Source organism: Propioniciclava flava (assembly GCF_004126535.1).
GTDB classification, from domain to species: Bacteria; Actinomycetota; Actinomycetes; order Propionibacteriales; family Propionibacteriaceae; genus Propioniciclava; species Propioniciclava flava.
The window spans coordinates 114,606-171,739 of sequence record NZ_PPCV01000007.1 but is presented as its reverse complement, the minus strand read 5'-3'; the positions used below and the strand labels follow the sequence as shown (position 1 = coordinate 171,739).

Annotated in this window: 51 protein-coding genes, 1 tRNA gene and 1 pseudogene (2 of these 53 cut by a window edge); 28 read left to right on the top strand and 25 right to left on the bottom strand. The window is 67.9% G+C overall.

Annotated features, from left to right (window positions below; genetic code table 11):
- On the bottom strand, positions 1-682 hold the 5' portion of the coding sequence (locus tag C1706_RS11145; RefSeq protein WP_129459315.1) for a hypothetical protein. The gene continues 218 nt to the left of window position 1, outside the view; only the first 682 of its 900 coding nucleotides appear in the window; its start codon is at positions 680-682; its stop codon lies off the left edge, out of view.
- A gap of 102 nt (positions 683-784) precedes the next feature.
- Here C1706_RS11145 and C1706_RS11140 point away from each other — a divergent pair, with 102 nt between their 5' ends.
- Positions 785-1,528, top strand: coding sequence for an AAA family ATPase (locus C1706_RS11140; protein WP_129459314.1), 744 nt, complete (start codon positions 785-787; stop codon positions 1,526-1,528).
- 12 nt (positions 1,529-1,540) lie between these two features.
- Here C1706_RS11140 and C1706_RS14795 read toward each other — a convergent pair whose 3' ends face one another.
- From C1706_RS14795 to dnaK, 4 genes are all read right to left on the bottom strand, one after another.
- On the bottom strand, positions 1,541-1,981 hold the full coding sequence (locus C1706_RS14795) for a heat shock protein transcriptional repressor HspR (RefSeq protein WP_129459313.1): 441 nt from the start codon (positions 1,979-1,981) through the stop codon (positions 1,541-1,543).
- Between the two features lie 7 nt (positions 1,982-1,988).
- A complete protein-coding gene (gene dnaJ / locus C1706_RS11130) occupies positions 1,989-3,158 on the bottom strand; it encodes a molecular chaperone DnaJ (RefSeq protein ID WP_129459312.1) in 1,170 nt (389 codons plus the stop codon).
- Between the two features lie 30 nt (positions 3,159-3,188).
- Positions 3,189-3,731 carry a nucleotide exchange factor GrpE gene (locus tag C1706_RS11125; RefSeq protein WP_129459311.1) on the bottom strand — a complete coding sequence of 181 codons (543 nt, stop codon included), beginning with the start codon at positions 3,729-3,731 and terminating at the stop codon, positions 3,189-3,191.
- Positions 3,732-3,816: 85 nt separating this feature from the next.
- A complete protein-coding gene (gene dnaK, locus C1706_RS11120) occupies positions 3,817-5,673 on the bottom strand; it encodes a molecular chaperone DnaK (RefSeq protein ID WP_129459310.1) in 1,857 nt (618 codons plus the stop codon).
- 234 nt (positions 5,674-5,907) lie between these two features.
- On the opposite strand from dnaK, the gene C1706_RS11115 reads away from it, so the two are divergent.
- Positions 5,908-6,465, top strand: coding sequence for an HdeD family acid-resistance protein (locus C1706_RS11115; RefSeq protein ID WP_129459309.1), 558 nt, complete (start codon positions 5,908-5,910; stop codon positions 6,463-6,465).
- Between the two features lie 15 nt (positions 6,466-6,480).
- On the opposite strand, the gene C1706_RS11110 is transcribed toward C1706_RS11115, so the two are convergent.
- Positions 6,481-7,065, bottom strand: a complete 585-nt coding sequence (locus tag C1706_RS11110; RefSeq protein ID WP_164987532.1) for a GNAT family N-acetyltransferase — start codon at positions 7,063-7,065, stop codon at positions 6,481-6,483.
- A 96-nt stretch (positions 7,066-7,161) separates the two neighbouring features.
- On the opposite strand from C1706_RS11110, the gene C1706_RS11105 reads away from it, so the two are divergent.
- The gene (locus C1706_RS11105) at positions 7,162-7,734 is read left to right on the top strand and encodes a YbaK/EbsC family protein (protein ID WP_129459307.1); all 573 of its coding nucleotides are present in this window, start codon (positions 7,162-7,164) and stop codon (positions 7,732-7,734) included.
- A gap of 30 nt (positions 7,735-7,764) precedes the next feature.
- On the opposite strand, the gene C1706_RS11100 is transcribed toward C1706_RS11105, so the two are convergent.
- Positions 7,765-8,400, bottom strand: coding sequence for a hypothetical protein (locus C1706_RS11100; RefSeq protein ID WP_129459306.1), 636 nt, complete (start codon positions 8,398-8,400; stop codon positions 7,765-7,767).
- A 255-nt stretch (positions 8,401-8,655) separates the two neighbouring features.
- Here C1706_RS11100 and C1706_RS11095 point away from each other — a divergent pair, with 255 nt between their 5' ends.
- The 4 genes from C1706_RS11095 to C1706_RS11080 all read left to right on the top strand — a co-directional run bounded on the left by C1706_RS11095 (position 8,656) and on the right by C1706_RS11080 (position 12,462).
- Positions 8,656-9,351 carry a HEAT repeat domain-containing protein gene (locus tag C1706_RS11095; RefSeq protein WP_129459305.1) on the top strand — a complete coding sequence of 232 codons (696 nt, stop codon included), beginning with the start codon at positions 8,656-8,658 and terminating at the stop codon, positions 9,349-9,351.
- Between the two features lie 9 nt (positions 9,352-9,360).
- Positions 9,361-10,050: a peptide-methionine (S)-S-oxide reductase MsrA gene (msrA, locus tag C1706_RS11090; protein WP_129459304.1), complete on the top strand. Its 690-nt coding sequence runs from the start codon at positions 9,361-9,363 to the stop codon at positions 10,048-10,050.
- Positions 10,051-10,170: 120 nt separating this feature from the next.
- Positions 10,171-11,472 carry a DUF1015 domain-containing protein gene (locus tag C1706_RS11085; RefSeq protein ID WP_129459303.1) on the top strand — a complete coding sequence of 434 codons (1,302 nt, stop codon included), beginning with the start codon at positions 10,171-10,173 and terminating at the stop codon, positions 11,470-11,472.
- 126 nt (positions 11,473-11,598) lie between these two features.
- Entirely contained in the window at positions 11,599-12,462 is an 864-nt protein-coding gene (locus tag C1706_RS11080; protein ID WP_164987531.1) for a D-hexose-6-phosphate mutarotase, read from the top strand.
- 90 nt (positions 12,463-12,552) lie between these two features.
- Here C1706_RS11080 and lepB read toward each other — a convergent pair whose 3' ends face one another.
- Positions 12,553-13,326, bottom strand: coding sequence for a signal peptidase I (lepB, locus tag C1706_RS11075; RefSeq protein ID WP_129459301.1), 774 nt, complete (start codon positions 13,324-13,326; stop codon positions 12,553-12,555).
- A gap of 155 nt (positions 13,327-13,481) precedes the next feature.
- Here lepB and scpC point away from each other — a divergent pair, with 155 nt between their 5' ends.
- The 4 genes from scpC (at position 13,482) to C1706_RS11055 (ending at position 16,938) form a co-directional block, all read left to right on the top strand.
- Positions 13,482-14,990: a succinyl-CoA:acetate CoA-transferase ScpC gene (gene scpC / locus C1706_RS11070; RefSeq protein WP_129459300.1), complete on the top strand. Its 1,509-nt coding sequence runs from the start codon at positions 13,482-13,484 to the stop codon at positions 14,988-14,990.
- 130 nt (positions 14,991-15,120) lie between these two features.
- Complete coding sequence (locus C1706_RS11065) at positions 15,121-15,705, top strand: TetR/AcrR family transcriptional regulator (RefSeq protein WP_129459299.1); 585 nt, start codon at positions 15,121-15,123, stop codon at positions 15,703-15,705.
- A 55-nt stretch (positions 15,706-15,760) separates the two neighbouring features.
- Complete coding sequence (locus C1706_RS11060; RefSeq protein ID WP_129459298.1) at positions 15,761-16,363, top strand: hypothetical protein; 603 nt, start codon at positions 15,761-15,763, stop codon at positions 16,361-16,363.
- A complete protein-coding gene (locus C1706_RS11055; protein ID WP_129459297.1) occupies positions 16,360-16,938 on the top strand; it encodes a type II toxin-antitoxin system PemK/MazF family toxin in 579 nt (192 codons plus the stop codon). Before C1706_RS11060 ends, C1706_RS11055 begins: the two co-directional genes overlap by 4 nt.
- 9 nt (positions 16,939-16,947) lie before the next feature.
- Here C1706_RS11055 and C1706_RS11050 read toward each other — a convergent pair.
- A pseudogene (locus C1706_RS11050) lies at positions 16,948-17,672 on the bottom strand (siderophore-interacting protein).
- A gap of 365 nt (positions 17,673-18,037) precedes the next feature.
- Here C1706_RS11050 and leuS point away from each other — a divergent pair.
- The gene (gene leuS, locus C1706_RS11045; protein WP_129459296.1) at positions 18,038-20,956 is read left to right on the top strand and encodes a leucine--tRNA ligase; all 2,919 of its coding nucleotides are present in this window, start codon (positions 18,038-18,040) and stop codon (positions 20,954-20,956) included.
- Between the two features lie 197 nt (positions 20,957-21,153).
- Here leuS and C1706_RS11040 read toward each other — a convergent pair.
- Positions 21,154-21,224: transfer RNA gene (locus tag C1706_RS11040), tRNA-Gly, on the bottom strand.
- 104 nt (positions 21,225-21,328) lie between these two features.
- Here C1706_RS11040 and C1706_RS11035 point away from each other — a divergent pair.
- The 3 genes from C1706_RS11035 to C1706_RS11025 are packed head-to-tail and all read left to right on the top strand — an operon-like array spanning position 21,329 to position 23,635.
- Complete coding sequence (locus C1706_RS11035; RefSeq protein WP_206661097.1) at positions 21,329-22,048, top strand: class E sortase; 720 nt, start codon at positions 21,329-21,331, stop codon at positions 22,046-22,048.
- Complete coding sequence (locus C1706_RS11030) at positions 22,045-22,245, top strand: hypothetical protein (protein WP_129459295.1); 201 nt, start codon at positions 22,045-22,047, stop codon at positions 22,243-22,245. The genes C1706_RS11035 and C1706_RS11030 overlap by 4 nt, the downstream gene beginning before the upstream one ends.
- Before the next feature lie 58 nt (positions 22,246-22,303).
- Positions 22,304-23,635, top strand: coding sequence for an ISL3 family transposase (locus tag C1706_RS11025; RefSeq protein WP_129459294.1), 1,332 nt, complete (start codon positions 22,304-22,306; stop codon positions 23,633-23,635).
- Positions 23,636-23,723: 88 nt separating this feature from the next.
- On the opposite strand, the gene C1706_RS11020 is transcribed toward C1706_RS11025, so the two are convergent.
- From C1706_RS11020 to C1706_RS11010, 3 genes are all read right to left on the bottom strand, one after another.
- Positions 23,724-24,647: a class C sortase gene (locus C1706_RS11020; RefSeq protein WP_206661096.1), complete on the bottom strand. Its 924-nt coding sequence runs from the start codon at positions 24,645-24,647 to the stop codon at positions 23,724-23,726.
- Positions 24,648-24,723: 76 nt separating this feature from the next.
- Complete coding sequence (locus C1706_RS11015) at positions 24,724-26,217, bottom strand: SpaH/EbpB family LPXTG-anchored major pilin (RefSeq protein ID WP_129459293.1); 1,494 nt, start codon at positions 26,215-26,217, stop codon at positions 24,724-24,726.
- Between the two features lie 64 nt (positions 26,218-26,281).
- Positions 26,282-28,312, bottom strand: a complete 2,031-nt coding sequence (locus C1706_RS11010) for an MSCRAMM family protein (RefSeq protein ID WP_129459292.1) — start codon at positions 28,310-28,312, stop codon at positions 26,282-26,284.
- Between the two features lie 497 nt (positions 28,313-28,809).
- Between C1706_RS11010 and C1706_RS11005 the strand changes: the two genes are divergently transcribed.
- The 4 genes from C1706_RS11005 to ppgK are packed head-to-tail and all read left to right on the top strand — an operon-like array spanning position 28,810 to position 32,495.
- Complete coding sequence (locus C1706_RS11005) at positions 28,810-29,445, top strand: DUF1707 SHOCT-like domain-containing protein (RefSeq protein WP_129459291.1); 636 nt, start codon at positions 28,810-28,812, stop codon at positions 29,443-29,445.
- 18 nt (positions 29,446-29,463) lie between these two features.
- Complete coding sequence (locus C1706_RS11000) at positions 29,464-30,021, top strand: PH domain-containing protein (protein WP_129459290.1); 558 nt, start codon at positions 29,464-29,466, stop codon at positions 30,019-30,021.
- Positions 30,018-31,655 carry a PH domain-containing protein gene (locus C1706_RS10995; RefSeq protein WP_129459289.1) on the top strand — a complete coding sequence of 546 codons (1,638 nt, stop codon included), beginning with the start codon at positions 30,018-30,020 and terminating at the stop codon, positions 31,653-31,655. Before C1706_RS11000 ends, C1706_RS10995 begins: the two co-directional genes overlap by 4 nt.
- 9 nt (positions 31,656-31,664) lie before the next feature.
- Entirely contained in the window at positions 31,665-32,495 is an 831-nt protein-coding gene (ppgK, locus tag C1706_RS10990) for a polyphosphate--glucose phosphotransferase (RefSeq protein WP_129459288.1), read from the top strand.
- Between the two features lie 61 nt (positions 32,496-32,556).
- Here the strand turns inward: ppgK and argS are convergent, their stop codons facing one another.
- The 8 genes from argS to C1706_RS10950 all read right to left on the bottom strand — a co-directional run bounded on the left by argS (position 32,557) and on the right by C1706_RS10950 (position 43,959).
- Entirely contained in the window at positions 32,557-34,191 is a 1,635-nt protein-coding gene (gene argS / locus C1706_RS10985) for an arginine--tRNA ligase (RefSeq protein ID WP_129459287.1), read from the bottom strand.
- A 33-nt stretch (positions 34,192-34,224) separates the two neighbouring features.
- Positions 34,225-37,587, bottom strand: coding sequence for an ATP-binding protein (locus tag C1706_RS10980; protein ID WP_129459286.1), 3,363 nt, complete (start codon positions 37,585-37,587; stop codon positions 34,225-34,227).
- On the bottom strand, positions 37,584-38,252 hold the full coding sequence (locus C1706_RS10975; RefSeq protein WP_206661095.1) for a DUF4194 domain-containing protein: 669 nt from the start codon (positions 38,250-38,252) through the stop codon (positions 37,584-37,586). Before C1706_RS10975 ends, C1706_RS10980 begins: the two co-directional genes overlap by 4 nt.
- The gene (locus C1706_RS10970; protein ID WP_129459285.1) at positions 38,249-39,721 is read right to left on the bottom strand and encodes a DUF3375 domain-containing protein; all 1,473 of its coding nucleotides are present in this window, start codon (positions 39,719-39,721) and stop codon (positions 38,249-38,251) included. Before C1706_RS10970 ends, C1706_RS10975 begins: the two co-directional genes overlap by 4 nt.
- A gap of 33 nt (positions 39,722-39,754) precedes the next feature.
- Entirely contained in the window at positions 39,755-40,435 is a 681-nt protein-coding gene (locus C1706_RS10965; protein WP_241653541.1) for a SanA/YdcF family protein, read from the bottom strand.
- 4 nt (positions 40,436-40,439) lie between these two features.
- Entirely contained in the window at positions 40,440-42,107 is a 1,668-nt protein-coding gene (gene pgi, locus C1706_RS10960; protein ID WP_129459284.1) for a glucose-6-phosphate isomerase, read from the bottom strand.
- A gap of 126 nt (positions 42,108-42,233) precedes the next feature.
- A complete protein-coding gene (locus tag C1706_RS10955; protein WP_129459283.1) occupies positions 42,234-43,259 on the bottom strand; it encodes an SH3 domain-containing protein in 1,026 nt (341 codons plus the stop codon).
- A 58-nt stretch (positions 43,260-43,317) separates the two neighbouring features.
- Complete coding sequence (locus C1706_RS10950; RefSeq protein ID WP_129459282.1) at positions 43,318-43,959, bottom strand: beta/alpha barrel domain-containing protein; 642 nt, start codon at positions 43,957-43,959, stop codon at positions 43,318-43,320.
- A gap of 330 nt (positions 43,960-44,289) precedes the next feature.
- Between C1706_RS10950 and C1706_RS10945 the strand changes: the two genes are divergently transcribed.
- Positions 44,290-44,955, top strand: coding sequence for a phosphotransferase (locus C1706_RS10945; protein WP_164987530.1), 666 nt, complete (start codon positions 44,290-44,292; stop codon positions 44,953-44,955).
- Positions 44,956-45,159: 204 nt separating this feature from the next.
- Entirely contained in the window at positions 45,160-45,756 is a 597-nt protein-coding gene (locus C1706_RS10940; protein ID WP_164987529.1) for a TetR/AcrR family transcriptional regulator, read from the top strand.
- 52 nt (positions 45,757-45,808) lie between these two features.
- Here C1706_RS10940 and dcd read toward each other — a convergent pair whose 3' ends face one another.
- Positions 45,809-46,384, bottom strand: a complete 576-nt coding sequence (dcd, locus tag C1706_RS10935; protein ID WP_129459279.1) for a dCTP deaminase — start codon at positions 46,382-46,384, stop codon at positions 45,809-45,811.
- A gap of 80 nt (positions 46,385-46,464) precedes the next feature.
- Here dcd and rarD point away from each other — a divergent pair, with 80 nt between their 5' ends.
- The gene (gene rarD / locus C1706_RS10930) at positions 46,465-47,427 is read left to right on the top strand and encodes an EamA family transporter RarD (RefSeq protein ID WP_164987528.1); all 963 of its coding nucleotides are present in this window, start codon (positions 46,465-46,467) and stop codon (positions 47,425-47,427) included.
- A gap of 3 nt (positions 47,428-47,430) precedes the next feature.
- Here rarD and C1706_RS10925 read toward each other — a convergent pair whose 3' ends face one another.
- The 3 genes from C1706_RS10925 to C1706_RS10915 form a co-directional block, all read right to left on the bottom strand.
- The gene (locus tag C1706_RS10925) at positions 47,431-47,796 is read right to left on the bottom strand and encodes a DUF6547 family protein (RefSeq protein ID WP_129459277.1); all 366 of its coding nucleotides are present in this window, start codon (positions 47,794-47,796) and stop codon (positions 47,431-47,433) included.
- Between the two features lie 43 nt (positions 47,797-47,839).
- A complete protein-coding gene (locus tag C1706_RS10920; protein ID WP_129459276.1) occupies positions 47,840-48,724 on the bottom strand; it encodes a GTP-binding protein LepA in 885 nt (294 codons plus the stop codon).
- Positions 48,725-48,912: 188 nt separating this feature from the next.
- Positions 48,913-51,138, bottom strand: a complete 2,226-nt coding sequence (locus C1706_RS10915; RefSeq protein ID WP_129459275.1) for an HAD-IB family hydrolase — start codon at positions 51,136-51,138, stop codon at positions 48,913-48,915.
- A gap of 68 nt (positions 51,139-51,206) precedes the next feature.
- Between C1706_RS10915 and C1706_RS10910 the strand changes: the two genes are divergently transcribed.
- The 6 genes in view from C1706_RS10910 to C1706_RS10885 are tightly spaced (at most 44 nt apart) and all read left to right on the top strand, a layout consistent with a single transcriptional unit that may run on beyond the window.
- Positions 51,207-51,998 carry an SDR family NAD(P)-dependent oxidoreductase gene (locus C1706_RS10910; protein ID WP_129459274.1) on the top strand — a complete coding sequence of 264 codons (792 nt, stop codon included), beginning with the start codon at positions 51,207-51,209 and terminating at the stop codon, positions 51,996-51,998.
- The gene (locus tag C1706_RS10905) at positions 51,995-53,701 is read left to right on the top strand and encodes an FAD-binding oxidoreductase (RefSeq protein WP_129459273.1); all 1,707 of its coding nucleotides are present in this window, start codon (positions 51,995-51,997) and stop codon (positions 53,699-53,701) included. The genes C1706_RS10910 and C1706_RS10905 overlap by 4 nt, the downstream gene beginning before the upstream one ends.
- A gap of 5 nt (positions 53,702-53,706) precedes the next feature.
- Entirely contained in the window at positions 53,707-54,123 is a 417-nt protein-coding gene (locus C1706_RS10900) for a fluoride efflux transporter FluC (RefSeq protein WP_129459272.1), read from the top strand.
- The gene (locus C1706_RS10895) at positions 54,120-54,524 is read left to right on the top strand and encodes a fluoride efflux transporter FluC (RefSeq protein ID WP_129459271.1); all 405 of its coding nucleotides are present in this window, start codon (positions 54,120-54,122) and stop codon (positions 54,522-54,524) included. The genes C1706_RS10900 and C1706_RS10895 overlap by 4 nt, the downstream gene beginning before the upstream one ends.
- A 7-nt stretch (positions 54,525-54,531) precedes the next feature.
- A complete protein-coding gene (locus C1706_RS10890) occupies positions 54,532-55,788 on the top strand; it encodes an MFS transporter (RefSeq protein WP_129459270.1) in 1,257 nt (418 codons plus the stop codon).
- Positions 55,789-55,832: 44 nt separating this feature from the next.
- Positions 55,833-57,134, top strand: the 5' portion of a protein-coding gene (locus tag C1706_RS10885) for a hypothetical protein (RefSeq protein WP_129459269.1). 276 nt of this gene lie beyond the right edge of the window; only the first 1,302 of its 1,578 coding nucleotides appear in the window; its start codon is at positions 55,833-55,835; the stop codon falls past the right edge of the window.

Here is a 57,134-nt window from a genome sequence, read left to right as displayed (position 1 = left end):
CGTCCTCCAGGAGACCTCGGCCCTCCACCAAGGCGGCCAAGGACACATCCCACAGCACCAGATGGAGCCGTGCCGTCGGCACGAGGGCGCGCAAGGCCGCCTGCCAGTAGCGCAGGTGCAGTTCGAGCAACTCCACCTCGGTGCTGAGGCCTCCCCCATCCGGCGCCGACGAGCACAAGGAAAAGATGAGTTCGTGGGCCGCCCCCTCGCCGGGATCCGAGGCGTGTGTCGCGCGGGCGTGCGTGGCCAGGTGGACCCGCGCGTGTCCGCTGCGCCGCTGCTTGGAGGCCTCCAATGCGAGCGCGTGCGCCGGGTCGGCGACCAGTTCGCTGCCCCGCACCGTGGTGATCACCCGGTTCTGTCCTCGGCCGCCGAGATGGCTCCCGGTCCCCAGGCTCGTCAGAGGGGACAGTGTCACACCGGCGAATTCCGGTGGCGCGGCCTCCCAGAGTCGCTGGGTGAGGGCCAAGACAGCACGCGGGTCGGCCACGCTGGGCGTCACCAGGCGGTCCTCGCGCCAGCAGGTGATGATGTCGGCCGAGGTCATCGACCCCGCACGCGCCCGTGCGATATCGGCGAGGATCGCGCGCAACTCGGCCTCACCGAGCCCTCGCAGAAGCGCATCACGTGCATGGGATCCAAGTCGTCGCCACACCTTTGTGGACGCCGCCGTTCCGCTCATCCCCCATCCCTCCGGTCCGTCGGGCTGTTCGTCTTCGATTCAACCACAGGTTGAGCACGTCCTCCCCCTCCTTCTGTCGGACGCCTCCTTTAGCCTGCGGGCATGGGGAGAAAGCTGGTCGAGGTGAATCGTCCGGTTCGCCGCGTCGAAGCACGCCGCGACGCCGCGTGGGAGCGCGACGTGTGGCCCTACCGCATCCCCGCCGTGGCGCACGTACTGAGGCACGGGCTGGATCTGTCGCAGGCCACGATCCTGGTCGGTGAGAACGGCTCGGGGAAGTCGACGCTCCTGGAGGGGATCGCCGAGGCCTATGGGCTCAACCCGGAGGGCGGCTCGACCGGGGCGCGCTTCACCACGCGACGGACCGAATCGCCCTTGTCGGAAACACTTCAGCTCGTCCGGGGCGCGGGCGCCTCCCGTGGCGGGTACTTCCTGCGCGCGGAAACGATGCACGGCTTGTTCAGCTATCTGGAGTCGAACGGCGGGGATCCGTTCCATCGCCTGTCGCATGGGGAATCGTTCCGCGCCATTTTGGAGAATCGGACGCGGACCAGCCGCGGGGTTCTGCGTCCGGGGCTCTACGTCCTCGATGAGCCGGAATCGGCGTTGTCCTTCACCTCAGCGCTGCACGCCCTGGCGACGCTCGTGGACATGATGCGTCACCCCAACGTCCAACTCCTGATCGCGACGCATTCGCCCGTGTTCGCCGCCCTGCCTGGCGCAGCGTTGTGGCAGTTGGAGGGCGCCGGCCTGCAGCCGATCACCTGGGAGGATCTCGACCTCGTGATCAACGAACGGTATTTCTTGGCGGATCCGCAGCGCTTCCTGCGTCACCTGCGAAGCTGAAGCTCGCGGGTGTCACTCGCCCGTGGCGAGCGCCCGCGTCCCCGGCGGCAGGGCCCGTGGTGGTCGGACGCGCAGGGTCCGCCCCAGGTGGACACTGCCGCGCCCCACGGTGAAGGTGCGCCCGCTGCCGTGGTCGTCACGGCCCGCCAGGACGCCGAGCAGCCGATCGATCTGCCGGTTGGCCTCGTCGAGTTCGGTTTCGAGGCTCAGGATCCGGCGGACGCCCTCCAGGTTGATGCCCTCGTCTTGGGACAGGTGCTGGATGTGGCGCAGCTTGGCGATGTCACGCAGCGAATAGCGGCGCCCCCGCCCTTTGGCGCGCGAGGGGACGATCAGCCCGAGCCGGTCGTACCCTCGCAGCGTCTGCGGGTGCATGTCCGCCAGCCTCGCCGCTACCGAGACCGTGAACAGCGGCAACTCGATGTCGAGGTTGGCGGGCAGTGCATCACTCATCTCAGGCTCACTTCGTGAACAGTCCAGCACGGGGGTCGGTGGCTCCCAGCGCCTCGGCGTGGGCCTTGAGCGCGTCGCTCGCCGCCTGGTTCATGGACGCCGGAACCTGAACTTCGACGGTGACCAGCAAGTCCCCCTTCTCGCCATTCTTCCTCGACACTCCGCGACCGCGCACCCGGAAGGTCCGCCCGTTCGGCGTCCCCGCGGGGATACGCAGCTTGACGCGCTGCCCGCCGAGCGTGGGCACCTCGATGTCGGCGCCCAGCGCCGCCTCGGCGTAGGTGACCGGAACCGTGACGGTCAGGTTGTCGCCCTTGCGCCCAAACAGCGGGTGCGGCGTGACGTTGACCAGCACGAAGAGGTCGCCTGCGGCGCCACCATTCTCACCCGCACCACCCTTGCCCTTGAGGCGAAGGCGTTGCCCGTCCTCGACCCCGGCGGGGATCCGGACCTGCATGGTCTTGGTGGAACGCCCACGGCCGGAGCCGTGACACACCGGGCAGGGATCCTCGACGTACAGGCCGCGCCCGTGGCAGGTGGGGCATGGCTCGGAGACGGTGAACCCACCCGAGGTCTGCGTCATGACCGACCCGGACCCCTCACAGGTCGGGCAAATCTCGGGAGACGTGCCGGGCGCCGCGCCGGTACCCCGGCAGGCGGTACACGGGGTGTCCGAGATGGTCTGCATCGAGACAGTCGTCCCGTTGACGGCCTGGTCGAAGTCGATGGTGACCTCGCCCTCGATGTCGCTCCCGCGACGTGCCGTGCTCCGCGTGGTGCGACGCGATCCGCCGGAGTTGCGGAACAGCCCCCCGAACAAGTCGGAGATGTTCTGGTCTCCGGCGTTGCGGAACAGATCCTCCACGGAGGGACCCGCAGCACCGCTGCCGAACCCGGAGAACCCACCCGGCGCACCGCCGGACCCGCCACCGGGGAACCGGAAGCCGCCCAGCATGGAGCGTTGGTCGTCGTACTCCTTGCGCTTCTTGGGGTCGGAGAGGATCGAATAAGCCTCCGAGACCTCCTTGAAGCGCTTCTCCGCCGCTGCGTCGCCGGGGTGCTGGTCGGGGTGGTTGTCGCGGGCCAGCTTGCGGAACGCCTTCTTGATTTCGTCAGCCTTAGCGTCCTTGGAGACGCCCAGGGCCTTGTAGTAGTCCTTCTCCGCGTTGGTGCTCACGATGCCTCCTCCCGGCTCGCTTCGAATGGATCAGTTGGGATCTGCGACGCCCACGCGCGCAGGCCGGATGACGCGGTCACCGAGCTTGATCCCCTTCTGCATGACTGAGGACACGATCTGGTGGGTGTGATCGCCCTCCATCGGAACCTGCATGAGCGCCTCGTGCAGGTTGGGGTCGAACTCCTCGCCGACCTCGCCGAACGCGACGAGACCGTACTTGGCCGCCACCTTCTCCAGCGCGTCGACGACGAGCTTGAACCCGCCGTCCAGTTCCTCGTGGTGCCGTGCCGCATCGATGGCGTCCAGCACGGGCAGCAGGTCGCTGACGACCTGATCGATCCCGGACTGCCGCGCCACGTGTCGATCGCGGTCGACCCTGCGCTTGTAGTTGACGTACTCGGCCTGCAGGCGCTGCAGGTCTGCGGTGCGCTCCCCGAGTTCGTTGGTGAGCTTGGCCACCTCCGCGGCCTGGGGTGCCGCGTCAGTGATCGACGAGGCGTCATCGGGCACCTGGATCTCGGGTTGCGAGCCCTCCGGTGCGCCGGTCGAGTCGTCGGGGTTTTGGTCGTTCACGTGTGCTCCACTTTCTCGCGATGTGCGGCACCGGCTGGGCAGGCCGCCCGGTAACCCGGGAGCCTACCCAGCCGGCAGCGTGTGCTTACTTGTTGTCGCCCTCGTCCACGATCTCGGCGTCGACGACATCGTCATCGGCACCCGCGGTCGCAGCCGACTCGCCCGGGCTTGCGCTCGGCTCCTCGGCGGATGCCTGCTTGGCCTGCGCGGCGGCGTAGACGGCCTGCCCCATGGCGGACGCCTTCTCGTTGAGGTCCTTCATGGCGGTCTTGACCTCATCGTCGTTGTCGGTGCCCTTCAGGGCCTCCTTCAACGTGGTGAGAGCGGCCTCGACCGGACCCTTGACGTCATCGCCGAGAGCCTCCTCGTTGTCCTTGAGGAGCTTCTCGGTGCGGAACGCCAGCGCGTCGGCCTCGTTGCGCATCTCGACGGCCTCGCGGCGCTTGCGGTCCTCGTCGGCGTGAGCTTCCGCGTCACGGACCATGCGGTCGATGTCGTCCTTGCCGAGGGCGGAGCCGCCGGTGACAGTCATCGACTGCTCCTTGCCGGTCGCCATGTCCTTGGCGGACACGTGAACGATGCCGTTGGCGTCGATGTCGAAGGCGACCTCGATCTGCGGGACGCCGCGCGGGGCGGGCATCAGGCCGGTGAGTTCGAAGTTGCCCAGCGACTTGTTGTCGCGGGCGAAGTCACGCTCGCCTTGGTACACCTGGATCATCACCGAAGGCTGGTTGTCTTCGGCCGTGGTGAACACCTCGGACCGCTTGGTCGGGATGGTGGTGTTGCGCTCGATGATCTTGGTCATGACGCCGCCGCGGGTCTCGATGCCGAGGCTCAGCGGGGTGACGTCGAGCAGCAGCACATCCTTGACCTCGCCCTTCAGGACGCCGGCCTGCAGGGCCGCACCGAGAGCGACGACCTCGTCGGGGTTGACGCTCTTGTTGGGCTCCTTGCCGCTGAGCTCCTTCACGAGGTCGGCGACAGCCGGCATGCGGGTGGAGCCACCGACCAAGATGACCTGGTCGATCTTGTTCACCGACGTGTTGGCGTCCTTGATGACCGCGTTGAACGGGCTGCGCAGGCGATCCAGGAGATCCTGGGTCATCCGCTGGAACTCGGCGCGGGTCAGCTTCTCGTCCAGGTGCAGCGGGCCCTCGGCGCTGGCCGTGATGTAGGGCAGGTTGATCTGCGTCTCCTGAGCGGCGCTCAGTTCGATCTTGGCGCGCTCGGCGGCCTCCAGCAGGCGCTGGCGGGCCATCTTGTCCTTGGACAGGTCGACGCCGTGGGCGTCCTTGAACTTCTTGACCAGCCAGTCGACGATGCGCTGATCCCAGTCGTCGCCGCCGAGGCGGTTGTCGCCCTTGGTGGCCTTGACCTCGAACACGCCATCGGCGATGTCCAGCAGCGACACGTCGAAGGTGCCACCGCCGAGGTCGAAGACCAGCACGGTCTGCTCGGCGTCGCCCTTGTCGAGGCCGTAGGCCAGCGCGGCGGCGGTGGGCTCGTTGATGATGCGGTCCACGGTCAGGCCAGCGATCTCGCCGGCCTCCTTGGTGGCCTGGCGCTCGGCGTCACCGAAGTACGCCGGAACGGTGATGACGGCGTTGGTGACCGTCTCACCCAGGTAGGCCTCAGCGTCGCGCTTGAGCTTTTGCAGGACGCGGGCGCTGATCTCTTGCGCGTTGTACTTCTTGCCGTCGATGTCGATGCTCCAGTCGGTGCCCATGTGGCGCTTGACGGAGCGGATCGTGCGGTCGACGTTCGTGACGGCCTGACGCTTGGCGACCTCGCCGACCAGGACCTCGCCGTTCTTGGAGAACGCGACGACGGACGGGGTGGTGCGCGAGCCTTCTGCGTTGGGGATGACCGTCGGCTCGCCGCCCTCCATGGCGGCAACGACGGAGTTGGTGGTGCCGAGGTCGATACCGACTGCACGGGCCATGGTGAAAACCTCCAGGTATGTGGGTTGCTCGTGGTTGAGCCTAACAGACTCAACCCCAGAAGTTGAGTTCACATGACTCAACCCCGGGATCGATGGGGTTATTCCCTGAGCCGTGGGCGGATTGATGGGGCGTCGGACGCCGCAGAACATGGCCGCGCCCAGCAGCGCGGCGTCCCTTGCCCGGCACGGGGGGCACGCGTAACGTGAGGGTCAACCCACGAAAGGAACGCTCCCATGCTCACCTTCGTCGCCCGTACGTGGCCGTGGATCCTAGCCCGGGGCATCATCGCCGCCCTAGCTGGCTTGGTCACCATCGTGTGGCCTGGGCCCACCTTGATCGTCATCGCCACGTTCATCGGCTTTTGGCTGATCTTCGACGGGGTCGGCCTAGCCATCAACGCCTTCACCGTGCATGACGTCACCCCCGGCGAGCGTGCGCTCTTCGGCGTGTTTGGTCTCATCAGCCTCGTCGTCGGCGTCATCGCCGTCACCAACGTGTTCGCCACCTTGCAAGCGCTGGCCCTCCTGTTGGCCATCTGGTTCTTCGCCTCGGGTATCGCCCAGATTGCGACTGCCGTGCGCATCCGCCGGTTCGTGAGCGGGGAGTGGATGCTGATCCTGGTCGGCATCATCGGCATCCTGTGCGGCTTCTTGACGCTGTTCGCGCCGGTGGCGGTGCTCGCGGCCGCCGCCATCCTGTTCGGGGTCACCGCATTGGTGTACGGGGTCGCCGCCATCGTCGCGAGCCTGCGCCTGCGTTCCCTGGTCAAGAACGCGACCGTCCGCGTCTGAGGCAACCGCCGATCGTCAGCCGTGCTCTCGCAAGAACTGCAGATGACGGCGCACCGCGGGCCACTCGGCGTCGGTGATCGCATACTGGGCAGAATCGGTCACCAGGCCCTCCCGGGTGACGCGATCGTTGCGGATCCGGCCCTCGAAACTCGCGCCGATCCGCTCAATCGCTGCCCGTGAGGCGCGGTTCCACCAGGTAGCCCGGAACGTCACCCGGCGGCATCCCCACACGTCGAAGGCGTGCGTGAGCAGCAAGGATTTGGCCGCCGTATTGACGCCGGTGCGGCGCGCGGCGGGGCCCAGCCAGGTGGCCCCGATCTCCACCGAGGGGATCTCCGCCTGGGGGTGCAGGAAGGACGTACTCCCAACCGGGACCGCGTCCTGGAGCACGACGAACGGCAGCCACTGGCCCTGCTCGGCAGCCGCGAGCTTGGTCGCGATGTCGGCGGCCAGGTCCGCAGGCTCGGGGGTGCGCGCGAACCACAGGTCGGCGGGGCGATCGTCCCCCATGGCCTCAGCGAGGGGCCCTGCGTGCTGGAGGGTCAACGGCTCCAGACGGACGGGCCCAGCTTCCAACGTCGCGGGATCGAGAAACGCCATGCGCGGCACCCTAGCCACGCGGCGCGATGCCGCCTCCGACCGCTCGCGGCTCGAGCCGCACCTTCTGGCTTGTCCGAGGCGTGTCAGCATGGCCAGGTGACCACTCCACCCGACGCCGTCCTGGGCACCCTCAGCGCCATCCCCGCCTTGAGCCGCACCGACCTGCTGGCCGAACCGGTGGCGGCGGCACTCGCCTCCGATGCCCTGGAGGCGTTCGTGGCGCCGATTGATCCTGGCCTCGCCGACACTGACGCCTTCTGCGCCCACTACGGGGTTCCCCTGGACGCCTCCGCGAACGCCGTCGTCGTCCGCGGCGTCCGCGGGGACACTGAGCGGTTCGCGGTGTGCATGACGCTGGCCACCCGGCGCCTCGACGTCAACGGCGCAATCCGCAAGCGCCTCGACGCCCGCAAGGCTTCCTTCGCGCCCCTGGAGGAAGCGGTCACGCGCACGGGGATGGAGTACGGCGGCATCACGCCGATCGGGCGCCCCGCCGACTGGCCGATCTGGATCGATGCCGCCGTGGCCGAGCGACCGTGGCTCTGCATCGGCTCGGGCATCCGTGGTTCGAAGCTCTTCGTTCCCACCGCAACGCTCCTCAGTGTCCCCGGCGCCGAACGCGTCGACGGCCTGGCGCGCGAGATCGCGCACGAGGCCGTCGAGAACTAGGGCTGCCGCTGCGGCGGCAGACCGCCCGCATCAGTCGTTGCGGACGTCCCCCTTGCCTTCACCGGGGTACTCCTCCGCAGCTGCATCGGCAATGGGCGCGGGGATGACGGGCTCGTCGGGAGCGACCGCGGAGGCGGCGTCCGACGTGGCCTCGGCGGCGTCCCTCAGATCGAAGGCCCCCGTCTTCTGGTCTGCGGCAGCACGCTGTTCGCGCTGCTGGTCCTCCCACTGCTTCCACGCCGACTGCACCTGATCTTGGAAGTCGCTCATCGTGCTGCGGCCACGCTCGGACAGGTCGTGGAAGGCCTTGGTGGCGTCGTCCATGAAGGTCTTGAACTGGTCGGGCATGGAGTCCACGAACTGGCGGAAGTTCGGGTCCACCCCCTCGGGGGTGTTCCCGGCGATCTGCTTACGTTGCGTGTCGTAGAACTCCTTGGCCTTCTCCGCGACCACGTTGGCCAGGCCCGCCGCCGCGTAGACGGTCTCCGTGGCGAACTTGATCGCAGCATCGCCCAGCTTCTCCGGGGTGAACTTCTCCCCTTGGGCCAGCGCCGGGTCATGCTCGGTCCCGGCACCGTCGTCGTTGCCCGGCGTCGAAGCGTCCGCGACCGGTGGGGTCACGGCGTCCTCGTCGCGGCGATCGTGCTCATGCTGCTGTTCGGTCATCCTCACTCCTCCATCCGGGCCGGGAGCGCGTCCGCGCTGACCGACCGAAGCGTCTGTTGAGCAGGTGCAACGCGTCCACGAAGCCTCCCGCCTGATAATTCCAGTGTCCCTGCCCCCGTGGGACGCGACAACCCCGCCACCCCGCTCGCAACCCTGACCTCTCCCGTAGCCCTCCCGGCGTGCGACGAAGCCTGTCCGGGCGTCCGACGCGGCCCCCCTTGACCTTGACGCTGCGGCAACCCCCACCGTGAGGGCATGGATCAGCACGAGAACTCCGAGGATCGTCGCGCAGCGCTCATGGCCGCGCTCCGGGGCGCCACCCCGTCTGGCCGCCTGCAGGCGGCCTTGCTCGCAGGAACCGAACCAGACCCAGGCCTGCTCGCCACCCTCATCGAGCGGTGCGGCGTCGAGCCTGACTTCTTCGTCCGCGAGACCCTGACCTGGGCGCTCATTCAGCTGCCCCGCACCCTGGTCGTCCCCGCCCTCCGCAGGCAGTTGGACGCCCCGCTCCCGCAGGCTCGCAGCCAGGCGCTGCACACCTTGTCCAAGCTCGTCGTCCCGCAAGCATGGGCGTGGGTGTTCCCCTCTTTGGTGAACGACCCGGACGACGAGGTCGCGCGCACGGCCTGGCGGGTGGCCGTCGGGGTGGTTCCGCGCGGGGAGGAAGCCCACCTCACGGGCACCCTGCTGCGGCATTTGGGGCGTGGGGACGCGGACGTCAAGAAGAGCCTGTCGCGCGCGCTCATCGAGCTGGCACTGCTCGACGAGAGCCTGGAGCCTGCCCTGATCCGAGCCCGCGACACCCTGCGGGCCGAACAGCGCGCCCATGCGGGCGCCACCCTCACGCTCCTCGCTGACCCGGGCGCCAGTTTCGACGGGGCGTACGCCGATGCCCGACGCAATGCCGGGCTGGCACCGCTGCCCGGTGGGGCGTCGCCCACGCCCAGGTAGCCTCAAGGCATGTTCGGTTTCCGTTCGCCTTCCCGGCCCACCGACGCGTCGAGCGCCCTGCCCGGCCGCGCCCACGAGATTCTCCCCGCAGGGGTGACGCACGACGTGTTCGGCACCGATCTTCGCGACGTCCCCGCAGGGGCCGACGTCGCCTACTTCGCCCTGGGCTGCTTTTGGGGCGCTGAAAAACTGTTCTGGTCGACACCGGGGGTGGTGAATACCGCGGTGGGCTATCAGGGCGGGTTCACCCCGCATCCCACCTACGAGGAGGTCTGCTCGGGAATGACCGGGCACGCCGAGACGGTCAAGGTGGTCTTCGACCCCACCCAGGTGAGCTACGCCGACCTCGTCCGCGTCTTCTTGGAGAACCATGACCCGACCCAGGGCATGCGCCAAGGCAACGACGTCGGGAGCCAGTACCGCTCGGCGCTCTTCACCACCAATGCGGAACAGCGGGCCACCGCTGAGGCGCTGATCGCCGAGTACCAGCCCGCCCTCACGGCGGCCGGATACGGCCCCATCACGACCGAGGTCGAGGACGCCCCGCCGTTCTTCTACGCGGAGGCGTACCACCAGCAGTACCTCGCCAAGAACCCGGGCGGCTACTGCCCGATCCACGCGACCGGCGTTTCCTGCCCGGTGGGCGTCCTGCGCCAAGACCAGTACCCCAGCCAGACGTCGGTTCTGCCACCGGAATGAGCCTCAGCCGCGGACGGGCGGAGCCCTCGGCGCGGCAGAACGGCCGCTAGGCTGCCAGGAACCGAACCGCCCAGCACCGGATGGTTCGCGCCGCGACACCATCACCACCAGGGAGAAGTCATGGAGGCCCAGGCCACAGCGGTGCGCGTCCCTCGCGTCCTGCTGCCCCGACCCACGATCGATATCGCGCGCTGGGCCGTCATCGCCTGCGATCAGTTCACGGCTGAGCCCGATTACTGGGCGGACGTCGAGCGCATCGTCGGTGATGCCCCCTCCACGCTGCGGATGATCTTGCCCGAGTTGTACCTGCACGCACCCGACGTGTCCCAGCGGGTGGCCGCCTGCCAAGACACCATGCGTCGCTACGAGTCCGAGGGGCTCCTTGAGCCGCACGACGCTTTCGTCTACGTGGAACGCCAGGTGAGCCGCGGCGTCCAGCGCGGTCTGCTCGTCGAGATCGACCTGGATTCCTATGACTTCCAGCCGCACGCCCGCACGCCCATCCGCGCCACCGAGGGCACCGTGATCGACCGGCTCCCCCCTCGCGTCGCTGTGCGGCGTGACGCCGACCTGGAACTCCCGCACGTCCTCGTCTTGTACGACGATCCCGATGGCACCGTGTTGGCTGCCGTGGAAGCGGCGCGCCCCTCGCTGAGCCCCGCCTATGACGCTGATCTCATGGCCGGCTCGGGGCATGTGCGCGGCTTCCTGATCGAAGACCCCGCAGTACAGGCGGCCACCGTGGCGGCACTCACCGCCCTCGTCACCCCCGAGGCATACGCCCGACGCTACGGCCTGCCCGCCGACGCCCCGCTGCTGCTGGCGGTCGGCGACGGCAACCACTCCCTCGCCGCAGCCGCCATCATCTGGGCCGAACACAAGGCCGCCGGAGCCGACCCCGACCATCCCGCCCGCTACGCGCTCGTCGAGTTGGTCAACCTGCACGATCCGTCGTTGCATTTCGAGCCCATCCACCGACTGGTGACCCACGCGAGGGGCCTCGGGGACGACCTGATCGCCGCCGTCGGCGGCGTGCTCACCCCGGTGCAGGACGCCTCGAGCGCCTTGGACGCCGTCGCGCAGTCGTCCGGACAGGCGTTCGCGCTGATCCGCGAGGAGGGCATCGTCGTGGTCGAGGCCACGACACCGACCCATCAACTCGCCGTGGGCACAGTCCAGGCCTTCCTGGACGGCTGGTTGCCCGCGCATCCCGACGCCGAGGCCGACTACATTCACGAAGCAGACGTGCTGGAGCGCCTGGCGCGCGAGCCCGAAGCTCTCGGGATCGTGCTCCCGGCTATCGCCAAGGACGACTTCTTCGCCTCTGTGGCCGTCGACGGCCCTTTCCCCCGCAAGACCTTCTCCATGGGGCACGGCCAGGACAAGCGCTTCTATCTGGAGTGCCGTCGCATTCGCCCGTAAACGCGACCCGGCGACGGGCAGCGCAGCCCCGCGCTCAGCGCAACCATTCGACCAATGGCGCGCATGCGACAGCGCACCCGGACTAGGCTCGCAGGCAGAAGTCCACAACTCCGGGAGGTCCCACCGATGGCGTATGAGATCACCGACAACCCCTTGCGGGGCGTCGAAGCCAAGCAAAGCACCAACGGGCACTACGGCATCTTCGATCAGGGAGCCCAGGTCTGGTCCTGGCAACCTGACGGAACCGAGCCGGTCATCTGGATGAGCGCGAAGTCCTGGTTCGCCGAAGGCCAGCCCATCCGCGGCGGCGTCCCGATCTGCTTCCCGTGGTTCGGCCCTGGGCGCAACGGCGACCTGTACCCGATGCACGGCTTCGCCCGCCTGCAGAATTGGCACATGTCCGACGTGAAGGACACCCTCGATCGTGACGGCCGCTTCATCGTCGAGTACACGCTGAACGAGTCCATGACCGGCGATCAGGCGCAGTGGCCCTACCCCTACAAGGCGTCCTTCCAGGCCAAGTTCACCCCCGAGTATCTGGGGCTGGAACTGCGCGTGGAGAATGTCGGCACCGAAGAGATCGTCTTTGACGAGGCGCTCCACACTTATCTTCATGTCGGCGATGTCTCCCGCGTGAGCATCTCGGGGCTCGAGGGGGCCACCTATCTCGACAAGGTGAGCGGAGCCGAAGCAGAGGTGCAGTCGGGCGACCTGACGATCACGGCGGAGACGGATCGCGTGTACGCCAGCACGGGCGAGGTCGTCATCCATGACCCGGCCCTGGGGCGCGACCTGATCGTCTCCAAGTCCGGTTCGGCGCAGACCGTCGTGTGGAATCCCTGGGTCGACAAGGCAGCCGCCATGCCCGACTTCGGCGACGACGAATGGCACCAGATGCTGTGCGTCGAAGCGGCGAACGCGCTTGATGAGCCCGTCGTCTTGCGTCCGGGTGAAGTTCACTGCCTCAAGCAGCGCATCACGCTCGCCTGATCCCTGCCAGCACGCAAGTGGGGCCCGGACGCGATCGTCCGGGCCCCACTCATGCAGGCCCACCTCTGCAGGCTCTGCTCACGCAACGGATCAGATCGGACCCGGGGGCCACGCCTTCGCGATCACCTTGCCCGTGATGCGCTCTGCCCGCACCAGCGTCGCGCATTCACTGCGCCGATTCCCGCGACATTGCGCCGCCGAGTCGGCGGAGTTGGAGCGATGATCACCCAAGACGAAGTAGTGGTCACGCGGGACCGTGATCGGCCCAAAGCACCGGGGCGAGGCGGGTGTGGTCGAACAATCCAGGTGCCCCACCTCGAAGGGCAGATCCTCATAGATGTAGGGCTCGACCATGGCCATGCCATTGACGACCACTCGCCCGTTGGCGTCACAACACGACACCTGATCTCCCGGTCGGCCCAAGACACGTTTCACCGTGAACACCTTGCTGGAGGTCCCAATCCCGGTGACGTCGCCGAAGAGCCGGGCGGCCGCTTCCCACGGGTCCGAGGTGGGCGGGAGCGCGGCATCGTTCCAGGTCAGCCCGTGACCAAAAATGATGACATCCCCCAACTGTGGCGACGAAGACAGGTAGGGCAGGTCTGAGGAGAGCACCCGGTCACTGACCCCGAGTGTCTGCTCCATCGACCCGGACGCCACGTTGTGCACCCTGACCAGGAAGGCCTGCACCAGCGAGACGATGATCAAGGCGACCACAAGGTTCCCCAGCACCGCGAGTGCCAGGGGGACTTGACGGCGTCGTCGAGGGGACTGAGGGGGCGCGTCGGCGGAACCGCCGTCCTCGACGGGCTCGTGCGTCGCGTCGGCCTGCGGAGTGGGCTGCGCGGAGTGGTCTGACGTCACACGGACCCCCTTTCCCCTTCAGGATAGGTGCCCTCCCCCAGGCCTTCTCACCGCGACCAAGCGTCGTGTAGTGCGAGCCCACTCGTTCTGGGCGTGTCCCAGGGTGCACCCCGCTAGGCTGGCGCCAAGAGCGCCATCATCCAGGGAGGAAGTACATGTCGCGAATTGGCTACGACTTGGCCCGTGCCAGGCTCATGTCTGCGGAGGAAGCCGCGCAGAAGATCCAGGACGGTGACCGCGTCGGGTTCTCAGGCTTCACCGGTGCGGGGTACCCCAAGGCCGTCCCGGGCGCTCTCGCCGAGCAGATGCGGGCGGCGCACGAGGCGGGCAAACCGTTCACCATCGCGTCGTACACCGGCGCCTCCACCGCACCCGAGCATGACGGCGCGCTCGCCGCTGTCGACGGCATCTCGATGCGCATGCCCTACCAGTCCGACCCCGTCATGCGCGGCAAGATCAACGCTGGCGTTTCCGAGTACAGCGACGTGCACCTGTCGCACTCCGGCCCGCAGGTGCGTCACGGCTTCTGGGGCAACCTGGACGCCGCCGTCATCGAGGTCGCCCGGGTCAACAGCGACGGCACCGTCCTGCCCTCCTCCTCGATTGGTAACAACAACGTCTACCTGGAGAAGGCCGACAAGATCATCCTCGAGGTGAACTCGTGGCAGTCCGAGGATCTCGAGGGCATGCACGATGTCTACTCGATGAAGACGCCTCCCCACAACGTTCCGATTCCGATCACCAGCGCCGGTGACCGCATCGGGTCGAAGTACTTCGACATCGACTGGGATCGGGTCGTCGCCGTCGTCGAGACGGACGCCCCCGACCGCAACTCCCCCTTCAAGCCTCTGGATCAGGACTCCAAGACGATCGCGGAGCATCTCCTCGACTTCCTGGGCAACGAGGTCAAGCAGGGCCGCCTCCCCAAGGACCTGCTTCCGATGCAGTCCGGCGTGGGCAACATCGCCAACGCGGTGCTCGTCGGCCTCAACGAAGGCCCGTTCGAACGCCTCACCTCCTACACCGAGGTGATCCAGGACGGCATGGTCGACATGATCGACTCCGGCAAGCTGCTCGTCGCCTCGGCGACGGCGTTCTCGCTATCCCCGGACGCCGCCCACATGATGAACGAAAAGGCGAGCTTCTACCGCGACCACATCGTGCTGCGGCCGCAGGAGATCTCGAATAACCCCGAGGTCATCCGCCGACTCGGGGTGATCGCCTGCAACGGCATGATCGAGGCCGACATCTACGGCAACGTGAACTCCACCCACATCATGGGTTCCAAGATGCAAAACGGCATCGGCGGCTCGGGCGACTTCACGCGCAACGCCTACATCTCGGTGTTCGTGTCTCCTTCGCTGGCCAAGAACGGCGACATCTCTGCGATCGTGCCGATGGTCAGCCATCACGACCACACCGAGCACGACGTCCAGGTCATCATCACCGAGCAGGGTCTGGCCGATCTGCGGGGGCTCTCCCCCAAGCAGCGCGCCAAGGTGGTCATCGAGAACTGCGCCCACCCGGACTTCCGCGATCAGCTGTGGGAGTACGTCACCCGCGCCGAGGCTGTCGCGAACTCCGAGCACACGCCTCATGACCTGAGCCAGGCTCACTCGTGGCACCGCCGGTTCCTCGAGACGGGATCCATGAAGCAGTCCTGAGCACCGTCCGCGCCGCCATCGACTCGTTCGATGGCGGCGCGTGCGCGTCCAGCCGCTTGTCTCCTGCAGCCTGACCGCGCACCATATTTCTACACATCCTCACCCCCACGACCGGACGAAAGGAGCCGGTATGACTGCCCCGACGCGGCCCCGTGGACGCCGCCCGGGTCGAAGCGACACGGCAGGCACGATCCGCGCCGCAGCGAGCGCCCTGTTTCTCCGCGACGGCTACGAGAAGGTCAGCCTGCGCGCGGTCGCACGCGAGGCCGAGGTTGATCCCGCGCTGGTGCATCACTACTTCACGTCGAAGGCTGCCCTGTTCCTGTTGGCCCTGACCGGAGTCGCCTGGGAGGTCGAACGCGACATTGCCACCGTCGTGGATGGCCCCACCGACGGTGTGGGGCATCGCGCCGTCCAATTGTTGCTCGAACGTCGAGACGCCTCCGTTTCGGCCCCGCTGGCAGCGCTGGTGGACGGCCCTCAAGGGGAGGTTGCGGCGCGCGCACGCGCAGCAATCGAGATGGTGGCACGCGAGGTGTTCGTCCCTGTGGCCGCCCACTTTGGGCACGCCGACGCGACCTTGAGGGCCCAACTTGCCGCCAGCGCGCTCGTCGGGGTGCAGGTGGGTCACGTTCCTTCGCGCCCCCTTCCCAGCCGGGCCTTCCTTTCGCCTCTGGCGCGGACCCTGCAGTACTACCTCGTCGACACCTGGTGACGTGGTGGGCGTGCGGCCCCTCGGGTCCACGGGCGTAGGCCCCTAGACTGGCTCCATGTCGACCGAGCTCGCCGCCTCGCCGCCGCATCCGGCGCCGGAGGCAGACATTCCCAGCGTGCAGACGCCCCCCGCGCCCGACGTGCGCGTGCACCCTGTCACCGGCGAGCCCCGGCGTCCCTGGTCGATATGGGCCAGCGTCAGCCTGGCCTATCTCGCCGTCGCGGTCGTGACCGGGGGAATGCTGGTGGCATTTTGGCAGAGCAAGACGGTCCAGACGTTTGCCCAGGCCACCTGGCTGAACGGCGTCGTGGAGACCGAACCCGGCTCCTTGGTACGCATCGCCATGGTGACCGCGCTCTTCGCCGTCACCTTGGCAGTCGGCGCGGGCGCGATCATCGTCGGCTACTACGGCTGGAAGGGGTACGGCTGGGCGCGAGTCGCCGGATTCGTGGCCCTCGGCGTCGGCCTGCTGACCCTGATCGGCAACGGGTGGATGATCGCGAGCCTGTTCCCCCTGGCTCTCGCGGTCGCCGCCTTGTGGCTACCCGTGTCGCGCGCCTACTGCGACGCATGGCACGCCCGACGCCACCCCGTCGTTGTGGCCCTTCCTGACCAGGGCCCGATCCACTACGGTCCGCTCCCCCGCTATCTCGCATGAGTAACACGTTGCTGTCGGCGTTGGGGCGCATCCTCGGCGATACGCTGCGTGCCGGCCTGGATTCCTGGGCACGCGGCGCTGAGAAGTCCCCCACTGGGCGACGCCGCCCAACGTCACGCGCACCGCGACCGCAGGCCCCCGGCACGCCGCAGCCGCCCGGCGGGTCCAGCGACTACCCCGGCGACTACCGGGGGGTCCCTCAGGTCAGCTATGCGCCGGTGCCGGGCAAAGACCCCGATCCGGGGGAAGTGGTGTGGACGTGGGTGCCCTACGAAGAGGATCACAGCCGCGGCAAGGACCGGCCCGTCCTGCTGATCGGGCGCGACGGCTCCTGGCTGCTGGCCTTGCAGCTGACCAGCGTCGATCATGACCGCGACGCCGCCCAGGAGGCCCGCGCGGGTCGCTTCTGGATCGACATCGGTTCGGGTGCCTGGGATCCGCAGGGCCGCCCCAGCGAGGTCCGCGTCAACCGCGTGCTGCGCGTCGATCCTGATCGGGTGCGCCGGGTTTCCCTCTCTGTCGACAAGAAGACGTTTGACCGCGTCGTCTCGGAGATGCGTCGGCGCTTGTCGTGAGCGTGCTGCTCAGAGCGCGGCTTTGCCCTGTCGCCAGTACCCGGTGAAGACGATCCGCTCTTGGGGCACGCCGGCCCCCACCAGATGCCGGCGCGCTTGCGTGGGGAGCGCCTGTTCCCCCGCGATGTAGGCCGCCAGCGTGGCTGGCGTCTCGATCGCCAGTTCTTCCAGGGCGCGGAGCGCGGCAGCACCGGGCCGGGCACCCTCCTCGCGCACGATCCAGCGCAGATCGATGCCCTCGGGGCGTCGCAGGGCTGGGCATCCGCGGCGTCGATGACCTCCAGCAGGGCGATGCCACGCGCGTCGCGGGGGAGATCGCGCAGGATTCCCACGATCGCCGGGAGCGCCGACTCGTCACCCGCGAAGAGATAGGCGCTGGCGTCGGGCTGCGGATCGAAGCCTCGCCCCTGATCCAGCAGCATCACCGTCTCACCTGGCTGTGCACGCCGGGCCCAGGGGCCCGCTTCGCCCAGGTCGCCGTGGGAGACGAAGTCGATGTCCACCTCGCCGGATTCGGGACGGAACTCCCGGGCGGTGTAGCTGCGCACGATCGGACGCGTCGCTGCAGGCGAGGAGAGGAGGAATTTCACGTAGCCGGTGAGCCCGAACTGGTCGGGGACGGCGGAAAAGTCCGTCGCACCAGACGCCTGCGGCAGGAACAATCGGAACCACTGGTCGTAGCCGTGATGCGGGAGCCGGGTCAGGTCGTCCCCGCCGACGGTGACGCGCACCATGTGGGGGGTCACGCGCTCGGTGCGCAGCACCTCCGCCCGATACAGACCCCGTTCGCGCCGCGCGTCTTTGAACGCCATCCCGACCTCCTCGGATTAAGTAAGATAAGCCTAACCTAAATCATGTGGCCGAGGGTTGGTAGGGGGCCCTGGGCGGCACTCCGTGCGGTAAAGTCGCCGCCATGACTGTGCCTCGTGGACTCCTTATCGGGCTGCGCTGATCTTCAGCGGATGCGCCCCGCCACCGTGCAGGGCTGCGTCGCATCAGCGTGGCCGCCCCAGCAGCCCGAACGTTCGGGCGCGCGACAGGAACCGTGGACGTCACATCGAGCCGCACGAGCCGTGCGAGCAGACAAGGAACAAGATCAATGAGCAACTCTGACGCGTCCGCCGCCGCACCCCAGGCCACGAGCGAAGTACCGGCCCAGCGTTATACCGCTGAACTGGCCGAGAAGATCGAGACCGCCTGGCAGCAGCGGTGGGCCGAGGAGGGCACCTTCCGCACCCCGGACCCGGAGCCAGGCGTCGACCCCGCGTCGGCCAAGAAGTTCTACCTGCTGGACATGTTCCCCTACCCTTCCGGGAAGGGGCTGCACGTCGGGCATCCGCTGGGATACATCGCCACGGACGCCGTCGGTCGATTCAAGCGCATGACCGGGCATCACGTCCTGCACGCCCTGTCCTACGACGCGTTCGGCCTGCCTGCCGAGCAGTATGCGGTGCAGACCGGGCAGCACCCGCGCATCACCACCGACGAGAACATTGCCACCATGCGCCGCCAGTTGCGCCGCATGGGCCTGGCCCACGATGAGCAGCGTTCCTTCGCGACCACCGATGCGGGCTTCGTCCGGTGGACGCAGTGGATCTTCCTGCAGATCTTCAACTCCTGGTTCGACCCCGAGGCGACCGCCCCCGATGGCTCGATTGGCGCCGCGCGCCCGATCGACACGCTGGTGGCACAGTTCGCCGACGGTTCGCGTCCGCTGCCCGAGCCGTTCACCGGCCGGGCGTGGGGCGAACTGAGCCCCGCCGAGGTCGAGCGGGTCTTGGGTGAGTTCCGCCTGGCTTTCGTCGCGGACGTCCCCGTCAACTGGGCTCCCGGGCTGGGCACCGTGCTGGCCAACGAAGAGGTCACCGCCGATGGGCGTTCCGAACGCGGCAACAAACCTGTGTTCAAGCGGAACCTGCGCCAGTGGATGATGCGGATCACCGCCTACGCCGACCGCCTGGTCGCCGACCTGGACCGCCTGGATTGGCCGGACAAGGTCAAGAGCATGCAGCGCAACTGGATCGGTCGTTCCGAGGGCGCCCACGTCGACTTCCGCGTCGACGGCTCCCCGGAGACGCTGACCGTCTTCACTACGCGCCCTGACACGCTGTTCGGCGCCACCTACATGGTGGTGGCACCCGAGCACGCGATCGTGGACGAACTGGTCGCCGCGACTCCCGCGTGGGAGGCGGGCGTCCCGCAGGTGTGGACGGGCGGCGCAGCAACCCCGGCGGAGGCCGTCGCTCTCTATCGGGCCACGGCCGCGGCGAAGACCGCCGAGGAGCGCCAGGCCGATGCGGGCGCTAAGACGGGTGTGTTCACCGGCGGCTACGCCATCAACCCCGTCAACGGGGATCGGCTGCCGATCTTCATCGCCGACTATGTCCTGATGGGGTACGGCACCGGCGCGATCATGGCCGTTCCGTCGGGCGACCAGCGCGACTTCGACTTCGCCACCGCCTACGAACTGCCGGTGGTAGCCACCGTGGAGGCGCCCGAGGGGCACGAGGGCGCGTACGCGGGCGACGGCGTCGTCATCAACTCCGCCAACGACGAGATCAGCCTGAATGGGCTGGGTATCGCCGAAGCGAAGGCCACCATCTCCACCTGGCTGGAGGCCAAGGGCGCGGGCAAGGCCACCACCACCTATCGGCTGCGCGACTGGCTGTTCTCCCGGCAGCGGTACTGGGGCGAGCCGTTCCCCGTCGTCTACGACACGACCGATGGCCGCGTCATCCCCATCCCGGACGCCATGCTGCCGGTGGAACTGCCGCCGGTGGCCAACTTCGAGCCCAAGGTGTACGCCGACGACGACGCCGAATCCAACCCCGAGTCGCCGCTGTCGCGGGCCGAGGACTGGGTGGAGGTCACGCTGGATCTGGGCGAGGGCCCCAAGACGTACCGACGCGACACGAACACGATGCCCAACTGGGCGGGATCGTGCTGGTACGAACTGCGCTACCTGGATCCCGATGACGCCGCGCACGCCGTCGATCCGGCCATCGAACGCTACTGGATGGGCCCGCGCACGCAGGCCGATGGCACCGTCACCACCGGCGGGGCGGACCTGTACGTGGGTGGCGTCGAGCATGCGGTCTTGCACCTGCTGTACTCCCGGTTCTGGCACAAGGTGCTGTTCGACCTGGGGCACGTGTCCTCGGTGGAGCCGTTCCACAAGCTGTTCAACCAGGGCTACGTCCAGGCCTACGCCTACACCGACGCGCGGGGCGTGTACGTCCCGGCCGAAGAGGTCGTCGAGGAGATCGGCGAGGACGGAGAACCGTTCTGGACGTGGCAGGGCCAACGCGTCAACCGCGAGTACGGGAAGATGGGCAAGTCGCTGAAGAACATGGTGACGCCCGACGAGATGTATGCCCACTACGGCGCCGACACGTTCCGGGTGTACGAGATGAGCATGGGCCCGCTGGATCTGTCGCGTCCGTGGGACACGCGTGCCGTGGTGGGTTCTCAGCGCTTCCTGCAGCGTCTGTGGCGCAACATCGTCGATGAGCACACCGGTGAGGTCATCGTCACCGACGACGCCCCCGACTTGGCGACCGCACGCCTGCTGGCACGCACCATCGTCGAAGTCACGGCCGAGATGGAGCAGATGCGGCTGAACACGGCCATCGCGAAGCTGATCATGCTGAACAACCACCTGACCGGTTTGGACGCAGTCCCCCGCGAGGCAGCCGAGGCGCTGGTCTTGATGATCGCCCCAGTCGCCCCGCACATCGCCGAGGAACTGTGGTCGCGGCTGGGCCACCCCGAGTCGGTGACCTACGCGCCCTTCCCGCAGGTCAGCGACACCTCGCTGCTGGTCGAAGACACCGTAACCTGCGTCGTGCAGGTCGCAGGCAAGGTCCGCGACCGTCTGGAGGTCTCCCCCACCATTTCGGACGCCGACCTGGAAGCTGCCGCCTTGGCTGCCCCCGGTGTCGAGCGGACGCTGGAGGGCCGTGGCGTCCGCAAGGTGATCGTCCGGGCCCCCAGGTTGGTCAATATCGTTCCGGCCTAAAGCCGCCGGCTATCGGCCGAACTCTTCCCCACGCACCCCGTGCCTCACTCTCAACAGGCGCGGGGCGCGTGCTTGTCGGGGACGCGTCAGTGCCTCTGCCACACGGCCAGCGGAGGGCGTCACGGTGGCTGGGGACGTGCCAGTGGCACGCGGCATGACGCTGCGCCGATGCGATCAAGGAAGGTAAGGAGGAACGGAGCGGGCGACGGGAATCGAACCCGCGTGTCCAGCTTGGGAAGCTGGCGCTCTACCATTGAGCTACGCCCGCGCGCTGCCGAGGCAACCCCCACATCATAGCGTTGAAGGGTCGGCGTCCGCGAACTGAGCGCGGCGCGCCCGGGGTGTGTTGCCGCCTCCCGGTATGCTTTCCGCGTGAGGTCCTCCGCCCGCAGGCCTGCGCGTGCCGTTCCTGCCCGTCCCGGGCGAGTGCGGCACTTCTTCCGCGAGCTTGTGGGTCTGCTGGGTGAGGCGCTGGTCACCCTGGGGGCTTTCTGCCTCCTGTTCGCCGCCTGGCAGTTGTGGTGGACGGACGTCGTGGCCGATCAAGACTCCGCCCAGGTGATCTCGACCATGGAGACCTCCGGCAACGGATGGGTTCAACCCAATGCCGTCGAGTTGGGGGACGCCTTCGCGATCGTGCGGATTCCCCGCTTCGGCGAGGACTACGCCCGCCCGATCTACGAGGGCACCACCCGGGACATCCTCAAACGAGGCGTCGGGCACTACGAACAGTCGGTGATGCCAGGCCAGGTCGGGAACTTCTCCTTGGCCGGTCACCGCGTGACCTACGGCAAGCCGTTCAACCGGATCGCCGAACTGGTCCCGGGCGACAAGGTCATCATCGAGACCGTCGACACGTACTACGTCTACACGATCGTCTCGTCCGAGATCGTCTTGCCGACCGATGTCCGCGTCGTCTTGCCGGTACCCAATCAGCCTGGCGCGAAACCCACCCAGGCCATGCTCACGATGACCAGTTGCCACCCCGAGTTCAGTTCGCGTGAACGTTACGTCCAGCACGCCGTGCTGGATCAGACGCTGCCCCGTGCGGGCGGCCTACCCCCGGAGGTGCTGGCGGTGAGCAATCCATGAGGCTCTCGTTCTATGGCGCGCTGTGGCGTCTCCTGCCCGGCCCCGTGGCCGTGAAGGTCCTCCTCGCGGTGATCCTGTTCCTCGGCGTCGTGTGGGCGCTGCTCACGTGGGTGTTTCCCGCGATCGCGCCCCTCATGCCCTTTAACGGGCTCTTCCCAATCGAGGGTGGGTGGGTGACGGCGCGGGCTGAGCGTTGAGGAGCCTTGTCGCCGCGAGGATGTGGGTGTCGAATCCCATCCAGCAACAACAAGGCCCATGTCTGACGCTACCTCAACGACGCCCGCCTGCCCGCCGGTCACCAGCCCGGATCTGACCACCTTCGCTCGGGTTGACACCCTCGGGCTGCGGGTCGACGCCCAGCAGATCTGGCCGGACAAGGCAATCCTGTTCTGCTCGCTCCTCACCGTCGATGACCGATGTCCCCGCTGCGGCGCTGGGGGCCGGGTGCACGACCAGGTGCTACGCCGGTTCACCCACCTGCCCGTGGGCCGACGGCCGACGTGGCTGTCGGTCCGGGTGCCCCGGTTCCGCTGCGATGGGTGTGGGCGGGTGTGGCGGCATTCGCTGAAGACGGTGGCCCGACCGCGGTCGAAGCTGACCAGGGCCGCGGACTGGTGGGCCCTGTGCCAAGTCGTGCTCGATCACACCCCGATCAGCGGTGTCGCCGCCGTGCTGGGCATCAGCTGGGACACCGCCCACATGGCCGTGACCGACGTCGGGACCCAGCTCCTCATCGACCACCCGGGACGGCTCGACGGCGTCGAGGTCGTCGGCGTCGACGAGCACGCTTGGCGACACACCCGCAAGGGCGACAAGTACGTGACCGTGATCATCGCCCTCACCCCGATCCGGGACGACACCGGCCCCGCCCGGCTGCTGGACCTGGTCGAGGGTCGCTCGAAGAAGGCGTTCAAGACCTGGCTGGAGGCTCAGACCGACCAGTTCCGGGCCCGGGTCGCCATCGTGGCGATGGACGGCTTCACCGGCTTCAAGACCGCCGCCGCCGAAGCCGTCCCCGACGCCACCGCCGTGATGGACCCCTTCCACGTGGTCGCGCTGGCCGGCGACAAGCTGAACGCCACCCGACAACGCGTCCAACGTGAACTCACCGGCGGCCGCGGCCGAGCCGATGATCCGCTCTACAAGGCCCGACGTACCCTGCGCACCGGCCGGGCGCTACTCACCGACAAGCAGAAGGCCCGCCTGTCAGCACTGTGGGCCATCGATGAAGCAGTCCCCCTCGAGGTCACCTGGCTGACCTACCAAGACATCATCGACGCCTACCGACACCCCGACGCCGACGTCGGGAAGAAGCTGCTCACCTCGGTGATCGACCGGATCAAGACCGCTGTCCCGGCCGGGCTGGAAGAGCTCGCCCAACTCGGCAGGACACTCGAAAAGCGACGCGACGACATCCTGGCGTGGTTCGACCACCCCGGCTCCAGCAACGGACCCACCGAAGCCATCAACGGCCGGCTCGAACACCTCCGCGGCATCGCGCTCGGCTTCCGCAACCTCGTCAACTACCGGCTCAGATCACTCCTCGAAGCAGGCGGATTCCGACCCCTCATCCACTCTCTTTCGTGAAGAGCCCTTTAACGACGTCACCGTCGAGGGCCCCTAACCGCCAGCGGTCCCAGGAGCCGACGCGAGCGGGCCTGCCGTGCGCGGGAGGTCAGGCGTCGGCTGGCTCCGGGGCGGCCTCGCGGCGCGGCCGGGGGCGCGTGGCGCGCCACAGGTAGACCCCGACGCCGGCGGTACCACCGGCCAGGATCACCGCCCACCAAGGGAACGTCCACGGCGCCGGTGCCGTCGACCCCGCCACCTCGTCGGCGGTGGGAGTGGGCTCGACTCGCGTCCCGGTGACCAAGATGCGCTGGGAGTTGGTCCCCAGCGGAGTGCACGTGACGAGGGTCACCAGATCACGCCCGGGCACCTGGCGCAGGGTTTCGGTCTCGGAAGGGTCCACCACTTTGATGTCGAACACCTGATAGGTGAGCACCTGGTCGAAGACGGTGATGGTGAACGTGTCCCCGATGCTGACAAGGTTCAGATCGGTGAACATCTTCGCTGAGGCGAGCCCACGATGCGCCGTCAGGACGCTGTGCGTGTCCTCGCCACCCACGGGCAGGGACGTGCCTTCGAGGTGACCGACGCCTTCCAGCAGCACCGCGTCGGACGTGCCGTGGTAGATGGGCAGGTCGACGTCCGCCGTGGGAACACGCAGCCGCCCCATCACCCCGGACGGGTCAGCACGCAGCAGTTCCTCGTAGCGGGGCCCCGAGTTGGCAGACGACGTCCCCTCCCCTTGAGGGAGGCGCTCGTTCGGCGCCAGGAGGGCCCCTGAACTCAATTCCGCGTTGTAGGCACGAGCGAGCCGGATCTGTTCGGCTGCGCTCGGCTCCAGACCGACCTCGGAGTGCTGCATGTACGACCCGATCACCAAGGACTGGTTATAGGCGGAGAACCAGGCGGCGATGCTCGGGTAGAGCACGAGGAGCATGCCGAGCCAGGCGGCTACGCCCACGATGAGGGGCAACAGCCACCGGTGCAGCCGTCCTCGATCGACGCGGGTGCTCGCCGAAGGAGACGTCACCATGCTGCTTCGCTGCCCCCGAAGATGCCGCAGGGCGGCGAGAGACTCACCTCTCGCCGCCCTGCGTAACGCGGATCAGTCACTCGGCCGTGCCGCGGTGACGACGACGCACCAAGATCGCCCCGACGCCAGCCAGCAGCAGCAGACCGCCACCGACCGAGATCATCAGCACCTGGCTGCCCGCACCCGTGAACGGGAGCTGCGGGACGCCCTGCTGCGTGTTCGTCACGGTCACGTCGGCGGCGGTGCTCTGGCCCGCCGTCACGCGGACCGCAGTGAACGCCGCGGCGTCGGCGGGGAGAACGTAGCCAGCGGGGGCCGCGACCTCCTTGATGACGTAGCAGCGGTAGGCGGAGTTGATGGGCGCGTTCACCGAGTCCGACACGAACAGACCGGGAATCGTCACGTTGCCGCTCGCGGCAGAGGTGAACGTGGTCGCACCGGACACGCTGATCGGGGTCGCCCCCGTGGCCACGGTCGCCGAGCACGTCGCGGCGTAGGGCTGAGCAGCCGGGTACACCTCGAAGGTCGCCCCCTGGAGCGGACGGGCTTGCGCGTCATGCTTCGTGATAGCCAGGTCGCCCCAGTGCGTGGTGACCGCATCCGAGGTCGTGCCCGGCGTCTCCGCGGCGCGCGTGTTGGCGTACAAGGTCGCGGTGTTGCTGATCGTGCCGTTCGCCGGGAGCGTCGAGACGACACCGGTGAAGGTCGTGACGATCTTCTTGCCGCCCTGCGTCTTCAGCCACGCCAAGCCGGTGGACGTGAACTCGACCTTGGCCGTCTGACCGTTCACCGAGACGGTGTAGTAGGTCGACGGGACCGTCGTGATCGTGCCGCCATCGTTCAACGCGACGCTCGCGACGGCCGGGCTGGTGAGCTCGGTGGCCATCGGGTCAGTCACGCGGTAGTAGGCGAAGTTGTTGGACGGATCGATCTTGGCGATGTCGCTGGTCACCGGGAAGGTGACCGTCGAGCCAAGCCCCAGGCCCGTCTGCGCCGTGATCGACTTCGTGACCGTCGCCAAGCCGTTCTTGGGGTAGACGTTGACGTTGTACAGCCAGTCGTTCTGGTACGGGTACGGGATCGTCACCACGAAGGGGAGCGCCTTGTCCACGACGGTGGAGGGGGCGGACGTCTCGCAGACCAGGTAGGCAGCCACCTGGCGACCCGACAGCGTGGTCAGGCCGTTCGCGTCGGTGGGAGCACTCGCGATGCCGGTGCCCAACGTCTGTCCGGCCAGCGAAGGAACATCACACGCGGTGGAGGGAACCGTGAGGCTCGCCAAGGTGTTCCAGCTCGCGGCGACGCTCAGGTCAAGCGACGTGATCGGGTAGGCGGTGAAAACCACGCCCGGAACGGCATTGGCCGTGGGGGCCTGGCTACCGTTCGGCGTGCCCGTGCCCGTGCCACCCTGCTCGCTCTTGTGGATGATGATGCTGCCAGTGCGACCAAAGTCGATGTTCCCCGTGGGATCTGCAGCCTGAGCTGTCGGGACGAGGGTGAGTGCGCTGAGTGCGACGACCCCCAGCGTCGCGGCGAGCCGCGCGGCCCACCCTCGGCTTGTCGAGTTCATGCTCGGTTCTTTCCTTTCCTACGCGACGCACCACTTCGGCGTGCCACTGACGTTTCGCCCCGCCTCATCGGCGGTGGGGGTGACGATGTGAGCGATGCAGGACGGCGGCGCCCACGGCGACGACGAACAGCAACATTCCGGCGATCCAGTATCTTAAAGCACCCTCACCGCCGGTGAGCGGAAGCTTTACGCCCGGGCTGGGCTGGTTCACAATGACGCCGACGCCAACCGTGGTCTGATCCGCTGAGATCGTGATCGACTTCGGCGTGCCATTGACAACGTAACCCACGGGGGCGGCGACCTCCACCAAGGAGTAGTCTCCCCAAGAGAGCCCTGTGACCGCGAACTGGCCTGCGACCGGGTCGGTATCCCGCCCCGTATAACCGGCCTGTCCGGTGTTATCGCTGATGTCGATCGCGGCACCGGACGGGTTGGTCGGCGTCAGACGCCAGCGCGAACCCGCCAGGAGCCCGCTGGTCGGGCCCACCTTGGACCACGTCACCGTCCCGGGCACCCGCTTGTTGCTGATGGTGCCCAAATCCACGGTCCGGTTCGCCGCCGTGACGGTGAAGGGCCGTGGCGTCGTATCGACCACGTAGCCCGCAGGTGCGGAGACCTCAACGAGGGAGTAGTCACCCAGGCCGACGGGCACGCGGAAGCGTCCGGGGAGCGGATCCTGGTCGACGCCGGAATAGCCCGCTTGACCCACATTGTCCGTGACGGGAATGACCGTGTTTTGCGGCCCATTGAGCCGCCACGTCGTTGCGCCGAGCGGCTGCCCATTCGTCGCGTCGGTTTTCGCCCACGTCACCATTCCTGCTGAGTTCACGAAGGTACACACAATGTGTGTGCGGCGCGCCGTGGGGACGGTCAGGCTATAGGAGGCCCCCGAACCGCTGACCGTCACCGCTGCATTGTTGTTCGCGGTATCCACGCAGGAGAATGAGGTGGAATAGGCGCTGAGGGGATTGGCCGATCCGGACGCCATCGCCTCGGACAACTGGTATTGCTTGCCTCGCTGAGCAACAACCGGGCCCGCGGACGCCGTCGTCTGGGTGCCCTGCGTGGTGACCGAGGCGACGCTGGTGTTGTCTTGCTGGATCAGGAGCGTGAACTGATCCTGAGCGGAGGCTCGCCCCTGGATCGACTTGCGCAACTCCAACGAGGAGGGGTCGGCGCAGGAGGCGAGGTCGGCCAGCCGCCCCGTACCCCCCAGTGAGGCCGTGCCGAAGTCGCCACCTTGAAGCGTGGTGGCAGCCCCCAGAACGGCCCCGGTATTGGGGTCGACCGTCGTCACGACGGCCTCGAAGCGCCCCTGCCAATTCTCGACGGTCTTGCCGAGGTAGGCCGCACCATCCACGCCGAACGCCACGCCGCTGTACTGCCCGCTCGGGACCGAGACGATCCGGCTCGTCGGGGCACCGCCGATCTGGCCTCCGCCGGCCGCATTGAGCGTCCCCGAGCTTACCGAGACGATCTGCATCGACCCGGCGCCGTCGCTCCACAGCAAAAAGAGATCACCATCGGAATTGAAGGCGAGGTCGCCATTGCCCCGATCGCTGTTCGATGTGGGCCCCTGCACCCAGCCCAGATAGGTGACGGACCCTGTCCCGACAACGGAGAACAGTTCAAATCGATACTGCGAACCAACCTTACGCCAGCCCCCAAAGTAGTAAGGGCTGTTGGTGATCGACGGGTTCATTCCCCCAGCGATCAGTGAACTGATCGGGAACTCCACGTTGCCGGGGAGTCGGGGCAGCGTCAACCCCCACGCCGTCACACTGCCGGTGGCGGCGTCCCACCGGTAGAGCTTCGAACTCCTCCGGCCATAGGCGTAGGCGACTTGGCCTCCCGCCCCGATGGCCAGCCCGTTGAAGGACGACGAGGAATCGCCATTTCCCTGCGCGAAGTCGAACGCCAGGGTGGCCGTCGCGTTGATGGTGGAGCCGCTGCTCGACAACGTGTACACCCTGCCCGAGTCTGACTGCGCATAGAACTGGCCGGCATCGCAGCGCAGGGGCGCGGCGGCGGCGCGCGGCAGCGGTCGCCCTTCGGGCTGAGGGGCGGCCGAGGCCGGAAGCGTGTCGGTCGGCACAGGGGTGGGCGAGCCTAGCGTCGGCGTTTCTCCCGCCGTCGGTGTCGCAGACGTCGAGGGGGTCGCCGACGGAGACCCCGGAACCTGAGAGTTGGGTGCGGGGCTCGGGCTCGTAGATCCCACTGTGGTGGGCTCAGCGCTGGCGGACGTGGGGGCGGCAGAGGCGGCCGCAGGAGAGGCCTCGGCGCTATGAGGGGTGACGCCCATCGCCACACTTGCACTCAGGGTCGAGAACGCGACGAGGGCGGCCGTCATCGCCGCCGCGCGCGCTACCCAGCGCTGTGAGCGCGCACATGTGCCTTGCATCGATTCGCCTCCCCCGGTCGCGTCACATCAGGCTGCTGCTCGGGACGCTGTACAACAGCATTACACGAGTTGTGCGGCCACGCTAGCCTGTCTGCGCCGACGCGGCGTTCCCTCTAGAACGGCCCTGATTGCACCCGGGTTCGCCTGACCAACCACCCCGCGCGAACCGACCCGAGCCTAGGGTTCTCCTTATGAGTGATATGTCGTCGAATGCTCCGACTCCGCGTCCGGGCATGCGTGCCGGAGACAGCGATCGAGCGCTCGTCTCTGATCTCTTGTCCGCGGCCTATGCCGAAGGGCGACTCAGCCGGGAAGAGCACGATGCCCGGGTCGCGCAGGCCATGCAGGCAAAGACCTTCGATGACCTCCGCGCGCTCACGTTGGATCTGGTCCCCAGCACGAACGCCGGACGCGCCATCGGCGCCTTCTCTTCCGCTGGAGGCCCCACGATGGAGCGCGGCTCGGACGGTGAGGGCGCCGACACCACCTTCGCGATCTTCGGCGGCCTGCGACGCACGGGGAAGTGGCGCGCGCGACGACACATCTCGAACCTGACGTTGTTCGGCGGCTCCCACTTCGACTTCCGTAACGCCACCTTCGCCTCCGACGTGGTCGAACTCACGATCATCTGCGGTTTCGGGGGCGTCGATGTCCTCGTCCCGCCCGGGGTCAACGTCCGCAACGAGACGCTCGCCCTGTTCGGCGGTACCGACCTCAAACGCATCGAACCCGTTCCCGGTGCTCCGACGATCGTGCTGAAAGGCCTGGTCATGTTCGGTGGCGTCGACGCAAAGGCGCCCACACAAGCGTGGGGTGACGCTGAGTGACCCCCTAGGGTGGAGGGCATGGAGCCCAGCCCCGTCACCGACTTCGTCGCCGATCCGAGCCTGGCGGGGGTGCCTGCCCGTGCCGTGGAGCCGTTCGCACCCCCCTCGGACGCCTGGCGGCGCGTGTCGCCCAAACTGACGATCGTGCGGCGCATCACCTCCTCCCTCACACTCGCCCTCCTCTTCATCCCCGCCGCGCTGGTGCTGTGGTTCGTTCTTCCTGACCTGCGTTGGCTACCCCCGCTCGTCCTGGCCGTCGGGCTGGGCTGGTGGGTGTGGTTGTGGACGCGAGCACGCCGGGCAGTGCGCGCAACCGGGTGGGCGCGCCGCGACAACGATCTGTGCATCGTCAAAGGCTTGATGTTTCGCGAACTGAGCATCATCCCGTTTGGTCGCATCCAGGTGGTGCGGGTCAACTCCGGCCCCCTGCTGCGGGCGTTCGGGCTAGCCAACGTCAGTGTGGTGACAGCCAGCGCCGCCGCCGACGCGGTGATTCCCGGCCTTCCGGGCGATGAGGCGCGGGTGCTGCGCGACCTCATCATCGAGTTGTCGGACGCCGAAGGTTCGGGCTTGTGACCACCCCACCGGATCCCACCCCGGGCCCCGACGGACGCCCGGACTTCGCCGCGCCCCCGCCCTCGATCACCGACGCCTCGCTGGCACCGCCCCCGGACGCCACGACTCCGCAGCCTCTGGCTCCCCTCTCCCCACGCGTCAGCGAGGAGCGCCTCCACCCCCTCAGCCCCTTGGTCCGTGGCTGGGTCTTCGTGCTGGCGGGCGGCTACGCCTTGTTCTCCACCATCATTCAAGGCCAGATTCGTTGGGAGGACGTCACCCGCATCGGCTCGCTGGTGGAGCAGATGTCGGGCTGGTCTTTGGCGCTCATCGCCGCCCTGCTGCTGTCGCTCGGCTTCGGTTACTGGGGCTGGTGGACGACCAAGATCGTCATCGACGACAACGAACTGCGCCTGGAGAACACCGGGGCGTTCCAAGAAAGCAAGCGGATCGCGTTCAGCCGCATCCAGTCCGTCGATATCAACCAGCGCCTTGCCGCCCGTCTGCTGGGGTTGGCCGAGGTCACCATCGATGTGGGCGCTGATGCCCCGACCACGCTTTCCTTCCTGACCCGGACGCGCGCCACCCAGATGCGTGACTACCTGATGGCCCGGGCCCACCGGCAGCAGGTCGCCACCTCAGATACGGTGCGGACCGCCTCGGCCTGGGACGACAGCGCCCAAGGCGATCAGGTACTGATTCGGCTCCACCCCGGCGAGATCATCCTGGGTGCGGTCCTGTCCTCAGAACTCCCGTTCCTTCTGCTCGCGTTCCTCGTCCCGCTGGGATTCTCCATCTGGCTGCAACAGCCCTGGATCGCGCTGGGCGCGGGCGTCCTGCCGCTGATCATCGCGATGGGCGGCTTCCTCTCCAAGCGGCTCGTCGGACAGTTCAACTACACCCTGGCCACCACCCCGGCTGGTATTCGCCTCACCCGTGGCCTGACGACGCTCCACAGCCAGACCATTCCCGCCCACCGCGTGCAGTCGGTACAGATCAGCCAGCCGTTACTGTGGCGTCCCCTGAAACGGGCCCGCCTGACCTTGACCGTGCTGGGGCTCAAGCTGGGCGACGACAGCCAGGATCTGTCCACGGTCTACCTGCCGATCGGCAACCCGCGACAGATTCAACTCGCGCTGACCGCCCTGTGGCCCAACCTGCGCCTCGAAGATCTTCGCTTTCACCGGACGCCACGACGGGCCCGATGGCTGTCACCCCTGTCGTGGTCGTGGCTCGGATATGCGCGCGACGACCAGGTGCTCGCCGTGCGCGACGGCTGGTTCGAGCGTCACCAAACGATCATTCCGCACGCACGCCTCCAGTCGATGCAAATCTCCCAGGGCCCCCTTGAGCGGCGATTGCGGCTGGTGACGGTGGTCGCCTTGACCGGCGGAACCCTCACCCACACCCGGATCAAGCACCTCGAAGCCGACCAGGCTCGAGGTCTCGCGTTCGGGGAGATGGACCTGGCCCGCGAGGCGCGCTCCCAGGAACGTCAGGCTCCCCCGCCCACCGGGGCGACCTGGCACCTCACCTCGCCCACCGCCGCGGAATCGACCGACGAGGCACACCTGTGGACGCCGTCGACCAGCATCGTCGACCCGCAGCCTCCCTCGCTCCCGTATCAGGCTCCGGCAAGCCCCGCTGATCGCTAAGCTTCGCGCATGAAGAAATTCGCGCTGGGTATCGACATCGGCGGATCGGGGATCAAAGGGGCCATCGTCGACCTCAAGACCGGTGAGTTCGCCACGGACCGGGTTCGCATCCCGACCCCGCAGCCTGCGACGCCGCAGGCCGTGGCCGACGTCGTCAAGCAGATCGTTGACACCTTCGCCGACCAGCTTGGCGATGGCCCGATCGGCATCACCGTGCCGGCCATTGTGATGCACGGGATGACCCGTTCCGCAGCCAACATCGACCCGGCCTGGGTAGACGCACCCGCCGGTCAGATCTTCGAGAGCCTCCTGGGTCGCGACATCACCATCGTCAATGACGCCGACGCCGCCGGGGTCGCCGAGGTGCGTTACGGCGCCGCCAAGAATCACCCTGGCCTGGTCATCGTCACGACGCTGGGCACGGGTATCGGCACCGCGCTGATCTACGACGGTGTCCTCATCCCCAACGCGGAGTTGGGCCACATCGAAATCGGTGGCGTCAACGCCGAGTCGATGGCCGCAGCGTCGGTGCGTGAGCGCGAACAACTCAGCTACGAGGAGTGGGCCAAGCGCCTGGATCCCTACTACCAGCGCCTGGAGTTCCTGACCTCCCCCGACCTGTTCGTCGTCGGTGGCGGCGTCAGCAAGAACTCCGACAAGTTCCTGCCGTTGCTGCACTTGAAGACGGAGATCATCCCCGCCCAGCTTCGCAACGCGGCCGGGATCGTGGGGGCGGCCTATCTGGCCGCACAGCGTCGGGCCCACCCGGACGCGCTGAAGGACACCATCCCCGGCGTCCCCACCACGAAGAAGGGCGCCAAGAAGGCGTCCAAGTCCTAACCCAACGACGAGGCGGGCCGACGAGAACGTTCTCGTCGGCCCGCCTCGTCGCGTTGCCAGGTCACATCTGGTCGGGAGCCTCGATACCCAAGAGGTTCAGCCCGGTCGCCAGCACCTTCTTCGTGGTGGCGCACAGCGCCAGCCGGGACGCACGAACCTCCCCTTCAGACTTCAGAACTGGGCACTGCTCGTAGAACACGCTCATCGCCGTCGCCAGATCGAACAGGTAGGTCGCGAGCTTGTGGGGCTGCAAGTCGGACGCCACCCCCACGATGACCTCACCGAAACGGCTCAACAGGAGGGCAAGGTTCTGCTCGGCGGGCTCGGTGAGCACGGTGATGGACTCCCACGCGATCCCTTCGGCCTCGGCGCGGCGCAGGATCTGGTTGGCGCGCGCGTGCGCGTACTGCAGGTACGGGCCCGTGTCGCCGGTGGTGGCGGTCATGCGGACCGGATCGAACACGTAGTCCTTCTGCAACTGGCTCGACAGGTCGGCGTACTTGATCGCCGCCAGCGCCACCGGACGCGTGACGTGCTCCTCGGCGGCGTCCAGCAGGTCGATCAGGTAGGCCGCGGTGCCCTCGCGCGTGGAGAACGGCTTGCCGTCGGCACCCAGCACCATGCCGTAGCCGACATGTTCGGTGCTGACGCCCTCGGGCACGTAGCCCGCCTTGCGCGCCACCGCGAACACCAACTCGAAGTGGTGTCGCTGGCGGGCGTCGGTGACGTAGATGATCCGGTCGGCGTGCAACTGCTCCACGCGGTATTTCTGGGCCGCCACGTCGGTCACGTCATAGCCGTAGCCGCCGTGACGGTTACGCAAAATGGCGGGGGCGTCGAAACCGTCGACGAACACGACCAGCGCGCCGTCGTCCATCTTGGCGATGCCGCGCGACTCCAGGTCGTCACAGACGGCCTCCAGCATCGGGTTGTAGAGGGACTCCCCGGCGATATCGGCGTCGGTCAGCAACACCCCCAGCCGGTCGTAGGCCTCGTTGAAGCCGACCTTGGAGACCTCGATGAGGCGCCGCCAGATCGCCAGCGTCTCCTCGTCCCCAGCCTGGAGTGCTACGACGCGCTCGCGAGCCCGGTCTGCGAACCCCTCATCGGACGACAGTCGGGCGTTGGCGCGCTTGTAGAGCGCCTCGGCACCCGCCAAGTCGAGGGCGCTCAGGTCGAGGGCCTCATCGAGGGCCTGCTCGATCAGCATGCCGAACTGACGGCCCCAGTCGCCGATGTGATTCTGCGGGATGACCGTGTTGCCGGTAGCGGTCAGGACCCGGTTGAAGCAGTCCCCGATGATCGTGGTGCGCAGGTGGCCCACGTGCATCTGCTTGGCGACGTTCGGTGAGCTGTAGTCCAGCACGATGCGCTGCGGCTGCGCGGCCTGGTCGATCCCCGTATGCGGGTCGGCCAGCAGATCGGACGCCGCCCGGGCCAGCACCTCAGGCTTGATGCGCAGGTTGATGAACCCTGGACCGGCGATCTCGAGCGGTTCGCACAGGTCAGCCAGGTCGATGCGCTCCACCAGATCGGCAGCGACCTCGCGCGGGGGACGCCCCTGCGGCTTGGCCAGACGCAACGCGACGTTGGTCTGGAAGTGGCCGAACTGCGGTTTCGTGGCGGGCCGCATCTCGGGATCGATGCCGGCGGCCGCCTCGACCCGCGCGGAGAGCAGAGAGGCAAGCGATTGCATTGCTCCATGGTCCCACAGCGCGACCGCGTTGACTCACGCCGACGACGCAGGTAACGCGACCTTCGGCTTGGCCCACGAACGGCCCCGGGTGTCCTTGAGGATGTCGTACTCGGCGTCCACGTGAGGTTCGATCGCTGAGTACTTGTCATTGGGGGCGCCGATGATCAACTGGAAGCCCAGCCCCCGCCAGGCGCCGATGGCCCGCTTGGTGAAGTGGGCGTCCGCCTTGATGAGGGCCTCATCCAAGAACACGGGGGCGAACCGAGGACGCTCAGCCCCCGCATCGCCGAGTTGGTAGCGCAGCGCAGCCCCGACGATGAACGCGATGAGTTCTTGCGACTCACCACCGGACTTCTCACCGATGTGGTCGTACAGGGCGACATGCTGTCGGGTCCGTGCGTCGACCCGTTCTGCGCTCACCCGGACGTGATTGCGCACGTCGATCAGGTCGGCGAAGTCCGGCGCCGAGCGGCGCATCCGGCCAATGACGCGAGCCATGCGCCCATAGACCTGGTCGCGTTCCGCGTCGGTCGTCGCGGCGTCAATCTGGCCCCGGACGGCGCGCAACTCGCTGCGGAACCGGGTGCGCATCTGCGACTGGTTCTCCTTGATCGTGATCTGCAGGCGATGGTCGTCGTCGTAGAACGGCAGATCGGCCAAGATGTCGTTGATCGGCTGGATCCGGTCACGGATCTCTCGCAGGGAACGCCCCAACGCCGAATCGAGGTCGGTCAGGTCGTTGCCCGAAAGCGTCAGCAGGCTGTCGCGCCATTCCTGTTCGAGTTCGTGCAGCCCGCTGGTCTCCAGGTCGGTGAGGATCCGTTCGAAGTCACCGACCGACGTGTCCGGGTCGGTCAACAAGTTCGGGTTGGGCCAGCGCTCCACGAACGTCGCCATCGTGCGCCGCAGGCCCTCCCGCGCGTCACCGACCGCCGCCTGCGCGGCCTCCCGATCTGCGGTGAGCCGCTGGGAGGCGGTCGAGAGCGCGGCGTCGAACCGCCGCAGCGCGTCGGAGGGACGGTCATCCTCGCTGGCTGAGGGCGGATCGAACTGCGCGTCCAGGTACGTCCGTGGTGCCTCCGCCAGCGTCAGGGCAGCATCGTGGGCGGCATCGACCGTCGCCTGGGCTTCGTCGACCTGCTCGGTGACGTCGCCCCACTCCTGCTCAAGCCGCTCGGCGACGGCGCGCGCCCGACCAATGTCTTGCTGCAACCCCTCAAGCTTCTGCTTCGCGCGGGCGATCTGACCCTGCAACCCCGCAATGCGTGGATCCCCGGCCGTCACTTCCTCGATGACGACGCCCCAGCGGTCGCGCTCCTGCTCCAACGTGGCGACATCCACCTGTTCCCACGTCAGTTCCGCGACCCGGGCGTAGGCCGCACGCTGGGCGTCCGTGGCGTCCAGACGCACCTCCGCCCGCTCGACCGCATCCAGCGCGTCCACCAGACGGGCCCGCGACGCGTCGATCTGGGCTGCCAGTTCGCTGAGGCGACGCTGGTTCGAGAAGCCCAACACGTTGCCGCGGCCGTGCCCGCCGTGCGCGCCTCGGGTCAGTTGGGCGATCTGACCGGTCAGCGTCAACGCACGCGGATGCCGCCCTAGGTCTTCGACGCGATCAACGCACACGAAATCGAACCGATCGGCCAGACGATCCTGGAGCCAGCCCGTGAACGGCCCCGTCTTGTAGTGGAGACGGCCAGGCAAGGTGGCGGGATCCTGCTGCCCCGAGGCGGGCAGGCCCACCCGCACCCCTTCGTAGTGCAGGCGCACCGGCGTGCGAATGCCGTTGATGGCAGCGCGGAAAGCCGGAAGCTTGTCGGCGTCGATCAGGACGGTGGTGGCGAACCCGCCCAGGGCAAGGTTGAACGCCTCACGCCACGGTTCGAACTCGGTCCTGACCTCGATCAACTCCGCCACGAAGGGCACCTCGTCGACGCTGAGGCCCGCCGCCTCAGCGACCGCCTCGCGAGAGTCGTGCAGGGCCGCCGGAATGTTGTCGGCGCGTCCACGGACGCGGCGCACCTCGGCCTCCCCCTGGTCGACCTCGGCCTGAGCCCGTGCGGCGGCTCCCTTGGCCTCGGCGAAGGCTTCCCGAGCGGTGTGTTTCGCGTCGGCGTCCGCGAGTGCTCGACGGGCCCGCTCCGCCAGCGCCGCGAACTGCCGCGACGAGGTGACCGACTCCCCCAGCACCTCCAGGGCCGCGTCCAGGCGTCCACGTACCGCCCGCGCGTCACCCAGGCGCCGCTCGATGCCCCGCACCTCACGGTGCGCCGTCTCCAGCCGGTCGCCGCCGGAGGCCCGCAGCGTCTCCACCAGGCCATCCCGCTCGGCCTCAGCGGCGGCCGCCAGCGACACTTTCTCCTGCGTCAACGCGTCCGCGGCACGCTTGCGCGCCTGCAACTCCTCCTCAACGCTGCGCAGCAGGCCCAGCCGTCGCGTCGCACGCCACAGGCTTGCCGCCGAGCGGGGGTCGCTGAACTCGCCCACCTCGTCGATCAGCCTCAGGCGTTCGGCGGACGCCTCGATGGCGGTGCGCAACCCCCGTACCGGCTCCAGCGCACGCACCTGCTGCTGCGCGGTGTGCATGCGGTGACGGGTCGAGTCGAGTTCGTCGAAGTGCGCCACGACCTCGTCGGCACGCGCCAGCGTGAGGGGTTCCTCCAACACCAGCCGCTTGTACAAGTCATCGACAGTGGTGATCTGCTGACCGGCCTGAATGCGCGCCAGCAAGCCCATCGCCTTCGATCCGGCCCCTGCTGCCCCGATCCCGAGCGCGGAGTACAGCCGCGCGGAAAACTCCCGATCTGTGGTCACCGGCTCCAGGCCCACAGCCCGCACCGCACCATCGGAGAGCCGCCGAGCGGCTGCCTCCTCCAACACCTTGAGGTCGAAGGGCCCGTCCACGGTCGCCCGCATGCGGACCGTGTCCTCCAGGACGCGAGCCCCAGCGGGGATGTACCAGCCGCGCACCGCGGTGAACCGGGCTCCGTCATGGTCGACCCACGTCATGGCGACGGCCGTCCAGGTGTCCACGCCTTCCCCGCGCAGGACGCGCACCTTCGTGCCCTCCTCCGTCCGGGACTCGTCGATCTTGCCTCGCCCATAGGAGACGATGTTGCGCTGATCGACCCCGCGCGGACGCCCCACCACGCCCCCGTTCGAGGCACCGTTGAACGGTGTCGTGTGCGGCATCATCAGCGCGATGTAGGCGTCCATCAAGGTCGACTTACCCGACCCTGATCCGCCGCACAGCAACGTCGCCGAGGGGGCGAACCGGACGCGATGCGGCCCGCCGTCGTAGCCACCCCAGTTGACCAACTGCAACTCCTCAGCCAGCCACTGCTGCCCGCGCGAGGCGGCCGGGATCAGGCCGAACAACGTGTCGAGCATGGTCATGATGGGTTCCCCTCCGGCGTGGCGGTCTGAGTGTGCAACCACTCCACGAGGTCGTGGAGACGCTGCGAGCTGACGACGATCTCGACCAGCGGGCTGATCCGATAGCGCCCCTCCGACTCTTCCTCCACGATCCCGTCCGCGCGCAGCCGGACCAGGGCATTGCGGATCGAACGTTGCCTCCTGGCCGTGTCCCCGTCGCCCTCAGCAAAATAGGTCAACACGGTCTGTTCGACCTCCTCAACGTCCACCCGTGCCGAAGGCTCCCCCGCCGTCACCTCACGCTGATAGACGGTTCTGAGGTGAACCAGCACGAGGGTCTCCGCCCGGGTGTACGCGTCGTCACGCAACAGGATCGGGACGTCCACCTCATCGGAGCGCACCTGTTCCTTGTAAGCCACACCACGCTCGTGATCGACGACGAGTCGCACGAACAGATCGTTGAGCCGCGACTCCAGCACCGCCTGGTTGGCCACCATGATGGCCCAGTCGTCGCGGTGCCGGTCCGCCAGGAGGAACCGGCGCTGCAGCAGACGCACCAGGACGCGCCGGACCGCCTGATCCAGCACCCCGCGGTCCCCCGCGAACAGTTCCTCGGGGTCGTCCTCCATCGCAACCGGGTCGATGAAGGGCGATTCGGCCTCCCCCGGGGCGAGTTCGTCGATCATGGCGTTCCTTCCTTCACGCTGTGCGCGGTGACCGCCCCGAAGGCAAACCGCCGCGACGTCCCATCGGGACGCACCGCCTCCACGACAGAGATGTTCTCGCCCTCGGTCATGCCGTTGCGGTGGGCGATCTCCAGCAGACCCAGCAGATCCACCGGACGCCGAGTGTCAGGGCCGGCCCCCGCGAACGCCGTCGCGAGATCGAACTCCTCGCCGAGCCCGGCGACGTACTCCTCCAGTTCCGCGTACCGCGGCCCGCCCCAGGCGCGCTGGTCTCCCTCGTCGAACTCCACGTCCGCGGGGGACTCCTCCAGCGGCTCCGGCCCCGCCGCGGGATGGATGTCGCTCAGGGTTTGGCGGAGGTGCCCCAGCCCGGCCACGGGGAAGCTGCGCAGCGGCGTCACCCGGTCACCGGGTCGAGACTCCTGCATCCAGGCCTGCAAGCCTGCCATCGCGGCCCGCAACAAGTCGTCGACCTGACGGTCCCGCACCGGGTCGTGAGTGCGCACCTGCGCGGTGATGACGTGCGAGGCGCGGCGCTGCGCCGTGAGCACCTCCTCGACCCCCTGTTCGAGGCGTCGCCCCACCGCCTCCAGTTCGGCGCGCTGATCGGCATCCATCACCTGAGCAAAGGGGCGCGTCTGCAGCACGTGCAACTGCGTGGCGAGGCGGTCGATGCGCTCCGGGTCGCCGATGAGCCGCAAGGCCCCCGCGAACGCACGCCCCTCCGGGGTCGACTGCAGCACGTGCTGGCCGCGCTGCAAGTACTCGCGCAGCACATCGCCTGTGGGTCGCACGTCGCCGCGCAACTCGGCGACGACATCGCGTTGCATCGCCTTGATGGACTCGGCGACGCGCGAGAAGTCCGCGGGCAGTTCCCGAGCCAGGTGCAGGACGTTCTCGGCCTCCTCGAGCAAATGCTCCTCGTCGGCGGCCTCGACCGGAGCCCCCGCCCGCAGGGACGCAATCTCGGCGTCCAAGGCTGCGCGCTGCTCCTCCAAACGAGCCAGCCGACGTTCGGGGTCCGCGTCGGCGTCATCGGCTAGCCGCTCGATGGCCTCCAGGAGGGAACGCACGCGCGAAGTGGAGACGCGCGTGCGTCCGCTGCCTGCGCGTCCGGCGATCTCCAAAGCTCCGACCGCGTGGGCCGAGAGCCGGTACACCTCGACGTCGTCCTCGATCTGAGGCACCAGCCATCCGAGCCGCACCCACTGGCGGCAGACGTCCCGGGCGGTGCCGGTCGGGATCCGTCGGTCGGCTTCCTCATCGGCGAGGTAGCGCAGCAGATCGGTGGCCTCCCCCACCTCGGCGTGCGCGTCCGCAACCGAGACGGCGGGCCTGTCGGGGGTGAACACCAAAGACAAGACGGCCACCACGAACGGCGCATAGCGACCGTGGAGCATGTCCAAGGTCGGGTTCTTGAAGGCCGCCAAGGAACGCTGATAAGCGGCCTCGGCCCGGGAACTGGTCATCGAATCAAGCCTAACGCTCTTCCAGAGGATGCCTCAGGAGCGCAGTGCCGTCCCCACGGCGTCGGAGGGTCCGTCCACCACAGCGGGGCTTCGATGAGTGAGCAGATCCCACACCATCTTCACGTTGGCAGCCAGTTCGCGCCGCGCGAACCCATCCCAGTACCGCGAGGAACGCCGCACCGTCACGTCCCCCACGCCGACCGCGTCCACGCCGACAGCCCGGCAGGTCGCGACCGCGCGGGGCAGGTGGTAGCGCTGGCTGACCAGCAGCGCCGACGTCACCCCGAACACGTCCCGCGCGCGCACGCACGTGTCGTAGGTGTCGAGCCCTCCGGGATCCTCCACGATGCGGGCGGCCGGGACGCCGACGGAGACCAGGTAGTCCTTCATGTTGGACGTCTCCCGGTGATGGGCGTCCGCGTTGTCCCCCGACACGATCAAGACCTTGACGCGGCCTTCAGCGACGAGGGCGGCACCCAGATCGAGCCGCGCGCGCAGATACGGCGAGGGACGCCCTGAGGGATACATCTCCGCACCGAAAATGATCGCGACATCGCGAGCCGGAGCCCTCGCGGGAGTCTGGATGCGCCCGTGGGCCATCCAGCGCACCCACATCGCCGGTGCCGCGATCACGCCTGCCCCCAGGGCCGACAGGCAGACGACTGCAATGAGGATCCGCAGCCCCGTCCGCGCCCCTCGCGCCGCGCGCGTCAAGCCCTCAGCCCTCTCGATGCTGCTGGTAGTAGGCGATCAGGCCCTGCGTGGAGGGATCCAGGCTCGCCAAGGCGGCATCGTCCCCGGCGAGGGCGGGAGTGATCTGCTTGGCCAAGACCTTGCCGAGTTCCACGCCCCACTGATCGAAGCTGTTGATGCCCCACACGACGCCCTCCACGAACGTGATGTGCTCATACAAGGCGATGAGCTGCCCGACCACCGACGGCGTCAGGGCGGGCGCCATGATGGACGTCGAGGGTCGGTTCCCCGTGAACACCTTGGCGCTCACCAGGTGCTCCGGGACGCCGTCGGCGCGCACTTCGTCGGCGGTCTTGCCGAACGCCAGTGCCTTCGACTGGGCGAAGAAGTTCGCCAGGAACAGTTCGTAGACGTCCTGGTCGCCGTCGCGCAGTTCCTTCGTCGGGGACGCCACCGCGATGAAGTCGGCCGGGATGAGTTGCGTCCCTTGATGCAGCAACTGGTAGAAGGCATGCTGACCGTTCGTTCCGGGTTCACCCCAAAAAACTTCGCCCGTGGCGGTCGTGACGGGCGTCCCGTCGGCCCGCACGCTCTTGCCGTTGGACTCCATGGTCAACTGCTGCAGGTAGGCGGGGAAGCGGTGGAGATACTGGGCATACGGCAGCACAGCGTGGCTGCGGGCCCCGAAGAAGTTGACGTACCAGATGTTCAGCAACCCCATCAGGGCGGGCACGTTCTCGTGCCACGGTGCGGTCGCGAAGTGGTCGTCGATCGCGTGGAAGCCCGCCAGGAACTCCTCGAAGTGCTGGGGCCCGATCGCGACCGCGATCGCGGTGCCGACGGCGGAATCCACCGAGTAGCGCCCGCCGACCCAATCCCAGAACCCGAAGGCGTTGGCCGGATCGATCCCGAACGCGGCGACCTTGTCCAGCGCCGTGGACACGGCCACGAAATGCCGCGCAATGGCGGAAGCCTGAGCCGCGTCCGATCCCTCGATGGCGCCCGCGTCGGCGAGGCCGCGCAGGAGCCAATCGCGAGCCAGCCGCGCGTTGGTGATCGTCTCCAAGGTGGTGAAGGTCTTTGAGGCGACGATGAACAGCGTCGTCTCGGGATCAAGATCGGCGGTCTTCTCGTAGATGTCGCTCGGGTCGATGTTGGACACGAACCGGCATTCCAGCCCGGCCTGCTTGTACGGCAGGAGCGCCTCGTAGACCATGGCGGGCCCCAGGTCGGAGCCGCCGATGCCGATGTTGACCACGGTCGCGATGGGCTTGCCGGTGACACCCTTCCATGCGCCGGACCGCACCTGGTCGGCGAACGCGTAGACGCGGTCCAGCACCTCGTGCACGTCGGCGACGACGTCGCGGCCATCCACCTCCAGCACCTGCCCACGCGGACGCCGCAGCGCGGTGTGCAGCACGGCGCGATCCTCGGTCACGTTGATGTGATCACCGCGAAGCATGGCGTCGCGATGCTCCGCCAGACCCACCTGATCGGCGAGCCCACACAGCGCGTCCACGATGGCGTGATTGACCAGGTTCTTCGACAGGTCGACGTGCAGATCGCCCGCGGAACGGGTGAACTCTGCGGCCCGGCCCGGATCAGCCTCGAACCAGCCCCGCAAGTCGGGACTGAATACCTCAAAGAGGTCAGACAGTGTGGCCCAGGCGTCCGTCTTCGTCGCATCCATCATGCTCCAAGCCTATGGGCTCCCGGAACTGTCCGTGACCCGCACGCACAGCGACGGACGCCAGCCCCGAGCACAACAAACAACGGCCTGCCCCCGCAGGGGGCAGGCCGTTGTTTGTTGAGAAAAGGATCAGAGCTTGACCGAGACGTGCACGTGGTCGTAGTGGTTCGCGGTGATGCTGCCGCGGTCGGCCATCGGACGCCAGTACGGCTTGTACGGCGTCCAGATCTTCTGCTCGAAGATGACGTGGTCGATCTTGAACGCGTCGGCGTTGGCGGTCACGTAGTTGGCGACCTGCCACCCCTTGGCGGAGTCGGAGAACGTCATGAAGTCGATGGCGCCGCCGAACTGGTGGTTCGAGAGGCTGTTGGCGCGGTAGCCGCCGATGCTGGTGAACGACCACTTCGCGGTGACCGCGTTGTAGACCACCATCGCCCGCGGCTTCAGGCCGAGAACCGACGGCCCGCTGTACTCGGTGCTGCCGTCGTAGGAATCAGACGAGCCGCCGCTGGGCGCCGAGGCGGCCTTGGGTGCGGCCTTCGCTGCCGCAGGAGCAGGCGCAGGCGCAGGCGCAGCGGTTTCCTTCTTCGGTGCGGACGCACCAAGTTGCGCGTTGGAGACATAGCCGACCTTGCCGCCGAAGGCGATCTGGCGGAACCCGGACTCAACCTTGTCGGTGATCGAGACCTTGTCGCCCTCCTTGATGCTGCCCAGTTCCGCAGCATCCTTCGAGGCCTGCGCGCGCACCGTCAGCGTGGACTGCGCGTACTTCGTACCGGCCGCTGCACCGAAAGACGAGGACCAGGACGCGGCAACGAACTCTTCGGCACCCTGAGCGTTGGCATCGGCGTCGGTGGCGTCCGTCTGAGACACCTCGGCAGCCGGATCCATGACGCGCAGCGCGTCACGAGAGACCACATCGGTGTCACGGTCGGGCGCCGGCACCGCGGTGCTGGGCTGCTCCGCACGCAGGTTCAGCGCGAACGCGCCGGAGGTCGCCAGCAGCGCGACGGAGACGGCGGCCGGAGCCACCCGGGTGCGCATGAGCTGCGAACGGGTCCGCACCGAGCGGCGCGGGGCCGAACGGAAGGCTGCGGCGTTACCCTCGGGCTCGAGGGTCGCGTTCACATCTGAGACGCGGCGGGGCTGGTACATCTGGTGTCTCCGTTACTGATTGAAACTGAGGACGATGACTAAGCTAGCTGAGATTTTCTCAGGCACCAACCCCATCTGCCCTCCGAGTCTCGAGTTGCCTCCAGTTGCCGAAGGACGCCGCCCGCCTTGCCACCTCCTCTAGGGGGTTGACATCGGGGGAAATCTCAGGTCGCACGATGACGTCCTGCACCACGACGGCGACCGCGCCCGCGTCCAGCCACATCTCACACTGGTAGCGCTCCAGCCGCCCCCACGGCACCACGTCGACCCCGGGGACGAGGACCGGCAACGTGCGCGCATAACTCGACCCCAACGCGTCGGCGGGTACGACGAGCACGGGAGCCGAACGCGCCTGGTACGCGCCCACCACTTCGGTGGGCGTCAGCGCACCCGCCAAGAACGGCAGCGGCGCCTCCGCGCCCGCGGGAACAGCATGCGGCACCAGCCAGAAGGCTGCTCCGGCCTCGGATGCCGCCGCCATATCGTCGAGGTTCCAGGCGCCCGCCACTCCGATACGCACCCGGCGCCCGAAGATCGCCAGGGCCTCGGGGAGTTGATCCAGCCGATCGGCGGGCCAAGCCCACGCCGTCAGCCCTTCATCGGCCAGCACCTCCCCGACCGCGACCCAGTCCGCGACGCCCCCTGCAGGCAATGCCACGATCACGGTGTGCCCAGCCAGGGCGTCCTCCAGCGCGCTCATGGTCACAGCATGCCGCACCTGGGGCCGGCACCGCGCACCGTCACGAGGCGGTCCACCCGAGCCTCAGTTTGGTCGCGGCCCTCCCCATCGCGTCCAATAGAGGGGTGCCTACCCCCATCTCCGACGTCCCTATCGACATCGCCCTGGTCGAGGAACTGCTCGCCGAGCAGTGCCCCGCACTGGAGGGGCTGCCCCTCACCTGCCTGGGCAACGGCTGGGACAACGCGGTCTACCGCCTCGGTGATTCCTTGACGGTCCGTCTCCCCCGCCGCGCCCAGGCCGCTCCTTTTCTGGAGAACGAGATCACCTGGCTGCCCGCTCATCGCCTCCTTGCTGACCGCACCAGTCCCCCAGCCTGTTTACGCGGGGCACCCCACGCGTTCCTACCCCTACCCCTGGATGGTCGCCCCCTGGTTCGAGGGGACGCGGGTCGCCGCAGTGCCGCCCTCCGAGCGGACGGCACTCGCCACCGACCTCGCAGATTTCTTGTGGACCCTGCACGCTCCCGCGCCAGCCCATGCCCCGATCAATCCCTTCCGAGGGATGTCGCTGGCGCAGGAAGGTCCCGACACCCGCGCCCGTGCTCGCATCAATCAAGAACCACAACGCGACGCCCTGCTGCGCCGCTGGGAGTCCTGGGTGAGCGCACCTGACTTCGACGACGTCGACCTGTGGCTGCACGGCGACCTTCACCCTGCCAACATCGTGATGAGCGGCGACGGACGCCTGGCCGCCGTCATCGACTGGGGTGACATGACGGTCGGAGATCCCGCCTGCGATCTGGCGACGGCCTGGCTGACCTTCGACCAGCAGGGACGCGCCATCTTCCGAGAGCGTCTCGACCACGGCGGCGCCATTGACCCTGCCACCTGGCAGCGCGCGCGAGCCTGGGCCTTGTATTTGGGTTTGATGCTCGCGCAGGACTGCGCCGACGACCCCGACCTTCAAGAGTGCGGACGCCATGCCCTTCGCTCGCTGCTCGACGAATCCGTCTAGCCATTGTGTTATTCGTTGAGCAGCCCGCGCCTTCCTCATCCCCCGGGGAGCATTCCCCGGGGGAAGCCCCTCACGCCCTGCCGCCCAACCTAAGGATCCCCGGCGCGACAAGCGGCGATGGATCGGACACAAATGATGAAAAACGTCACCTCTTGGGCCGGATCGTGTCCAATCGCCACCCTTAACCCCTATAGGCTGGTCCCCATGTCGCGCGCGCACACCTATCCAGACAACCTCCGCGAACGGTTGATCGCAGCTGCGTATGCCCGCCTGCAGGAAGAAACCCCCGAGCAGATGGCACTGCGGGAGCTGGCAGCCTCCGTCGATACCTCCACCAACGCCATCTACTCGAGCTTCGGGAACAAGAACGCGTTGGTGAAGGAGGTCACGCTCATCGCCAAGGAGCAGTTCCGCGAGGCACAGCATCACGACCTCACGGGTCCGCCCGTCCCGGCTCTGGCACGTGGGCTGCGCGTGTACCGCCAGTGGGCCCACAACCACCCCTCGCTCTACCGCATCATCTTCAGCGGCAACGCCGAACAAGGGGCCGTCACCACGTTGGACGACAAGGCGATCCAACCCCTGCGCACCTTGTTGGGGCGTCTCGCCGAGGCCGACCTGCTCCAAGAGGGAACCCAGGACGGGCAACTGCTCGCCTTGTGGGGGGCCTTGCACGGACACGTGCTGCTCGAGTTGTCGCTGTGGCCTGGCCAAGGCGCCCAGGAGGATCTGTACTCCGAACACGAGCGTTCGCTCATGCGCGGGCTCCTCACCGACGCCGCCCTCGCGTCTCTGGCCTGAACCCCACCTGGTTGGCCCGGGCATCGCGCGGGCTCAGCCCTGGCACCGACGCCTAGGTTTGGCTTCGCCGGAAGTTCTCGAAGCTCCGTGACGCCGTGGGGCCCCGTTGCCCCTGGTAATGCGAACCCCGCTGAGCGGAACCGTAGGGATGTTCCGACGGTGAGCTCAACTGGAAAAAGCACAGCTGCCCGATGCGCATCCCCGGCCACAACGTGATGGGCAGCGTGGCGACGTTACTCAACTCCAACGTCACGTGCCCGGTGAAGCCCGGATCGATGAAACCCGCGGTCGCGTGCGTGAGTAACCCCAGCCGCCCCAACGAACTCTTGCCCTCGACACGGGCCGCGATGTCGTCGGGGAGCGTGACCTGTTCCAAGGTCGATGCCAAGACGAACTCTCCTGGGTGCAGGATGAAGGGCTCCTGCGCGTCCACCTCCACCAGCCGCGTCAGTTCTGGCTGCTCTTGCGCGGGGTCGATGAACGGATACTTGTGGTTGTCGAACAGGCGGAAGTACCGATCCATGCGCACGTCGACGCTGGCCGGTTGCACGAGCCCCGGGTCGTAGGGGTCGAGCCTGATCCTGCCGGCGTCGAGGTGGGCGGTGATCTCGCGATCTGACAACAGCACACGTCGACCCTAGCGGGACCACCCTCACCACACCATGGATGCCCACCTGCGGGCGATTCCCCATGCCCTACAGTGCTCGGGTGAACGACCACGCCGCCGACGCGGCCCCCGGGATCTCCGCGCCCCCTCGCCCGGCGGGTGAGCGCCTCGGGCTGGTCACAGGGATCGCCGCTTACGGCATCTGGGGCTTCTTTCCCCTCCTGTTCCCGCTCCTTCTGCCCGCTGGGCCGCTGGAGATCCTCGCGCACCGCGTGCTGTGGTCGATGCTGGCCGTCGGGCTCGTCCTGGTCGCCCTCCGCCACCCGTGGGGGTGGCTCCGTGACGCCCTCGCCCCACGCCAACTGCCGTGGATGCTGCTGGGGTCCCTGCTGATCGGCGCGAACTGGCTCACCTTCATCTGGGCGATCAACAACAACCATGTGGTCGAGTCGAGCCTGGGCTACTTCATCAACCCGCTGGTCAACATCCTGCTCGGCGTCCTCGTCTTCGGGGAGAAGATGAGCCGCGGCGGCCTCATCGGCACCCTGCTGGCGGCTGCGGGTGTCACGGTCATCGCCTGGCAGAACTGGGCGGGCCTGTGGGTCTCCTTGACGTTGGCGGCCAGCTTCGGTCTGTACGGCCTGGTCAAGAAGCGTGCCACTCTGCCCGCCTTGGAGGGGCTCTTCTTGGAGTCGGGCCTCCTCACACCGCTCGCGGTCGCCTATTGGGTCTACCTCGCCGCGACCGGGGCGAGCACGTTCGGTGCTGGGCTCGGACACTCGGCGCTGTTGATCCTCGCGGGCATCTTGACGGCGCTACCGCTGTGGCTGTTCGCGATCGCGGCCCCGCGGCTGCCGTTGGGCGTGGTCGGGGTGCTGCAATACGTCGCCCCCACCATCCAGTTCCTCTTGGGCTTGACCGTGTTCAAGCAGGTCGTCACCCCGTCGTATTGGGCGGGTCTGATCCTCGTGTGGTGCGGATCGGTGGTCTACCTGGCGACGGTGTTCTCCCGGACGCGTCGCGCACGGGCGGCACGCCCCTCAGACGCGACGGCTCCTCACTGAGCCTTAACGTGCGTCCCCGGGCCACGGCGAGCCGTCGATGCGCCCCAGGAAGTCGTCGGACGGATCACCCTCGTAGCCCTCGTGGAACGGCTCCAGGTGGGCGGCGGTCAACACGGTGAGCGCATTGAAAATCCCCGAGGCGAACTCCTCAGCGAACAGCGCCGACAGCGCTTGCCGGTGGGACTCCTCCAAGGAACTCAACAGCCCGTTCATCGCCACCTGGTCGGGGTCGGTGTCGACGTCCGCGTTAGGGTTCCACACCCCGATCCGGATCCGCTCCGCGGAAACCTGACCGGGGCCCTGCAAGCAGGCCACCACCATGGCGTCGATCATCTGCCGGTACAGCCAGCGGGAATCGTGCTCGATCATGCCTCCATCATGCACGCCCGCACTGCCCAGCGCAGCCCCTGCCTCAGGACAGCCGGGCGGCAAAGGATCCCTGCTCGCGGTACATCTCGACGCTTTCCCGCAGGGCGCGCAAGACGTAGGGCGGGAACTCCATCCCCTGACGGTTCGCCCACAGGAGCTTCGCTTCCAGGCGGCCGATCTCCTTGGCGAACACCTCCAGTTGGCCGCTGAAGCCGAGCACGTCGATCACCTCGCCCATCGTCGCCTGGTGCTGCGGATCGTGGTGGGTCCCCACGAGTTCGTAGGAGTGTTCGCGCAGGACGCGGGCCAAGTACAGCTGCCAGGGCCTGAGCGTCCCGTCGGTGGTGATCTTTTCGGCACTCATGCGGTAGAAGGCGAAGTGGCCGGGCTCTTGGCGTTTGATCTGATTGATGATCGTGTCGCGGACGGCGAGTTCGCCCCACTCATCGAGCTGGCTCGACAAGGCGTTGTACGCCAAGACGGCCTGGCGTTCGGTGGAGGCGCCCGTGAAGTAGTAGATGGTGCGCGCGACGTCTTGGATGGGCTCCCACTTCGCGAGCGCGCCCAGGGCTTGCACCGCGAACCCGACCTGCAGGAGGGGTTCGGCCTCGGGCAGGTCGATGCGCCGTTTCAGCTCGTCGAGGATCTGGCCGTGGGCGATCTCCTGGTCGTACCAGACGTCGGAGTAGAACACTTTGTCCGCCTCGGACGGGTTGGGCATGATCGTCAGCAGTTCGAGCACATTGCGCTCGACCTCGAGTTCGACCCGCGCCAGGTAGTCGAGGACGCCCGCGAAGCGCGTCCGCAAGACATCGGGGTTGTTCACAGTGAAGTCGACCGAATCCATCCGGATCGGGGGATGCTCCTCGCCCAGCTTGTTGACGTGAGCCAGCAGCGTCGCATCGGTGATCTGACGTAAGCGGGCCATGCCTCAAGGTAAACATGTCCGCAGCTGGAATCGCAGCCCGTGCCCACCCACTGGAACGATCGCTCTAGTCGCCCCCCCTTCACGGGCACCCCTCCGCGACACGGTGACCGCCGAGCCCCGGGCGGCACCTCGCACTCGCGTCACCGCGCGCACGAGGCACCCTTCCCCCGGTGTCAGCAAGGACCTGCCTAGCTGCGCTTCCAATCCTCGATGGGCCAGTATTGGCGGCTCGCCACCCGGTACAGCGGCAGGTCCGGGTTGACCGCAACCGGACGCCCCACGAGCCGCAGCCAGCTCACATCCGCGACGGAGTCGCCGTAGCCGTGAGACCGAGTGAGGTCGATGCCATGCTTGTCGGCGTAGTCCTTCAACCATTGGGCACGGGCCTCGTCCACCATGGGCGGGGTGGCCAGATAGCCGGTGAGGCGGCCGTCCTCCACGTCCATGCTCGACGCGATCACGTCCTCGAACAGCGGTGCCAGCGGGGCTGCCAGGAGATCGAGGGATCCGGTCACCAAGACGGTGCGATGCCCGGCCGCACGATGCTGCTCAATCCGCGCGAGCGCCCCCGGACGCAGCGAGCGCATCAGCGCCTCGCCCCAGGCCCCGTCGACGGCGCGCTCGATGTCGGTGACGCGCGTGCCCGCATAGCGGCGGCTGAACGCGCGGACGAACTCGCCGCGATCGCGCCGCTCTGCCTTGAGGTACACGTTCGTCTTGCCGATCAGGTCGACCAGTTCGCTCGGGAACTGCCCCAGCGGCCGGATGAACCGCATGATCGACAGGTATTGGGTGAGCAAGGAACTGGGCAACACGGTGCCCTCTAGATCGAACACCGCAAGCACGTCGGTGCCCGACTCCAGGGGCCGCGCCTTCGAGCGGGACGCCTTGCGCGCGCTGGACGCCCGGGCGTGAACCTTCGCCAGCGACGTCATCGCAGGCAGGTGGACGTCTTGCCAGTAGTGGGTCCAGTCGATGTCGCGGATGTCGAAGGTCTCATCCTCGGGGGTGCCTGCGGGCAGTTTCGCCCCCAGTGCGCGCGTCTGCTGGTCGTCGAACAGCATCTCGGTACGGGTGTAGCTCTGGTAGAGATCCACGTAGTTCCGTAACGAACCCAGGCCGCGTTCCATGCGGTTCAAGGTGCTCGTCCACCGCTGGGTGAGCGGGCTGGACGGCAGCGCCGCGCCGATCCGGGACCCGAGCGCAGAGAGGCGCTCCTTGAAGCGCAGCGAGCGCTCTGCGGCATTGTTCGCGGGGAAGCGCCAGGTGGGAACGACGATGGGATGCCCCTTGTCGTCCTGCAGAGGATGCTGCAAGAAGAAGGTGCGCACCTCGCCGTACATCCGGTGGAACGGCAGCGGGTTCGAGGCCCCCGAGCAGACCTGGTAATACCCGGCGTCCGACGCCTCGGGCCCTTGGTGCCCCAGCCTCGCCAACGCGAGCACCACGTTCACGACGTAGTCGACGGGGATGACGTCCAGTACGGAGTCGGGCAGGCCGGGGAACTCCGGCAGGTGCCCCTTCGCGTAGGCCATGATCAGCGGGTCGGCGACCTTGAAACCGTCGATCCATCCCGGAACCGGGTGCCGCAGTGCCGACTCGATGATGGAGGGACGCACGATGGAGAGGCGATGCCCCTTTCCCGCCCATTCCTGTTCCGCGACCCGCTCCCCCATCGCCTTGCTGAAGGTGTAGACGTCGGTCCACCCCAAGGACCGGGCGCGAGTGCGGCCCAACTCGACCATGCGGGCCGTGATCCAGTCGACGCGGGCCTGCTCTGAGGCGCGGGCGACCGTCTTGGGGCCCTCCTTGCCGTGCCCGGCGGTGGCCTGGTCGATGAACGTCTGCAACATTTCGGGGGTCCGGGACGCGGCCTCGGCCTCCGCGCGAGCCACCCGCGCAGCTTGGAGTTCAGCACGCCAGTCCACATCGTGGTCAACCGACGCTTCGGGACGCAGCCCCTTCGCGATTCCGCCCACGTAGCAGGTGGAGACGTGGATGACGTGCGGGTCGAGACCGGACGCGGACAGCGCGCCGTACAGGGCCTGCGGGCCACCGACGTTGTTGGCGAACGCCTCGTCGATCGGTGCGTCGAAGGACACCGTGGAGGCCGAGTGCACCACCACGTCCACGGGGACATCGATCCGCTCCAGCGTCGAGAGATCACCCTCGATGACGGCCGTGCGCTCAGCGAAGATCCGTTGGGCCTCCGCGTCACCGACGGCACGCCGCCAGGACGCGAATACGGGCTTGCGCAGCAGGCGATCGAGCCGTGCGCGCCCGGTTTGGCTGCCTTTGGGGCGGATCACGGTCGTGATCGTCGCGTCCGTGGAGGACAGCAGCCGCTCCAAGACGGCCTGGCCCAGAAAGCCGGTCACACCGGTGAGCAGGACATTGACAGGTTGGTTGGGCATGGGGGGCTCCTTCCAGCGACACCTTGGGGGTGCCTCGGCACGAGGAGCGTAATGTAGCGTGACCTCCCATGCGGGCAGCGCTCATCACCGGTGGCACCTCCGGCATCGGGCTCGCCTTCGCCCGAGCGCTGGCCAGACAAGGCCATCCCCTCATCGTGGTGGCTCGTGATCACGACCGACTCGCCACGGTGTCGGCTGACCTTGCCTCGGCCTTCGGGGTGAGCGTGGAGACGCTCGCCGCCGACCTGAGCGACCGCGCCGACGTGGACCGGGTCGCGGCGCGTCTGCGCACCGGCGATGTCGACATCCTCATCAACAATGCGGGGTTCTCGCTGAAGACGCCGCTGGTCGGCGGCGACGAAGCGCTCGCTGATCGCGCCTATGAGGCCATGGCCCGAACCCCCCGCGTCCTGGCTGCGGCGATCGCGCCGTCCCTGGTCGCCCGCGGGCATGGCACGATCATCACAGTCGCTTCCGTCTCGGCCCTGACCCGTCAGGATTCCTACTCGGCGCTGAAGGCGTACACGCTGGCCACCTCCGAAGTCCTGGCCAACGAACTAGCTGGCACTGGGGTCACGGTGACGGCCGTCCTGCCCGGCTGGGTCCGCACCTCGTTTCACGCTCAGGGAGGCGCGAAACGATCCAAGGTTCCCGCGGTGTTGTGGCTCAGCGCCGACCAGATCGCCACCGAGGCGCTGCGGGACGCGGCACGGGGCGTCGTCATCTCGGTACCGTCGCTGCGCTACAAGATCCTCGCCACCGCCTTGCGCCTGTTGCCAGGTGGGCTGATGCGTTTCATCTCGTCGAAAATCTCTGGGCGCGCCACGGGGCGTCCCGCATCGGAAGGAGACCGGGCATGACACCCGACGTCAAGCACATGAAGTGGTGGGGCTGGGGCGAGGAGGGCGTGTTCTTCAACTACCTGAACAAGCCCCAGTTCGCGCCGTTTGTGAAGAAGGCGCTCGACATCGACCTGCGTCCGCGCAAGATCGACACCATCGCCTTCGACCCGGACACCGTGCCGGACTCGACGCTGCCCGACGACCTCGCCGCCGCCCTGGTGGCCGTGACCTCACCCGATCAGGTCAGCGTCGATCCCCACGAGCGGGTCGTCCACGGGCATGGCAGTTCGGTCACCGAACTGCTGCACGTCAGCCGCGGCGACTACGGCCGTCTCCCCGAGGTCGTCGTCTACCCGGCCACGGATACCGAAGTCGCCGGGGTGCTGGCGGCGGCGGTGGAGCACGACGCCGTCGTCGTGCCTTATGGCGGCGGCACGAACATCGCTCGCTCGCTGCAACTCGACCCGGCCGAGAAGCGCCCGATCATCTCGCTGGACACCGGCCTGCTGTCGGGGCTGCGTGAACTCGACGAGGACTCCGGCCTGGCCCGCGTCGGGGGTGGCATGCAAGGTCCGGCGCTGGAGGAGGCCCTCAACGACCGCGGCTGGACGCTGGGCCACATGCCCGACTCGTTCACCCACTCCACGGTCGGCGGCTGGGCTGCCACCCGCTCGTCGGGCATGCAGTCGGACAAGTACGGCGACATCGCAGGCATCGTGCGCGGCATGACGGTGGTGCGTCCGGCGGGCACAGTGACGCTGCGTCCGGTGCCCAGCGAGTCGACGGGGCCCTCGCTGCGTGAGATGTTCATCGGCTCGGAGGGGCGCCTCGGCGTCATCACCGAGTTGTGGGTTCAGGTACACCGCCTCCCCGCCGAGCGCGTGGTCGTCGCCTACATGTACCCCGAATGGAAGTCGGCGGTCGCCGCGATCCGGCAGATCGCCGCCGACGAGGTTCCCACCACGTTCGTGCGCATCTCCGACGGCAACGAGACGGGTTTCTCCCTGGCGACACAGAAGGCGGCCACCACGCTGAAGAAGAAGCTAGAAGGCAAAGCGCAGGCGGGGTTGTGGGCGGTGATGCGGCGTCGTGGCTGGAACACCGACCAGATGTGCATCAGCTACGTGTGCTTCGAGGGCCTCGCCGCTGATGTGGCCGCCCGCCGCAAGGCCGTCGACGCGATCGCCCGCCGTCACGGCGCCCTCTCCCTGGGCACCGGGCCCGGCGCGTTGTACGACCAGAAGAAGTTCGACACTCCCTACCTGCGCGACTTCCTCTTGGAACAGGACGTGATGGGGGACGTTTCCGAGACCGCAGCCCCCTGGTCGAAGCTCAACGGCGTCCATCGTGCCGTGTACGCGGCCGCCGAGAAGGCCTTCGCTCAACTCGGCCGCAAGGGCTGGATCATGAGCCACCTGTCGCACTCCTACCATGCGGGCGCCTGCCTGTACTTCACGTTCGCGTTCAAGGCCGGGGAGAAGCCCGACGCCGAGTACGCCCTGGTGAAGACCGCCATCCAGCAGGCGTTCGTGGACGCCGGGGGGACGTTGTCGCATCATCACGGCGTCGGGATGGAGCACGCCCCCTGGATGGAGCAGGTGGTTTCCACCGAAGGCGTCGCCCTCATGCGTTCCCTGTTCGATGCGGCCGATCCGGGCGCACACCTCAACCCCGGCAAGGTCATCGATGCACCCCTGACCCTGTTCGACAACCTCGAGTGACCACCATGATCAAGCTCCTGCTGGTCTTCGTCGGCGGGGCCGTGGGAACGCTCGCCCGGTATCTCCTGGGCGTGGCGATCCCCCACATCCCGGGCGTCCCGCCGAACTGGTCGGTCTTCCTGGCTAACCTCATCGGCGCGTTCCTCATGGGACTCGTGATGACGGTTCCGTGGGGCCGCCGCGACAGCCGCGGCCTTGACGTCGAGCACTGGCGTCTCCTGCTGGGCACCGGCGTCCTGGGCGGATTCACCACCTACAGCGCTTTCACCGTCGACATCGCCGGTGCAGCCTCGGCCATCGCCGATCCTGTGACCTCCTGGTTGGTGTGGTTCGTCCTCGGGCAGGTGGTTGCCGGGATCCTTTTGGCGTGCGCCGGCATCGCTCTCGGTGTCCGCCTGTGGCCCGCCCAGGAGCAGCAGTGACCTGGCTGTGGGTGATGCTCGCCGGTGGCGTCGGATCGGTCCTGCGCTACCTTCTCGTGCTGGGTCACGAAGCCTTCTTGCGGGCGCGGCGGCGATCTGTCCCTTCCGATGAGGAGATCATCCCCACGGTGAGTGGCACCTTTGTCGTCAACGTCGTCGGCGCTGTCGTCATGGGCGCGGTCGTGGCCGCGACCGGGTCGATGGAGGCGCAACCTGTCGTGACCACCGGCCTGCTGGGCGGGTTCACGACCTTCTCGGCCGCATCCCTGGAGACGGCCCGGGATGTGCGCGCCCGCCGCTGGGCCCGCGTCGTCGCGGTCCCCCTGGCGATGATGATCGCCTGCCTACTGGGCTTCTGGCTGGGAGTGATGGCCGTCCGAAGCATCCCGCCCATGGGATGATTTCCGCGTGAGTGTTCCCGTCTCCCCAGGTTCGCCGCTGGTGAACCCGGGGTTTCGCTTGTTGTGGGGCGGGCAGGCACTCAGCCAGGTCGGCTTCCAGTTCCAGACGCTCGCCATGCCCGTGATCGCGGTCACGCTGCTGCACGCCACCGAAGCCGACATGGGCTTCCTCAACGCCGCCAACACTGCCGCTTTCCTCCTCGTGGGTCTCTTGGCAGGGGGATGGGTTGATCGGATGCGCAAACGGCAGGTCATGATCGTGGCGGACGCCGTCCGCGCGGTCGCCATCTGCGCCATCCCCGTGCTGTGGAGCATGGGGATCTTGGCGGTGTGGCACCTTTACGTGATCGCGGGGCTCATCGGGGTCGCGACGGTCTTCTTCGACGTCGGCTACCAAAGTTACCTGCCCATCTTGGTGCCCAGCGAGCAGGTGGGGCGCGCCAACGGCGTCTTGGAGGGGACCGCCCAGATCGCCCGCCTGGGTGGTCCGAGCGTCGCGGGCGCCCTGCTGACCATCGTCGCCGCCCCGTGGCTCATGCTCATCAACGCCGTCGGTTTCGCCTGCTCGGCGCTGCTCTTGGGGGCTATCCGCGACGATGAGCGCCCCCGTCCGGTCGGCGAACGGCAACGCCTCCTGGTGGAGATCCGCGAGGGGATCACCTTCGTCGTCGGCCAACCGTTGCTCCGCGTCCTGGTCACCTCGACGATGCTGAGCAATCTCGGCTCCACCATCATCTTCACGCTGCTGACCTTGGTGGTGCTGCGCGACCTCGGTCTGGCCCCCGAACTGCTGGGTGTCGTCTTCTCCGCGGGCGCGGTCGGCGGTATCGCCGGGGCCCTGTTCGCCTCGCGGATCTCCGAACGGCTCGGGGAAGGGCCGTCGTTGCGCGCCTCGACGCTGCTGGGCACCGTGGGAGTCGCTGGATTCGCCGTGGCTGCCTACCTCCCCTCCGCTGGCGTTCTCCCCACGCTGATGGCGGCCGAATGCACGACGAGCCTGGCGTTCGTGGTGTTCAACATGGTGCAGGTCACGGCACGTCAACGGTTGTGCCCGCCCCCGCTGTTGGGGCGGATGAATGCGTCCATCCGGTTCGTGGTGTGGGGCGTCATGCCTATCGCAGCCCTCCTGGCGGGCTGGTGCGGGGGCCTGCTCGGCGCGCCCGTAACGATCATCATCGGGGCGTTGATTCAGGGGCTTTCCGCAGTCCCCTTCCTGGTCAGCCGGTATGGGGCCCAGCGCGAACTTCCGCGCCATCCCGAGTGACGCGGGCCCCGCTACAGTGAGGGCTCCCCAGCTTCAGGAGATCGATGCGCCCCACGGCCCTTGGCGGAAACCGGCTCGGTATCGTCGCGCTCTGGTGCCTGCCAGCCCTCGCCTTCCTGATTCCGGTCGCCTGCGGGCTCGCCGCGTTCGGGGCACGAAACCCCGTGCTGGGCGTCGTGCTGGTGGCGACAGGGATAGCGGCGGCGCTGGCGACCCGCCCACGCTTGGCATCTTCTGTCTCTCCCAGCCACATCGACGCCGTCGAGCTTGACCTGGCCGAACATCCCCGGGTGAGGGACGCACTGCACCGGGCCGCGCTGGCCGCTCGCCAGCCAGCCCCCACAACACTGTGGGTGGATCAAGGGTTCACTCTCCACCGGTCGCACGCCGACCCACACGCCCTCGTGGCGGGGCACCCCCTGCTGACGCTCCTCAGCGTCGATCAGTTCGTAGCGCTCCTCGCCTTCGAGATGTCCAGGTCCGCGAAGGACCGCGTCCAGACGGGGCTGGACCACCGTGCCACGACCGGTGGAGCGCTGGCCCGGTGGCAGGCACAGCTCTACGCGGCCGTCGCCTCACGGGGTGAGGGTTCCCCCGACGCCCGCGGCCGCGCCGCGTCCGCACGAGTGGCCTCCCCCGAGGACCTGGACCGTGGCCTGGCGATCATGGCCGAGGCGGCCCGGGGCATCGATCTGCCTCCGTACCTCACCTTGTTCGATGAGGCTCGCGCGCGAGCGCCGCTCTCCGAGGCAGTACGACACCTCGCCACCGCGCGGACCCAGCTGCCCTTACCGGCGGCCCCCGCGTCCTCGCTGCTCGCACGCGCGGAACAGTCACTTCTCGGCCTCGAGGAGGGATTCTTCGCCCCCGCCTTTCCCCTCACCGACTGGTCTGACGTCGCGGCGCTGGCGGCGCCTTCACAGAGGTGGAACAACCTCACCGAGTCCCTCGTGGAGGGCGAGACGCCAACACCACGCTCTCTCCTCGATCGTGAGGAACTGCCCGCGGCGCGGGATCTTCGGGTCGCCGCCTACGCCGCACTCGGTGCGTCGGTCACGGGGATCGACTGGGCCGCCCGAGGAGACTTCTTCGTGATCTGGGACGAGCCTGAAGGGCTGGATGCCGCCATCGCGGCAGCACAGGCCCAGGGTTCCGCCGCCCCCTTGACGGCCTTCCTCCTCGACGCGGGCGGCGACCTCGATGCCGTGCTCACACCGAACCTGGGTGACGCCTACCTGGGCGCCCTCTGCCACCTGGAGGCGACCGGTGCACCCGCTGAGGCGACCATCATCGACGTTCACGTCTTCGCAGACGGCCTGCTCGTCCTGCCCGTCGACCCGGCACAC

What these genes read in the sequence shown, in the direction of transcription:
- pgi (WP_129459284.1), bottom strand. Translation starts at nt 42,107, where the DNA reads ATGATGGATGCGACGAAGACGGACGCCTGGGCCACACTGTCTGACCTC.
- C1706_RS11020 (WP_206661096.1), bottom strand. Translation starts at nt 24,647, where the DNA reads ATGGTGACGTCTCCTTCGGCGAGCACCCGCGTCGATCGAGGACGGCTG.
- C1706_RS10920 (WP_129459276.1), bottom strand. Translation starts at nt 48,724, where the DNA reads ATGGCCCGCTTACGTCAGATCACCGATGCGACGCTGCTGGCTCACGTC.
- C1706_RS11085 (WP_129459303.1), top strand. Translation starts at nt 10,171, where the DNA reads ATGGAGGCCCAGGCCACAGCGGTGCGCGTCCCTCGCGTCCTGCTGCCC.
- msrA (WP_129459304.1), top strand. Translation starts at nt 9,361, where the DNA reads ATGTTCGGTTTCCGTTCGCCTTCCCGGCCCACCGACGCGTCGAGCGCC.
- C1706_RS10975 (WP_206661095.1), bottom strand. Translation starts at nt 38,252, where the DNA reads ATGATCGACGAACTCGCCCCGGGGGAGGCCGAATCGCCCTTCATCGAC.
- C1706_RS11080 (WP_164987531.1), top strand. Translation starts at nt 11,599, where the DNA reads ATGGCGTATGAGATCACCGACAACCCCTTGCGGGGCGTCGAAGCCAAG.
- C1706_RS10905 (WP_129459273.1), top strand. Translation starts at nt 51,995, where the DNA reads ATGACACCCGACGTCAAGCACATGAAGTGGTGGGGCTGGGGCGAGGAG.
- C1706_RS11140 (WP_129459314.1), top strand. Translation starts at nt 785, where the DNA reads ATGGGGAGAAAGCTGGTCGAGGTGAATCGTCCGGTTCGCCGCGTCGAA.
- C1706_RS11060 (WP_129459298.1), top strand. Translation starts at nt 15,761, where the DNA reads ATGTCGACCGAGCTCGCCGCCTCGCCGCCGCATCCGGCGCCGGAGGCA.
- C1706_RS11100 (WP_129459306.1), bottom strand. Translation starts at nt 8,400, where the DNA reads ATGACCGAACAGCAGCATGAGCACGATCGCCGCGACGAGGACGCCGTG.
- C1706_RS14795 (WP_129459313.1), bottom strand. Translation starts at nt 1,981, where the DNA reads ATGAGTGATGCACTGCCCGCCAACCTCGACATCGAGTTGCCGCTGTTC.
- C1706_RS11065 (WP_129459299.1), top strand. Translation starts at nt 15,121, where the DNA reads ATGACTGCCCCGACGCGGCCCCGTGGACGCCGCCCGGGTCGAAGCGAC.
- C1706_RS11115 (WP_129459309.1), top strand. Translation starts at nt 5,908, where the DNA reads ATGCTCACCTTCGTCGCCCGTACGTGGCCGTGGATCCTAGCCCGGGGC.
- C1706_RS11095 (WP_129459305.1), top strand. Translation starts at nt 8,656, where the DNA reads ATGGATCAGCACGAGAACTCCGAGGATCGTCGCGCAGCGCTCATGGCC.
- C1706_RS11110 (WP_164987532.1), bottom strand. Translation starts at nt 7,065, where the DNA reads ATGGCGTTTCTCGATCCCGCGACGTTGGAAGCTGGGCCCGTCCGTCTG.
- C1706_RS10970 (WP_129459285.1), bottom strand. Translation starts at nt 39,721, where the DNA reads ATGACCAGTTCCCGGGCCGAGGCCGCTTATCAGCGTTCCTTGGCGGCC.
- leuS (WP_129459296.1), top strand. Translation starts at nt 18,038, where the DNA reads ATGAGCAACTCTGACGCGTCCGCCGCCGCACCCCAGGCCACGAGCGAA.
- C1706_RS10910 (WP_129459274.1), top strand. Translation starts at nt 51,207, where the DNA reads ATGCGGGCAGCGCTCATCACCGGTGGCACCTCCGGCATCGGGCTCGCC.
- argS (WP_129459287.1), bottom strand. Translation starts at nt 34,191, where the DNA reads ATGCAATCGCTTGCCTCTCTGCTCTCCGCGCGGGTCGAGGCGGCCGCC.
- C1706_RS11015 (WP_129459293.1), bottom strand. Translation starts at nt 26,217, where the DNA reads ATGAACTCGACAAGCCGAGGGTGGGCCGCGCGGCTCGCCGCGACGCTG.
- C1706_RS11005 (WP_129459291.1), top strand. Translation starts at nt 28,810, where the DNA reads ATGAGTGATATGTCGTCGAATGCTCCGACTCCGCGTCCGGGCATGCGT.
- C1706_RS11030 (WP_129459295.1), top strand. Translation starts at nt 22,045, where the DNA reads ATGAGGCTCTCGTTCTATGGCGCGCTGTGGCGTCTCCTGCCCGGCCCC.
- C1706_RS10900 (WP_129459272.1), top strand. Translation starts at nt 53,707, where the DNA reads ATGATCAAGCTCCTGCTGGTCTTCGTCGGCGGGGCCGTGGGAACGCTC.
- C1706_RS11025 (WP_129459294.1), top strand. Translation starts at nt 22,304, where the DNA reads ATGTCTGACGCTACCTCAACGACGCCCGCCTGCCCGCCGGTCACCAGC.
- C1706_RS10950 (WP_129459282.1), bottom strand. Translation starts at nt 43,959, where the DNA reads ATGAGCGCGCTGGAGGACGCCCTGGCTGGGCACACCGTGATCGTGGCA.
- C1706_RS10915 (WP_129459275.1), bottom strand. Translation starts at nt 51,138, where the DNA reads ATGCCCAACCAACCTGTCAATGTCCTGCTCACCGGTGTGACCGGCTTT.
- C1706_RS10940 (WP_164987529.1), top strand. Translation starts at nt 45,160, where the DNA reads ATGTCGCGCGCGCACACCTATCCAGACAACCTCCGCGAACGGTTGATC.
- ppgK (WP_129459288.1), top strand. Translation starts at nt 31,665, where the DNA reads ATGAAGAAATTCGCGCTGGGTATCGACATCGGCGGATCGGGGATCAAA.
- C1706_RS10955 (WP_129459283.1), bottom strand. Translation starts at nt 43,259, where the DNA reads ATGTACCAGCCCCGCCGCGTCTCAGATGTGAACGCGACCCTCGAGCCC.
- scpC (WP_129459300.1), top strand. Translation starts at nt 13,482, where the DNA reads ATGTCGCGAATTGGCTACGACTTGGCCCGTGCCAGGCTCATGTCTGCG.
- dnaK (WP_129459310.1), bottom strand. Translation starts at nt 5,673, where the DNA reads ATGGCCCGTGCAGTCGGTATCGACCTCGGCACCACCAACTCCGTCGTT.
- C1706_RS10925 (WP_129459277.1), bottom strand. Translation starts at nt 47,796, where the DNA reads ATGATCGAGCACGATTCCCGCTGGCTGTACCGGCAGATGATCGACGCC.
- C1706_RS10980 (WP_129459286.1), bottom strand. Translation starts at nt 37,587, where the DNA reads ATGACCATGCTCGACACGTTGTTCGGCCTGATCCCGGCCGCCTCGCGC.
- C1706_RS11000 (WP_129459290.1), top strand. Translation starts at nt 29,464, where the DNA reads ATGGAGCCCAGCCCCGTCACCGACTTCGTCGCCGATCCGAGCCTGGCG.
- C1706_RS11055 (WP_129459297.1), top strand. Translation starts at nt 16,360, where the DNA reads ATGAGTAACACGTTGCTGTCGGCGTTGGGGCGCATCCTCGGCGATACG.